At 55.5% G+C, this 56,083-nt stretch carries 57 protein-coding genes and 4 tRNA genes (1 of these 61 cut by a window edge); 15 read left to right on the top strand and 46 right to left on the bottom strand.

The genetic code is table 11. The features are described from left to right. The 15 genes from ACFSW5_RS02855 to ACFSW5_RS02925 form a co-directional block, all read right to left on the bottom strand. Positions 1–1,610 (bottom strand): UbiD family decarboxylase (locus ACFSW5_RS02855; RefSeq protein ID WP_379269835.1); only part of this gene is annotated, 1,610 nt, incomplete at its 3' end. Between the two features lie 6 nt (positions 1,611–1,616). Beyond that, positions 1,617–2,561 carry a COX15/CtaA family protein gene (locus ACFSW5_RS02860; protein ID WP_379269546.1) on the bottom strand — a complete coding sequence of 315 codons (945 nt, stop codon included), beginning with the start codon at positions 2,559–2,561 and terminating at the stop codon, positions 1,617–1,619. A gap of 183 nt (positions 2,562–2,744) precedes the next feature. Continuing rightward, positions 2,745–3,098 (bottom strand): thioredoxin family protein, encoded by a 354-nt coding sequence (locus ACFSW5_RS02865; protein WP_379269548.1) that lies wholly within the window; start codon positions 3,096–3,098, stop codon positions 2,745–2,747. 35 nt (positions 3,099–3,133) lie between these two features. Next, the gene (locus ACFSW5_RS02870) at positions 3,134–4,717 is read right to left on the bottom strand and encodes a copper amine oxidase N-terminal domain-containing protein (RefSeq protein ID WP_379269550.1); all 1,584 of its coding nucleotides are present in this window, start codon (positions 4,715–4,717) and stop codon (positions 3,134–3,136) included. 283 nt (positions 4,718–5,000) lie between these two features. Next, positions 5,001–6,731, bottom strand: coding sequence for a putative polysaccharide biosynthesis protein (locus ACFSW5_RS02875; protein WP_379269552.1), 1,731 nt, complete (start codon positions 6,729–6,731; stop codon positions 5,001–5,003). 44 nt (positions 6,732–6,775) lie between these two features. Then, positions 6,776–7,270, bottom strand: coding sequence for a DUF456 domain-containing protein (locus ACFSW5_RS02880; protein ID WP_379269554.1), 495 nt, complete (start codon positions 7,268–7,270; stop codon positions 6,776–6,778). A 7-nt stretch (positions 7,271–7,277) separates the two neighbouring features. Then, positions 7,278–8,030, bottom strand: coding sequence for a Cof-type HAD-IIB family hydrolase (locus ACFSW5_RS02885; protein WP_379269556.1), 753 nt, complete (start codon positions 8,028–8,030; stop codon positions 7,278–7,280). Between the two features lie 261 nt (positions 8,031–8,291). Beyond that, positions 8,292–9,722, bottom strand: coding sequence for an ABC transporter substrate-binding protein (locus ACFSW5_RS02890; RefSeq protein WP_379269559.1), 1,431 nt, complete (start codon positions 9,720–9,722; stop codon positions 8,292–8,294). 207 nt (positions 9,723–9,929) lie between these two features. After that, on the bottom strand, positions 9,930–10,808 hold the full coding sequence (locus ACFSW5_RS02895) for a metal ABC transporter permease (RefSeq protein ID WP_379269562.1): 879 nt from the start codon (positions 10,806–10,808) through the stop codon (positions 9,930–9,932). Further along, positions 10,805–11,749: a metal ABC transporter permease gene (locus ACFSW5_RS02900; RefSeq protein ID WP_379269564.1), complete on the bottom strand. Its 945-nt coding sequence runs from the start codon at positions 11,747–11,749 to the stop codon at positions 10,805–10,807. Before ACFSW5_RS02900 ends, ACFSW5_RS02895 begins: the two co-directional genes overlap by 4 nt. A 4-nt stretch (positions 11,750–11,753) precedes the next feature. After that, positions 11,754–12,554 carry a metal ABC transporter ATP-binding protein gene (locus ACFSW5_RS02905; protein ID WP_379269567.1) on the bottom strand — a complete coding sequence of 267 codons (801 nt, stop codon included), beginning with the start codon at positions 12,552–12,554 and terminating at the stop codon, positions 11,754–11,756. A gap of 51 nt (positions 12,555–12,605) precedes the next feature. Next, positions 12,606–13,520 (bottom strand): metal ABC transporter solute-binding protein, Zn/Mn family, encoded by a 915-nt coding sequence (locus tag ACFSW5_RS02910; RefSeq protein ID WP_379269837.1) that lies wholly within the window; start codon positions 13,518–13,520, stop codon positions 12,606–12,608. Between the two features lie 205 nt (positions 13,521–13,725). Continuing rightward, positions 13,726–15,765, bottom strand: coding sequence for a peptidoglycan D,D-transpeptidase FtsI family protein (locus ACFSW5_RS02915; protein ID WP_379269569.1), 2,040 nt, complete (start codon positions 15,763–15,765; stop codon positions 13,726–13,728). A gap of 63 nt (positions 15,766–15,828) precedes the next feature. Beyond that, entirely contained in the window at positions 15,829–16,983 is a 1,155-nt protein-coding gene (locus ACFSW5_RS02920) for a transglutaminase domain-containing protein (protein WP_379269572.1), read from the bottom strand. Between the two features lie 30 nt (positions 16,984–17,013). After that, the gene (locus ACFSW5_RS02925; protein WP_379269574.1) at positions 17,014–17,463 is read right to left on the bottom strand and encodes a hypothetical protein; all 450 of its coding nucleotides are present in this window, start codon (positions 17,461–17,463) and stop codon (positions 17,014–17,016) included. 172 nt (positions 17,464–17,635) lie between these two features. Between ACFSW5_RS02925 and ACFSW5_RS02930 the strand changes: the two genes are divergently transcribed. The 3 genes from ACFSW5_RS02930 to ACFSW5_RS02940 all read left to right on the top strand — a co-directional run bounded on the left by ACFSW5_RS02930 (position 17,636) and on the right by ACFSW5_RS02940 (position 19,505). After that, a complete protein-coding gene (locus ACFSW5_RS02930; protein ID WP_379269576.1) occupies positions 17,636–18,793 on the top strand; it encodes an MFS transporter in 1,158 nt (385 codons plus the stop codon). Between the two features lie 131 nt (positions 18,794–18,924). Next, the gene (locus tag ACFSW5_RS02935; RefSeq protein WP_379269578.1) at positions 18,925–19,053 is read left to right on the top strand and encodes a sporulation protein YjcZ; all 129 of its coding nucleotides are present in this window, start codon (positions 18,925–18,927) and stop codon (positions 19,051–19,053) included. Between the two features lie 104 nt (positions 19,054–19,157). Further along, positions 19,158–19,505, top strand: a complete 348-nt coding sequence (locus ACFSW5_RS02940) for a toprim domain-containing protein (RefSeq protein ID WP_379269581.1) — start codon at positions 19,158–19,160, stop codon at positions 19,503–19,505. Between the two features lie 73 nt (positions 19,506–19,578). Here ACFSW5_RS02940 and ACFSW5_RS02945 read toward each other — a convergent pair whose 3' ends face one another. From ACFSW5_RS02945 to cyoE, 3 genes are all read right to left on the bottom strand, one after another. Beyond that, positions 19,579–20,517, bottom strand: coding sequence for an AEC family transporter (locus tag ACFSW5_RS02945; protein WP_379269583.1), 939 nt, complete (start codon positions 20,515–20,517; stop codon positions 19,579–19,581). A 62-nt stretch (positions 20,518–20,579) separates the two neighbouring features. Then, positions 20,580–21,194, bottom strand: a complete 615-nt coding sequence (locus ACFSW5_RS02950; protein WP_379269585.1) for an SCO family protein — start codon at positions 21,192–21,194, stop codon at positions 20,580–20,582. 29 nt (positions 21,195–21,223) lie between these two features. After that, the gene (gene cyoE / locus ACFSW5_RS02955; protein ID WP_379269587.1) at positions 21,224–22,126 is read right to left on the bottom strand and encodes a heme o synthase; all 903 of its coding nucleotides are present in this window, start codon (positions 22,124–22,126) and stop codon (positions 21,224–21,226) included. 200 nt (positions 22,127–22,326) lie between these two features. On the opposite strand from cyoE, the gene ACFSW5_RS02960 reads away from it, so the two are divergent. Further along, positions 22,327–22,749, top strand: a complete 423-nt coding sequence (locus ACFSW5_RS02960) for a cell wall hydrolase (RefSeq protein WP_379269589.1) — start codon at positions 22,327–22,329, stop codon at positions 22,747–22,749. A gap of 74 nt (positions 22,750–22,823) precedes the next feature. Next, positions 22,824–23,339: a spore coat protein GerQ gene (gene gerQ, locus ACFSW5_RS02965; protein WP_379269591.1), complete on the top strand. Its 516-nt coding sequence runs from the start codon at positions 22,824–22,826 to the stop codon at positions 23,337–23,339. Between the two features lie 12 nt (positions 23,340–23,351). Here the strand turns inward: gerQ and ACFSW5_RS02970 are convergent, their stop codons facing one another. Next, the gene (locus ACFSW5_RS02970) at positions 23,352–23,666 is read right to left on the bottom strand and encodes a hypothetical protein (protein WP_379269593.1); all 315 of its coding nucleotides are present in this window, start codon (positions 23,664–23,666) and stop codon (positions 23,352–23,354) included. A 127-nt stretch (positions 23,667–23,793) separates the two neighbouring features. On the opposite strand from ACFSW5_RS02970, the gene ACFSW5_RS02975 reads away from it, so the two are divergent. Next, the gene (locus ACFSW5_RS02975) at positions 23,794–24,780 is read left to right on the top strand and encodes a metal-dependent hydrolase (protein ID WP_379269595.1); all 987 of its coding nucleotides are present in this window, start codon (positions 23,794–23,796) and stop codon (positions 24,778–24,780) included. A gap of 171 nt (positions 24,781–24,951) precedes the next feature. Here ACFSW5_RS02975 and ACFSW5_RS02980 read toward each other — a convergent pair whose 3' ends face one another. Then, positions 24,952–25,173: a small, acid-soluble spore protein, alpha/beta type gene (locus ACFSW5_RS02980; RefSeq protein WP_379269597.1), complete on the bottom strand. Its 222-nt coding sequence runs from the start codon at positions 25,171–25,173 to the stop codon at positions 24,952–24,954. Between the two features lie 125 nt (positions 25,174–25,298). Between ACFSW5_RS02980 and ACFSW5_RS02985 the strand changes: the two genes are divergently transcribed. Further along, on the top strand, positions 25,299–25,484 hold the full coding sequence (locus ACFSW5_RS02985; RefSeq protein ID WP_379269599.1) for a DUF5325 family protein: 186 nt from the start codon (positions 25,299–25,301) through the stop codon (positions 25,482–25,484). 65 nt (positions 25,485–25,549) lie between these two features. Here the strand turns inward: ACFSW5_RS02985 and trpS are convergent, their stop codons facing one another. The 3 genes from trpS to ACFSW5_RS03000 form a co-directional block, all read right to left on the bottom strand. Then, complete coding sequence (trpS, locus tag ACFSW5_RS02990) at positions 25,550–26,533, bottom strand: tryptophan--tRNA ligase (protein ID WP_379269602.1); 984 nt, start codon at positions 26,531–26,533, stop codon at positions 25,550–25,552. Between the two features lie 482 nt (positions 26,534–27,015). Next, the gene (locus tag ACFSW5_RS02995; protein WP_379269605.1) at positions 27,016–27,192 is read right to left on the bottom strand and encodes a hypothetical protein; all 177 of its coding nucleotides are present in this window, start codon (positions 27,190–27,192) and stop codon (positions 27,016–27,018) included. 44 nt (positions 27,193–27,236) lie between these two features. Beyond that, entirely contained in the window at positions 27,237–27,668 is a 432-nt protein-coding gene (locus ACFSW5_RS03000) for an O-methyltransferase (RefSeq protein ID WP_379269607.1), read from the bottom strand. Between the two features lie 231 nt (positions 27,669–27,899). On the opposite strand from ACFSW5_RS03000, the gene ACFSW5_RS03005 reads away from it, so the two are divergent. Both ACFSW5_RS03005 and ACFSW5_RS03010 read left to right on the top strand, forming a co-directional pair. Continuing rightward, entirely contained in the window at positions 27,900–29,165 is a 1,266-nt protein-coding gene (locus ACFSW5_RS03005; protein WP_379269609.1) for a methyl-accepting chemotaxis protein, read from the top strand. 138 nt (positions 29,166–29,303) lie between these two features. Continuing rightward, positions 29,304–30,101 carry a polysaccharide deacetylase family protein gene (locus ACFSW5_RS03010; RefSeq protein WP_379269611.1) on the top strand — a complete coding sequence of 266 codons (798 nt, stop codon included), beginning with the start codon at positions 29,304–29,306 and terminating at the stop codon, positions 30,099–30,101. Between the two features lie 61 nt (positions 30,102–30,162). On the opposite strand, the gene ACFSW5_RS03015 is transcribed toward ACFSW5_RS03010, so the two are convergent. The 4 genes from ACFSW5_RS03015 to ACFSW5_RS03030 form a co-directional block, all read right to left on the bottom strand. Further along, a complete protein-coding gene (locus tag ACFSW5_RS03015; RefSeq protein WP_379269613.1) occupies positions 30,163–30,777 on the bottom strand; it encodes a 3D domain-containing protein in 615 nt (204 codons plus the stop codon). Between the two features lie 79 nt (positions 30,778–30,856). Continuing rightward, positions 30,857–31,573, bottom strand: a complete 717-nt coding sequence (locus tag ACFSW5_RS03020) for a CAP domain-containing protein (RefSeq protein WP_379269615.1) — start codon at positions 31,571–31,573, stop codon at positions 30,857–30,859. A 374-nt stretch (positions 31,574–31,947) separates the two neighbouring features. Further along, entirely contained in the window at positions 31,948–32,970 is a 1,023-nt protein-coding gene (locus ACFSW5_RS03025; protein ID WP_379269618.1) for a Gfo/Idh/MocA family protein, read from the bottom strand. Positions 32,971–32,988: 18 nt separating this feature from the next. After that, positions 32,989–33,753, bottom strand: a complete 765-nt coding sequence (locus ACFSW5_RS03030; RefSeq protein WP_379269620.1) for a sugar phosphate isomerase/epimerase family protein — start codon at positions 33,751–33,753, stop codon at positions 32,989–32,991. A 282-nt stretch (positions 33,754–34,035) separates the two neighbouring features. On the opposite strand from ACFSW5_RS03030, the gene ACFSW5_RS03035 reads away from it, so the two are divergent. Further along, positions 34,036–35,136 (top strand): PQQ-dependent sugar dehydrogenase, encoded by a 1,101-nt coding sequence (locus tag ACFSW5_RS03035; protein WP_379269622.1) that lies wholly within the window; start codon positions 34,036–34,038, stop codon positions 35,134–35,136. A 96-nt stretch (positions 35,137–35,232) separates the two neighbouring features. Here the strand turns inward: ACFSW5_RS03035 and yicI are convergent, their stop codons facing one another. Further along, positions 35,233–37,554: an alpha-xylosidase gene (gene yicI / locus ACFSW5_RS03040; RefSeq protein WP_379269624.1), complete on the bottom strand. Its 2,322-nt coding sequence runs from the start codon at positions 37,552–37,554 to the stop codon at positions 35,233–35,235. A 184-nt stretch (positions 37,555–37,738) separates the two neighbouring features. On the opposite strand from yicI, the gene ACFSW5_RS03045 reads away from it, so the two are divergent. Together ACFSW5_RS03045 and ACFSW5_RS03050 are read left to right on the top strand one after the other, a co-directional pair. Then, complete coding sequence (locus ACFSW5_RS03045) at positions 37,739–38,647, top strand: AraC family transcriptional regulator (protein WP_379269627.1); 909 nt, start codon at positions 37,739–37,741, stop codon at positions 38,645–38,647. Between the two features lie 158 nt (positions 38,648–38,805). Then, complete coding sequence (locus ACFSW5_RS03050) at positions 38,806–39,036, top strand: 3-dehydroquinate dehydratase (protein ID WP_379269629.1); 231 nt, start codon at positions 38,806–38,808, stop codon at positions 39,034–39,036. Positions 39,037–39,205: 169 nt separating this feature from the next. Here ACFSW5_RS03050 and ACFSW5_RS03055 read toward each other — a convergent pair whose 3' ends face one another. The 12 genes from ACFSW5_RS03055 to ACFSW5_RS03110 all read right to left on the bottom strand — a co-directional run bounded on the left by ACFSW5_RS03055 (position 39,206) and on the right by ACFSW5_RS03110 (position 51,464). Beyond that, positions 39,206–39,880: a hypothetical protein gene (locus ACFSW5_RS03055; protein ID WP_379269631.1), complete on the bottom strand. Its 675-nt coding sequence runs from the start codon at positions 39,878–39,880 to the stop codon at positions 39,206–39,208. Between the two features lie 100 nt (positions 39,881–39,980). After that, a complete protein-coding gene (locus ACFSW5_RS03060; RefSeq protein ID WP_379269633.1) occupies positions 39,981–41,198 on the bottom strand; it encodes an MFS transporter in 1,218 nt (405 codons plus the stop codon). Positions 41,199–41,380: 182 nt separating this feature from the next. Beyond that, the gene (locus tag ACFSW5_RS03065) at positions 41,381–41,965 is read right to left on the bottom strand and encodes a TetR/AcrR family transcriptional regulator (RefSeq protein WP_379269635.1); all 585 of its coding nucleotides are present in this window, start codon (positions 41,963–41,965) and stop codon (positions 41,381–41,383) included. Next, positions 41,943–42,689 carry an MBL fold metallo-hydrolase gene (locus ACFSW5_RS03070; RefSeq protein WP_379269637.1) on the bottom strand — a complete coding sequence of 249 codons (747 nt, stop codon included), beginning with the start codon at positions 42,687–42,689 and terminating at the stop codon, positions 41,943–41,945. Before ACFSW5_RS03070 ends, ACFSW5_RS03065 begins: the two co-directional genes overlap by 23 nt. 166 nt (positions 42,690–42,855) lie before the next feature. Next, on the bottom strand, positions 42,856–43,707 hold the full coding sequence (locus ACFSW5_RS03075; protein ID WP_379269639.1) for an AraC family transcriptional regulator: 852 nt from the start codon (positions 43,705–43,707) through the stop codon (positions 42,856–42,858). Continuing rightward, on the bottom strand, positions 43,704–44,561 hold the full coding sequence (locus tag ACFSW5_RS03080) for a sugar phosphate isomerase/epimerase family protein (RefSeq protein WP_379269641.1): 858 nt from the start codon (positions 44,559–44,561) through the stop codon (positions 43,704–43,706). Before ACFSW5_RS03080 ends, ACFSW5_RS03075 begins: the two co-directional genes overlap by 4 nt. 68 nt (positions 44,562–44,629) lie before the next feature. Further along, positions 44,630–45,703 carry a Gfo/Idh/MocA family protein gene (locus ACFSW5_RS03085; protein ID WP_379269643.1) on the bottom strand — a complete coding sequence of 358 codons (1,074 nt, stop codon included), beginning with the start codon at positions 45,701–45,703 and terminating at the stop codon, positions 44,630–44,632. A gap of 21 nt (positions 45,704–45,724) precedes the next feature. Next, positions 45,725–46,888: a Gfo/Idh/MocA family protein gene (locus ACFSW5_RS03090; protein ID WP_379269645.1), complete on the bottom strand. Its 1,164-nt coding sequence runs from the start codon at positions 46,886–46,888 to the stop codon at positions 45,725–45,727. A 227-nt stretch (positions 46,889–47,115) separates the two neighbouring features. Continuing rightward, a complete protein-coding gene (locus ACFSW5_RS03095; protein WP_379269648.1) occupies positions 47,116–47,541 on the bottom strand; it encodes a GNAT family N-acetyltransferase in 426 nt (141 codons plus the stop codon). Positions 47,542–47,585: 44 nt separating this feature from the next. Continuing rightward, entirely contained in the window at positions 47,586–49,409 is a 1,824-nt protein-coding gene (locus tag ACFSW5_RS03100) for an adenine deaminase (protein WP_379269650.1), read from the bottom strand. 379 nt (positions 49,410–49,788) lie between these two features. Next, on the bottom strand, positions 49,789–50,538 hold the full coding sequence (gene map / locus ACFSW5_RS03105) for a type I methionyl aminopeptidase (protein WP_379269653.1): 750 nt from the start codon (positions 50,536–50,538) through the stop codon (positions 49,789–49,791). Between the two features lie 221 nt (positions 50,539–50,759). Then, the gene (locus ACFSW5_RS03110; protein ID WP_379269655.1) at positions 50,760–51,464 is read right to left on the bottom strand and encodes a glycosyl hydrolase; all 705 of its coding nucleotides are present in this window, start codon (positions 51,462–51,464) and stop codon (positions 50,760–50,762) included. Positions 51,465–51,866: 402 nt separating this feature from the next. Here ACFSW5_RS03110 and udk point away from each other — a divergent pair, with 402 nt between their 5' ends. Beyond that, positions 51,867–52,487 carry a uridine kinase gene (gene udk / locus ACFSW5_RS03115; RefSeq protein WP_379269659.1) on the top strand — a complete coding sequence of 207 codons (621 nt, stop codon included), beginning with the start codon at positions 51,867–51,869 and terminating at the stop codon, positions 52,485–52,487. A 221-nt stretch (positions 52,488–52,708) separates the two neighbouring features. Here the strand turns inward: udk and thrC are convergent, their stop codons facing one another. After that, positions 52,709–54,100, bottom strand: coding sequence for a threonine synthase (thrC, locus tag ACFSW5_RS03120; protein WP_379269663.1), 1,392 nt, complete (start codon positions 54,098–54,100; stop codon positions 52,709–52,711). A gap of 254 nt (positions 54,101–54,354) precedes the next feature. Here thrC and ACFSW5_RS03125 point away from each other — a divergent pair, with 254 nt between their 5' ends. Continuing rightward, positions 54,355–54,519, top strand: coding sequence for a mechanosensitive ion channel protein MscL (locus tag ACFSW5_RS03125; protein ID WP_379269665.1), 165 nt, complete (start codon positions 54,355–54,357; stop codon positions 54,517–54,519). Between the two features lie 391 nt (positions 54,520–54,910). On the opposite strand, the gene ACFSW5_RS03130 is transcribed toward ACFSW5_RS03125, so the two are convergent. From ACFSW5_RS03130 to ACFSW5_RS03150, 5 genes are all read right to left on the bottom strand, one after another. After that, positions 54,911–54,996, bottom strand: a tRNA-Leu gene (locus tag ACFSW5_RS03130). A gap of 19 nt (positions 54,997–55,015) precedes the next feature. After that, positions 55,016–55,087, bottom strand: a tRNA-Glu gene (locus tag ACFSW5_RS03135). A gap of 24 nt (positions 55,088–55,111) precedes the next feature. Further along, positions 55,112–55,202 (bottom strand) — tRNA-Ser (locus ACFSW5_RS03140). Position 55,203: 1 nt separating this feature from the next. Continuing rightward, positions 55,204–55,279: transfer RNA gene (locus ACFSW5_RS03145), tRNA-Asn, on the bottom strand. A gap of 64 nt (positions 55,280–55,343) precedes the next feature. Next, positions 55,344–55,823, bottom strand: a complete 480-nt coding sequence (locus tag ACFSW5_RS03150) for a SprT family protein (RefSeq protein ID WP_379269667.1) — start codon at positions 55,821–55,823, stop codon at positions 55,344–55,346. A gap of 125 nt (positions 55,824–55,948) precedes the next feature. On the opposite strand from ACFSW5_RS03150, the gene ACFSW5_RS03155 reads away from it, so the two are divergent. After that, positions 55,949–56,083, top strand: partial view of a hydrolase/acyltransferase gene (locus tag ACFSW5_RS03155; RefSeq protein WP_379269669.1) — the beginning only. Its footprint extends 219 nt past the window's final position; the window shows 135 of its 354 coding nt (coding positions 1–135); it begins with the start codon at positions 55,949–55,951; its stop codon lies off the right edge, out of view.

Below are 56,083 nucleotides of genomic sequence, written 5' to 3' on the forward strand. Positions count from 1 at the left end.
ATGTCGTCGGCCGGATTAAAGCGCGTGAACACGGTCCACAGGAACGCCGTCTGCGAATGGACGATATCGGCGTCGTCGGCCAAGATGACGAGCGGCCATGCCGTCCCGGCAGCCGACAGCTGCTCCAGCAGCCGCCCGGGCAATCCCGGATCGGCTTCATACGAAGCCCCCTTCACGACCAGACAGCCTTTGCAATACGGCTTCGCGTCCGTAATTCCTTCGAGCCGGCCTTCCTCATAGACGGAGGGCAAGCTGCGGACAGGCTCGCCGACGCCAAGCATGACGGCTTTGCTGCCGTGGTTCAGCTTGCCGCTCGTGTAATCCAGCGTATCGTGCGACGTTTCGTCGAACACGAACAAATCGGTCTCCGGCTTGAACCGCTCCAGCACCGTTTCCATCAGCACGTCGAAGCGGGACAGATCGACCGGCTGGTTGGTCAGCATCAAAAATTTCGTAAGCCGCAGCTGACCTTCCCCAAGAATGCGGAAGGCGGTGGACAACGCTTCCCGGGAATACGCCTCGCGAACGACGGCGGCCGCCAGCGCATGAACGCCCGATTCCGCATAAGCCCACAGCGACTTTACGCCCGGCATCGCCATCGGGAACGCCGGCGCAAGCAGCCGCTGCAAATATTCGCCCAAGTAATAGTCTTCCTGGCGCGGCTTCCCGACGATCGTGGCCGGATAGATCGCATCCTTCCGATGCCATACGTGGCTGACATTAAACACCGGAAAATCATGGACAAGCGAATAATAGCCGAAATGGTCGCCGAAAGGCCCTTCCGGTCTCCGCACATGCGGCTCGACCTTGCCGCTGATGACGAATTCCGCCTCAGCGGGAATGCGATGCCGCCCGTAAGGATCCTGTACGAGAGGCAGCTTGCTTCCGAGAATCAGGGAAGCCATCAGAAGCTCCGGCAAATTTTCGGGAAGCGGCGCTATGGCCGAAGCGATCAATGCCGGGGGACCGCCAAGAAAGACGGACACGGGAAGCGCTTCGTTCCGCTTCTCCGCTTCGTGGTAATGGAAGCCGCCGCCCTTATGTATTTGCCAATGCATGCCGGTTGTCGAATCGTCGAACACCTGCATTCGGTACATACCCAGATTGTGCAGCTTCGGATTATGAGGACTTTCGGTATAAACGAGCGGCAGCGTAACGAACGGCCCGCCGTCCTCCTGCCAGCTCGTAATCGCCGGCAGGCCGGCAAGCGGCCGGTCTTTGCGCGATGCCTGCAAGATCGGCGCCGTAGCGGGAGGCGCTTCCTTCATGCCAACCTTGAGCATGTCCCAGATCAAGCTTCTCTCTCCCCATATAGCTTTGGCGCTTGGCGGAAGGAGCCGGTCCATGACCCCGACGATTTGCTTCATCAGCGCTTCCGGACGCGGCCCGAACGCGAGATCGACCCGCCGGCTCGTGCCGAACATATTCGTCAATACCGGAAATGTGCTTCCTTTCACATTCGTAAACAGCAAGGCCGGGCCTTCCTGCTCAATGATGCGCCTGTGTATTTCCGCCAGTTCCAAATAAGGGTCGACTTGCGCGTCGATAACGACCAAATCTTGCTCTTTTTTTAATACATCAACGAACTCTCGCATGTTGTTAAAACTCAACGTCGACTACCGCCTCTCCCGGAATCTCCATGAACGAATCAATATATCCAATAATAATCCAAACAGGCCCGTAATAATCAAATTGTGCACCAAGCTCGTAAAAATAAACAAGTCTTCGTTCAGCAGGTTGTACGTCATCCATACCCCGCTTAGAATTTGGGCGACCAGCAAAATGACGGACCATGCCGCGGCCCGCGACAAAACGGTGCTGCTTCCTTTCGTAACGCGGCGGATATGAATGTACATGCCGAGAATAAACAATCCGAGCAGCAGCGCAGCCGCGCGGTGCAAAAATACGATGCCCGAAGCGCTTAGGCCGGCATCATTCCACAGCTCCGGAACGACTTGTCCGTTGCAAAGCGGCCAGTCGAGGCAGCCGCCCGACGATTCCGTGTGCCGGATGTAAGCCCCAAGATAAACAACGACATAAGTATAAATCGACAGCAGCAGCATGCGCGGAAAAATCGACGCCGGCAAACGCTCGGGACGATCAAGCTCGCCGTGTTTTTCCCTTCGCGTCCAGACGACATGCAGCATCGTAGCGGCGACGGCAAGAAGCGAAATGCCGAAATGAAACGCCATGACCGTCGGCGAAGTCGGCCAAATAACGGCTGCGGCGCCGAGCAGCGCTTGTACGATCGTAAAGAACAACGCAGCCCCCGCGTAAAGAAGCGGCTCCAAAAACTTGCCGCGGTTGTGCCGGTAATAAATGAAGGTCCAGACAAAAACGGCTACGACGAGCAGCCCTTCGATCCCTGTCACGAAACGATGAGAATATTCGATCATCGATTCCAGCGTATAGGCAGGGACAAACTTGCCGTTGCAAAGCGGCCAATCCGTGCCGCAGCCTTCGCCGGAACCGGTCTTCGTCACCAATGCGCCAGCGAGCAGTACAAGCAGCATTCCGATACACGATGCAAGCGATAATTTGCGGAAACGGCCTGTAACCATGATGTATCACCTTTTTTCTCTTATAATCATCCTTCATTATAGCGATTAATATGGGCAAATACCATGTTCAAAATGTGTCGTGAAGATGGCAGATACGTGACAAAAAAAGCCCGCGGCGCTTCACTTTAAAGCGCACACGGGCTTGTTGGCGATTATGCCGGCTATCGGTACCGCTTCGGGACCTTAACCGTTGTTGTCGGGCAATGCGTTCGCCACTTCGATGGAACGATCGATAAACTGCTCGATTTCTTCTCTCGATTTGCGCAGCTTGTTGACGAACCGGATCACTTCGCGGCCGTTCCGGAAAGCGATAAAGCTCGGAATGCCGAGAATGTTCAATTCGGAGCACAAGTCGGGCAAATCGTCGCGGTCGATATGGTAGAAAGCGACGCGGCCTTCATATTTCCGCTCGACATCGGGCATAAACGGATCGATGAAATGGCAATCCGGGCACCAGGTCGTTTTGAATACGACCATCGACAATTCGTTGGAGCTTATCGCCTCGCGAAATTCAGCTTCTGTCTTCAAGTCCTTCATTATTCTCGCTCAGCCTCCTTCAGGAACTAACGGATTTACAGCTCCCGGCTAATGATCAGCATATCTTTGGAGCCGTCGCCGGAATACGATTCCCACTGCAGCTTAGCGCCAAGTGCCGACGCAAAATCGCGTGCGGGAACATAAAGCATATCGTTTACCGCCGTGACAGGGAACTGCCACTTCGTAGTCTTGCCGTTTACGACGACGGTATCGCTGCCTTTCTTCAATACGATCGTCGTTCCGGTCGCCTCGTCGGTAACCGTGTATTTGTTCGTCGTACCGTCGTACGCCACTTCCGCGCCGAGCTGCTCGGCGGTGTAGCGGAGCGGAATGATCGTGACGTTCTGCGGGGTAACGATCGGCGGCAAGTAATCGTCCGCAAACAGGTAAACCTCCTGCCGGCCGATATGCAGCTTGTTTTTCAGTATATCATAGATCGCCGAATTTTCGTCAAACTGCTGCAGCCATTCGTAGCCTTGGCCCATCATCAATGCGTCAAGCGAAACGGCGTTTTCGGGCGCGGCCGCTTCGTCCGCCTTCACTTCGCCGTTGATGTTCCAGCTTTCCGAGGAGATATTCAGCACAAAGCCGTCCAGCGGGAACATGGAATCGAGAAGCTCTCCTTGCGGTTTAAACGACAATTCGATATTTTGCTTGCGGATATCCAGATTTTTGTCGACGTAAATGTCCGCTTTCAAATACGTATTTTCGTTAAACAGCTCGCCGAGAGAACCTCCGTCTTCCTGCTCCGCCTGCGCCATGCCGTCCCGCACGCTCTCCAGCATCTCGACGACGCTGTCGCCGAACGACTCGATCATTTCATCGTCCGTCGGCGCGTCCAACTCGCTTTCCAGCTCGGAGATGCCCATGCTTTCGAAAATTTCCGGTTGTGCTTTCAAAGCCTCGTAAACGACAGAAATCATTTCGTTTAAGCCTTCGCGGTCATTGATGAGCGCGTCGACGTACGATTTCAGCCAAGCCCAAATTTCAGGCCCGTTCAATTCCGCTTGCGCTTTATAAAGCGACGTGTCGACGCCGTTAATCGGCTCCTTGACGGAAGTGACGCTAAGCTTCTCCGGATTCGGCAAATTGTCGATGGCAAAACCGCCCACCGCCTCGACGATGACGTTGCTAAGCTCGGTCAGCGACTCGTCGGACAACGCTTCGTCTTCGCCGGCCGTTGTGCCGAACAGCGCCGAATCTTCGGTCATGTCCAGCACGAACGGCTGCTTCGCTCCCTCCAGCTCGAGTACGAGCGTCGTATCCGAAACCGCCAGCTTAAAGCCGATGCTCGTATTGTACGATTCGCCGAACAGCAGCTTGCCCGCGACGGAAGCGTGCTCTTCATCCTGGGCTTTCACTTCGCTGAGCTCCAGCTTCGTGTTCGCAAACAATCGGTATAATTCCAATTCTTCTTCCGAATACGTCTCCGAAGCGTTCTCGTTAAGGAGCAGCTTCAGTTCGATCGTCTCTTTGCTTTCCGCGGATTTCACCTTCAACGACTGCTTCAGCACGTTGTTGAAGTCAACCCCGCCGACCGCTTGGCAGCCGGCTAGCAACAGGAGAGCGGCGATCAGCAGCGCCATGTACGGCTTAAACCACTTTCCGATTCTCTTCATTCGAATTCCCCTTCCCAATGCGTCTGTTTAGTAGAGTATGACATGACTATTAAAGTTTATATAATCCTCTCCCGCTTGTAAATCACTGGAATCTAAATCGAAAAAAATCGTTGAAAAAAGCGACCAATAGACTAGTGAAGTTCTCGAAATGCATACATTCGTCCCTTAATCGATAGTCGCAATAGACCGGCATCATTCTCCTTTTTTCTACAAAAACAAACAGACCGGACGTCATTCCGTCCGGTCTGTTAGAACTAAATCGATAGGATATACCGATGCGGGCTTATCCCGTTTCGCCTTGCCCGGAGCGCTGTTTGCGGGTCAAGCGGACAAACACTTTGCGCAGCGGCCCCGGAAACGACTTCGCATCCTCGGCCGTTACGACCCGCAGCAGAACAAGCAATCCGATATACAACAGAACGTTGACGATTCCCGCCAGTGCGAGCGCAAGCAGAAAGGCGAGTTTGTCCGGCCAGCCGGCAAGCAGCGCCCGAATGCCGACATCTACGCCGTATCCGGCTGCCGCGGACAACAAGACGGCGATCAGGTAAGCCGGCCAGCGGCCTCCGAGCACGGTTAGCTTCGTCTCGCGGCGAATATGATTCAAATTCAGCCATGTAATGAAGATAAAACATACCGTCGAAGCCGCAACAAGCCCGTAAATGCCGAACATCGGGGCAAACGCGACGCTAAGCAGTATTTTCATGCCGATGCCGACAAACGTGTTCAACATCGGAGGAAGCGGCTTGCCGAGTCCGAATAAGATGGAGTTGGACGTCATCATCGTAATTTGAAAGATCGTCCCCGCCGTCAACGCCGCCACCACGCCGCTGCCATCCGGACCGCTGAACAGAAAGCCCGTCACGGAATAGGAGGTTACCGTCAGCGCAAGCGCGGCAGGGACGCCCGTAAAGACGACGATGCGCATGACGAGTGACGATTGCCGCTGCACCTCGGACATATTCCGGACGGAATATGCGGCCGAAATGACCGGTATAATCGATTGGCTAAGCGCAATCGCCAGTATCGGCGGGATGCCCGCGATCGATTGCGCTTTGAAATTGAACTGGCCGAGCACGTCCACGGCCGTGCGATAATCGTAAAATGATTCCGTCAAACGGATAAGGAACGACGAGTCGAACAAATAGATAAGCTGTACCGTCATACCGGTCACGACGACCGGAATCGACATCCGGAATATTTCCCGGTAAATATTGCGGAGCCGCAGCCGTTTTGCTCCGGCCGGATGCGCTGCGGCGCCCGCCGATTGAGCCGCAGCCGCCGCTGCGGCGGCTGCTGTCCCGCCGGACGCGGCCGCAGCTCCTGCCGCAACTGCGCCTGCCGCCGCGCTTTGCGCCTCGGTTTTATCTTGGCGGCGCAGCTTGCGCGCAAACCATAACATAACGGCAAAAGCGCCGATGCTGCCGAATACGCTGCCGAACGTAGCGGCCGCAGCCGTCCAGCGGTCTCCCCAGCCCCAAGCGAACACGATAAACGCCAGCGCGACGCCGACGACGACGCGCATAATCTGCTCGACAATTTGCGAAATGCCGCCGGCCGACATCATCTGACGGCCTTGGAAATAACCGCGCATCATCGCAATGACCGGGAACAAGAGCAGAGCCGGGGCAATTGCCCGGATCGACGTTTCCGCTCCCGGCGTCTTTACGATATGTACCGCATAATACGGAGCAAAAATATAAAGCAGCGCCGTCATGATCAAACCGGTCACGATGCCGAACAACAGCGCCGCCTTGTAAATTTGCTGCGCTTCGTCCGGACGCCCAAGCGCGTACCGTTCGGATACCATTTTGCTGATTGCGCTTGGAATGCCGCCCGTCGCAATGACAAGCAGCGTCAAATAAACGGTGTTGGCTACGCCGAAGTAAGCGTCGCCCGCATCTTTCATCAAGTAATCGAGCGGCACGCGCTGGAAGACGCCCAGCACCCGCGCAACGAGGGCAGCCGCGGCCAATATGACCGTGCCTTTAAGCAATGAATCTTTTTTAAGCATACATGATGTCCTTCAATCTTAATTATTTTTGTTTGGCTGCACGATTATCCGATCAGAAGCCAAACGATAAAGATCGCAATCATAACCAGCTGCAGCACGACTTTGACGACGACGCTCGTAAACAGCCCGATAAGCGATCCGAAGCCGACCTTAATCGAATTCTCCATGCTGGATTTGGCGAGCAGCTCGCCGATGACCGCCCCGACGAACGGCCCGACGATAAGCCCGAAGCCCGGAATGACGAACGGCCCGACAATGATGCCGATCGTGCTGCCCCATATCGAAGCCTTGGAGCCGCCGAACCGTTTGACCCCCCACGCGCTTACCGCATAATCGGCCAAGAACAGCACCGCCACGATCAACGTTTGCAGCGTCCAGAACACCCAGCCGAAAGGCTCGAACGAAATCATGAAGCCGTAAACGAAAAAAGCGGCGTAAATCGCCAGCGCCCCGGGCAAAATCGGATACACCGCCCCGGCCATCCCGACAACAAACAGGATAACGACGATAACCCAGCCTGTAATGTCTACCCAAGACATCGGCGCCTCATCCTTTCAGCACATACTTGCGGATCACTTCTGCGACCCCGTGCTCGTTGTTCGTCAGCGTAATCGCGTCCGCCGCTTCCTTCACCGCATCCTGCGCGTTGCCCATCGCAACGCCAAGCCCAGCCTCGCGGATGGCGGCGATGTCGTTCAAGCTGTCGCCCACCGCCACGACCTCGTCCATGCCGATGCCAAGCAAGCCGCACAGCTCGCGGATGGCGGAAGCTTTCGAAACGCCAAGCGGATTCAGCTCCATATTCCAAGGCGAGGAGTTCGTCATTTCGAACGCGCCCCACGCGGCCACTTCCTCCCATATTCGCTTCAGAAGCTTATCGTCCTCCGTATAAAAGCCGAACTTGAGCCAATGGTACGCCTCGTAATCTTCGCCCGCCGCGATCCATTGCTCCTTATTGAAAATTCCTTGCGTCGTGTAAGCCCAGAACCACGGCTCGCCGTAGCCCACGGCAACCTCGTGCAGCCGCCGTACGTAATCCGCCTCCATCAAGGTGCGGCGATGCAGCACATGAGGGCGGCTCCATATCTCCCCGCCGTTCACCGTGATCATCGGCGTCTCCAGCCCGAGCTGCTCCGCATACGGCAGCGCGCTTTGAAAGCCTCTTCCGGTCGAAAAGCTAACCGTTACGCCCGCATCCAGCGCTTTGCGGATCCAGTTCGCATTCTCCTCGCTAATCTCGCTTTGTTCGTTCAAGAGCGTCCCGTCCATATCGAGCGCCACCAGCTTGTAATCTCCCATTTGAACCTCCCAGCTCGTTTGTAACTTAGGTTATTGCCATTTTAGCATATTTCGCTCCTATTCCAAACGAAATGGCTTCTACACTTGTTCCGCCAATAGCGCTTCTCCCATTCGTTAACGTCGCAACACCGGTTTCTGGCGCGAATAATCATTATAAAGTTCGCAACAAAAAAGCTCCGCGGCCAACCTCATAACCGCGAAGCTTTCCTATTGTTTCGGCCGGCCTGCCGACCGGCGCCCTCGATGCGGATACCTTCGGTTTTAACCGCCATTGTTCGGGTCGGGCATAGCCGACGCTTCCTTCTGCTGCTCCTCCAGCAGAGCGGCCTGCGCTTTCTCCTGCAGGCTGGCCAGCGCTTCCGAGACCGACGCTTCTCCGTCCTCCGCCTTCTTCAGCTCCTCCGTAGCAAGCTGGTAGTAACGGGAGAAGAAGTTGTCCGGAAGATCGCCGAAATCTTCATAGAAATTGGACATGCTTGGTTTAAGAGCATACAAAGCGGCCTTGTTCCGTCCTTCGTCGTCCTTGAGCGCCGTCGTGCGCGTGGACAGCTGCCCCGTTACGCCCGACAAGGCGTTTACCCGCGCATACTCGTCGCTTGTTACGTACTTGATAAATTCCCAAGCGGCGCGCGTATTCGGCGACTGGCTGTTGATCGCGAATATTTCGCTGAGCGATATGTTCGTGCCGTATTCCGGATTTTGCGGATTGACCGGCATCGTCACCATTGCCCAATTCTGGACGACCTTGTCCGGCTCGTTCTTGAAATATTCCGCAGCTTCCTCGATCTGGCCCATCATATATAAAGAATCGATCGTCATGGCGAGGCGGCCGGAAATAAACGGATCTTCAAGCAAATAATCCTCATAGGTCCTCGCTTCCGGCATGCTTTCATTCATCCGTTCGAAGTAAAGAGAATTCGACTGAATCGCCGCCAAAGCCTGGTCGTACACTTCCCTCCAGCCGGCCGTGTCGATCGTAACCTGCTGTTTTTCCGGATTAAACATTTTAAGCTCAAGCGTCTGCCCGATACTGCTGCCGAGGTCGTACAGATCCGAATTGTAGCCAGCCTTCAAGCCGTATACCCGCTCCTCGTCCGAGCCGTCGGTCGGGAACCGCTGCGCCAGCTGCAGCAGGTCGGTCCAGCTCATCCGGTCTGTCGGATACGGAACACCATATTCGTCGAACAAGTCTTTATTGTAGAAGACCGCCTGCGAATAAAAAGTCGGCGCCATACCGTACAGCTTGCCCCCGCCGTATTCCTTCAAATAATCGACGAGTCCGGGCAGCAGCGTCTCGGTATCGAACTTGTCCTGCGCCATGACCGGTTCCAGATCGTACAGCTTGCCGTCTTCGGCCATCGTTTTCAGCTTCTCCGCGCTCAGCATCAATATATCGGGCTGCTGCTCCTCGATAAACTTATCCATTTCCGCTTCCATGTCGACGCCTTCCTCGTAGCGGATCGACTGCGTCGATACCACTTCCACCGTAATGTTCGGATGAAGCGCGGAGAACAACATGCCGTATTGGTCGTAAAAGGAACGTTCGTCGTAATACATCACTTTGATCGTCGCTTTCTCGTCTTTCCCCAATTCCTTCAGAACGCCGTCGTCTCCGCCGCCCAAGCCGCAGCCGGCCGTAACGGCCAGCGACAGCATGACCCCGGCCAAACGAACTTGCCATTTGCCTATCAATTCGTTCCACTCCCTCGTCTATTTTGAACCCGTCGAGAAGCAAGAATAAAGCTAGCAACCTATCCTTTTCTTCTTCTAGCAAATTGTACCACATGCTAGAGTCATGTTCCAAATACAACCAGTCCGATAAATCGATAGCAGCAAGGGATGTAAAAAAGGCTTCGCCGTCCATCAAAAACGGCAAAGCCCTGCTCGAAGTTTGGATAGCTATTGCAGCCCTGCCGCCCTGCGGCGGCGAACGGCCGACGTAACAAGCCCCTGCAAAGGAGAAAACAACAACGCCATCACGAAACAGAGAGCGGCGGCGCATACCATGCAGCCTGCGACGGAAGCGTCAAGCGCCACGGCCGCTCCGTAGCCTAGCACCGTGCTGGCGATGCCGACGGCCGCGCTTAACGCGATCATGACGCTCAGCCGGTTCGTCAGCAAATAAGCGGTCGAAGCGGGAATAATAAGCAGCCCGACAACGAGAATGGCCCCTACGCTCTCGAAGGAGCTGACGGTTGCCATCGACACGAGCCCCATCAGCAAATAATGGAACAGCGCAACGGGGATGCCGCATGCGGCGGCCATCGCCGGATCGAAGGCGCAAAGCTTGAATTGTTTATAGAATAAGCCGATAACCGCAACGATAACAAGCAGCGTAGCGCCCAGCTGCCATACCGCTTTCGGCCCCATGTCGACGCCTCCCGGCTCCCATATGTTCCAGTGGACGTAGGCGATTTCGCCGTACAATATCGCGTCCTGATCCAGATGCGTCTGACGCGCGAAGAGGCTTACGAGCACGACCCCGATCGCGAACATGACGGTAAATACGACGCCGATCGAAGCGTCCGGCTGTACGCCTCCCTGCTGCAGCCGCTGAATGAGGAAAGCCGCGAGCAAGCCGCAAGCGAGGGCGGCCGCAAACACCAGCATCGAATCGCGGGAGCCGCTCAGCAGAATGGCGATGACGATGCCCGGCATAACGGAATGGCTGATGGCGTCGCCGATAAGCGTCATTTTGCGCAAGACGAGAAATACGCCCAGTATGCCGCAGCAGCTTGCGACTAGCGCACCCGTTACGATAATCCAAAAGCCGCTCATTGCACAACGCCTCCTTGAGCCCGTTCCACGCCGGTCACGGCGGATTGCTCCCGTAGATTCCGCCTTGCCCGGCTTTGCTGCATCCGTTTCGCAACCATTCCGCGGCGAGGGCCAAAAACATACGACGCCGCAAACAACAGAAACGCCGATAATACCGTCAGCGGTCCCGTCGGTAAATTCGAAACGGAAGAGCTGACGAGCGTCCCCGCCGCCCCGCTCGCCAAGCCGAACAGCCCGGACAACGCTACCATGACGTTAAGCCGGTCCGTCCAGTAACGGGCCGAGACGGCCGGCGTAATAAGCAGAGCCGCCACAAGAACGACGCCGACCGCTTGAACGCCCGCCACGACCGCGATGACCGTCAGGAGCAGAAGGAGCTGCTGCAGGAAAGCGACGGGATAACCGATGCCCCGCGCAAACCCCGGATCGAAGATTACGAGTTTAAACGCTTTGAACAATGCGGCAATAACGGCCGTGAGCAGCAAGGAAACCCCGGTCATCACTTTAACGTCGCTTCCGGTCATGGAAGCGGCCTGGCCGAATATAAATTTGTCGAGCCCGGCCTGATTGCCGTAATCTCCATGCTGGATGAACGTTAGAAGCACGATGCCGAAAGCGAAAAAAGAGGATAACACGATACCCATCGCGGCGTCCTGCTTGATTTTGCTGTAACGGGTTATCCAGCCGATGCCGAGCGTCGCGGCCACGCCGGCAAGCCCCGCTCCGATCAAAAAGACGGGCAAAGACTTGATGCCTGTCAGCATGAACGCGATGCAGATGCCGGGCAGCGCCGCGTGCGCCAGCGTATCGCCGATTAGGCTCTGCTTGCGCAAGAAGGAGAAGCAGCCGATTATTCCGCTGCTTAGTCCAAGAAGCGCGCACCCGACGAATATCCATTGCATGTTCGGATCACGAACCAATGCCTCAAGCGTATTCCACATAAGCTCACCCTTTCGCCAGCGTCAGGCCCGCATATTCATGACGTTCGAGGAAAGCGAGCCTTCCTCCGTACGTGCGCTGCAGCAGCTCCTGCGTAAATACGTCGGAGGTCGGTCCAAAAGCTTGCAATTCCACATTAAGCAGCAGCACGGAATCAAAATATTCCCGTACCGTCGCCAAATCGTGATGCACGACGATAACCGTCTTGCCTTCCCGTTTCAGCTCCTGCAGTAGCGTCATAATCGCCTTCTCCGTAGCCGCATCGACGCCGGCGAACGGCTCATCCATGAAGTAGAGGCTGGCGTCCTGTGCAAGCGCCCGCGCCAGAAACACCCGCTGCTGCTGTCCGCCCGACAGCTGGCTGATTTGTCTGGAAGCGAAGTCGGCTAAGCCGACCTTGTCCAGACATTCCATGGCGATTTTCTTCTCCTTCGCTCCCGGACGCCGGAACAAGCCAAGCCTCCCGTATCTTCCCATCGTTACGACGTCGAGCGCGTTTGTCGGAAAGTCCCAATCGACCGATTCCCGCTGCGGCACGTACCCGACCAGCTTGCGCTGAGCGGCATAAGGCTTGCCGTACACAAGCACCTCGCCTCCCAGCGTCGGAATAAGGCCCAGTGCCGCTTTCATCAAAGTCGATTTGCCGGCCCCGTTTGGCCCGATAATGCCGATCAATTCGCCTTCTTTAACGGTGAAGGAAACATTTTTGAGCACCGTTTTTTTATGATAAGCCGCGCTTAACCCGTTTACGGCGAGGGGGGCAAGCCGATCCGCCTCCGTCCGTTGCGCGCTATTTTGCCTGAACATCGTCTCCACGTCCTTTCCTATCCTGCTGAACGGCCTCATGAGAAGGATTTCTCATTTCAATGCTCTGACGATCGTATCCACGTTATGCTTCACCATGCCGATATACGAGCCTTCCTCCGTGCCTTCTTCTCCCATCGCGTCGGAGAACAGCTCTCCGCCGATCTTGATGTCATGGCCCAGCGACTTCGCCCCTTCGATAACCGCTTCGATCGATTTATGGGGAACGCTCGATTCGATGAATACCGCCTTGATGTTGTTTTCGATCAGAAAATCGCGCAAATCGCTGACGTCCTTCGAGCCGTATTCCGCCATCGTATTCATCCCCTGCAGCCCGCGCACTTCGATGCCGTACGCTTTTCCGAAATAACCGAAGGCGTCATGCGCGGTGACGAGCACCCGGCTTTGTTCCGGAATTGCGGCAATCTGCTCCTTCGCGTAAGCATCGAGCTCCACCAGCTTGTTCAAATACGCTTCCGCGCGCTCTTCATACTTCTCCTTATTTTGCGGATCCTTCTCGATAAGCGCGTCCCGGATCGTTCCCGCCGCGATGCTCCACAGCTTGACGTCAAACCAAATATGCGGGTCATGGGAAATTTCCCCGGCAGCTCCCGGCGCCGTCAGCAGCTCGGATTCGGGAATGCCGGCCGCAACCGCGACCGTAGGCTTCGTCTTCTCCATCTTTTCAAACAGCTCCGCCATTTTGCCTTCCAGATGCAATCCGTTATACAGGACAAGATCGGCACGGTCCAGCTTCTCGATATCGCCCTGCGACGCTTTATACAGATGGGGATCGGTGCCGGCCCCCATCAGCGCCGTCACTTCTACGTCGTCTCCCCCGATCTCCTTCGCCGCGTCGGCAATCATGCCCGTCGTGGCGGTCACAAGCAGCTTGCCGTCCGGGCTGCCTCCGGCATCGGTTCCGCAGGCCGCCAGCGCAGCCGCAGCCGCCAGAAACATAATGGTCATTAAAAACCGTTTAAAAGACGGGCTTAAATGAGTTTTCTTCTTCACCGCGATTCCTCCCTTTTCATGGACTTGTTTCCCTCACGAATCTTATTTTACCTTATGCCTCTTTTTTATTATTATACAAAAAAGTTTCCCGAGAGCAACTTTTATTTTAAAAAAAACCATCATGAGGCGATAAGCCTGCAATGATGGTCTTCCTTTTTGATTATTCCGCCGTGCCTGCGTCCGTGTCCGTATTCGCAGCCGCGTCGGTCGACGTTTGCGTTTGTTTGGCCGGCGTGCCGGTCAGGCCGATTTCCTGATCGTACGCGTCGAATATTTTGCGCGCGACCGGAGCGGCGCTCCAGCCGCCGAAGCCTCCGTCCGGAATGACGACGGCAACGGCCAGCTTCGGGTTCTCTGCGGGAGCGTAGGCGATGAAGACGCCGTTATCCGCGATACGTCCCGCTACCGACTGCTCCGACGTACCGGTTTTCCGGTTGAACGTGTAGCTTACGCCTTCGAAACCTTGCACGTTAACCTGGGACATGCCCGTCTCGATTTCTTTCCAATACGCGTCGGGGAACTCGACTGTGTTCAGTACTTGAGGCGTAAAGCCTTGCACCGTTTCACCGTCCGCGTTCACGACTTTTTCAACGAACTGCGGCTTCATGCGTTTGCCGTGATTGGCAAGCATGGCGGCATATTGCGCAAGCTGCAGCGTCGTATATCGGCCTTGCTGGCCAAACGATGCATACACAAGCGCCGACTGCGGGGAGCCATTTTCGGCCTCGTGGAAATATTCCTTAATGCCGGTGCTTTCGCCGGGAAGACCGCTTTCCGTCGAGACGCCAAGACCGAACTGCTCCATGTAGCTGTCCCACAAATCGACTCCTTTTTTGCCGTCGCGGTCATAAAGCCTGTCGCCGACCATCGCCGCCATAAACGGGTTCGACGACTTGGCTATTGCCTTCGCCGGGTCGAGCAAGCCATATACGTGCCCTTGCGCGTTGCCGACCTTCGTTTGATGGCCTTCCGCGCCGAACCAGAACGCCCCCGTATCGTTAAAGGTGGAGGAGGTCGTAAACAGCTTCTCGTTCAAGCCGATCAGAATCGAAAGCGGCTTCATCGTCGATCCCGGCGGAACCAGCGAGGACGGGTGGCGGTTCCGCTCTTCCTGCGTCGGGTAGTTGGCGTAAACCTGACGAATCGTCCCGTTGGCCATGACCGGCGTTATCTCGTCGTAAGCCTCGGGGCTGATGCCGCCCGACCATATATTCGGGTCATAGTCCGGCATGCTGGCCATGGCGACGACTTTGCCGGTATCGACCTCCATCGCAACCGCGTAACCGGCCTTCGCATATTCGGCCCGCTCCGCCCGGTTGGTCGACGTGCTGATTTTTTTGATCTGGTCCATAATGGCCTGCTCGGTTACGAGCTGCACGTTTTTGTTAATCGTCAAATACAGGTCGTTCCCCTTCTCGGGGTTCGTCACTTCCATCGGGCCGATAATTTGTCCGGCATTGTTGACGGGATAACGCTTCACCCCGTTCGTGCCGCGAAGCACGTCCTGGTACATCAGCTCCAGGCCGTCGACGCCGACGTCCTCTTCATCCAAATACTGCAGCCTCGGATCGTCTTCTTCTCCTTTGGCCTTGTACGTTTCCATCGATTCTCGGACGCCTTTGAATTTTTTCAAATAGCCGACGAGCTGCACGGCAACGGTGTCCTCGCTGTAGTTGCGGACGCTTTCCTCTACAATGTCGATGCCGGGAAATTGGGCGCGGTTTTCCATGAAATACGCAATTTCCTCTTTCGTCAGCCCGGTTTTGATCCGGCGCGGCACCGAAATATAGTTGACCCGATAATTAAGGTCCATCCGCTCAATAATTTCGTCAACTGTCATTGCATTCGCGGGATCGCCGTATTTGTCGAACACCTCGGCAAGGCTTTTTGCAATTTTCTCCGAATCGGACGTTTTGAAATCCGGCGAAATCGTAAAGTAAAGCGACTGCGTCGAAGTCGAATACGCGATGGCCGAGCCGGTCGAGTCGTAAATATTGCCGCGAATCGGAGCGATCTTTACGCTCCGCGTGCTCTTCTCGCTGCCAGCCGCGCTGAGCGTCGGTCCTTCGACGAACTGGAGTATGGCAAGCCGGACGATAAGAATGCTGAAAAGCGCAAAAACAGCAAAGAAAAATAAGTTCAAACGAAATGAAAAATGCCGCCGGTTAACGATTTCGCGTTTTTGCGGATCGTCGTTCATGGAATCTTGTCACCTCTTCGTTCCAAATAATAGCGTTACCCCAATGGAGCTTTAACTGCTCGTTTATACTTCCCGAATATGCGTTTCTTCGAAGCGGGGAGCGTCAAACCAGTCGCCCGACGATGCCCACGTCGCGTCCAGCGGCGTCCATTCCCCGTCCAGCTTCACTTCGTTCCAGGCATGCGGGCCGTAGCCGCCGTTCCCGTCCGCCCCGAGTCCGGTTACGACCCGGACCGTGAGGCCGGCGGAACGGGCCATCATCGCATAAAGCCTCGCATAATCGATGCAGACGCCGGTTCGCATCTCATACGTCTCCTGCGGCGTCTGTTCTTTCCATTCGCCCAGTTGGACGTAACGGTCGGCTTTCTCCCAATCGTACGAAATGCGCGAGCCTACCCAATCGTATAACGCGCGCGCCTTCTCCCGATCGGTCTCGGCGTCTGCCGTAATTTGAAGCGCCGCCCCTTCGATATCGGCCGGTATGTTGTAATCGATAATTTCGTATTTGCGGTCGAGCACCTTGTACAGTTCGTCCTGCACGGCCTTGGCCAGCACCGGGCCTTGACCGGCGATCGCCTTGCCTGCCGCCGGCTCGAGCCAGGAGGCGGTTTGCCTGTATAGCGGCGACGCCGCAATCCGGTCGGCGAACGGTCCGGACGGAAGCAACGATACATAGACGAACAGCAGCGCCATAAATACAAACGCCCGTCCCGCGCCGTGCAACGCTCCGATCAATGCGCCCGCAACTCGGCTAGCGGCGCGCCCGCCCGGAAACGGCAACGCTTCGGAAGCCCCGCGGCTGCCGCCCTCCTCCCGCCGGAAGAGCAGCGGGCGAACGAGCGGCTCGAGCAACACGTTCGCCGCAAGCCGCAGCAGCAAATAGGCGAGCAGGAACAAAGCGCCGAACCGGAGCAAGGCAAAGTCCCGGACGCTGGTCAGCATCGTATACCACACCTGCTCCAGGGAACCGAGCTCCCGGTCCGGAACGGTCACCCGCTTCGCGAGCCAGTCCGCCGCGGCGGGCGACAGCCATTCCGCCAGCTTGCCTGCAAGCACGAGGCAAACGACCAGCATAACGGCGTCCCATATAAAAAAGAAAAAGCGCCTCGCGGATCCCGACGCGCCCCTTCCAATTCCTTGCATAAGCGAGCCAATCAGAAGAAGGAGCACGATAACGGATACAGGCTCGAGACGGTTAAGCGCCGCAACCCCATCCATTATGAAATCCCTCCTATATATCGCGGCAGCTTAGCTGTTCCGCTTGGCTTGATCGATCAGCTCCTGGATCGTATCCGAAATTTTCCATGTGCCGAGAGGCGTGCCCCGGAACGACACCGTTACTTCGCCGCTGTCCGGTTTCCCGGTCAGCTCCACCGTATCGGTCGATACGGTAAACGTTCCGTCGCCGTTCTCGGTATACGTGGCGCTTCCCATTTCTCCCGCCATCGCGCTGATGGCTTCCTGCCTCACGCTGTCTGTCACTTTCGTGCCGATCGCCTTCAAATCTTCCATGCTGTAGCCGCTATAGAGCACGACGCCGATTACGATAACGGCGACGATCGCCCACTTCACGACCGTCTTCACGATTCGCACGATCAGCAGCAGCACGACCAGCGCGACAAGCAAAATGAGCCAATGCTCCTTGAAGAACATGGTCCACGTATTCCAATCATATTCGGTGAAATTCAAAAAATCCAACGCCAATCCCCTCCATTATATCGCACCCTAGCATCTATTACAAAACATTATACCCGAGCGCGGAGCCGGGGTAAACGCCGGCGAAAGCGAAGCGCCTGGGGCAGTCATATCTTGTCCTGCCGGGACGTACAAGTAGTCTATACGGCAATCCTTAAACCGGGAGGTGCGGACCGTGAAAACGGCCATTTGGCTTTATTTGTTTTTGTTTGTCGCGTTCTTCGATCTTCATGCCCAATACCCGATTCTAACGCCTTTCGCCGTATCCCTCGGAGCGGCTCCTTCGTTTATCGGCTTAATGATGGGCATGTACTCCATTACCCATCTTCCCGGCAATATTGCCGCCGGATACGGCGTCGACCGGTACGGCAGCCGGCTCTTCATCGTGCTGAGCCTTTTATTTGCCGGCGTCGTGCTCTTGTTCCAGTCGAACGTAACCGACCCGTGGCAGCTGCTTGTCCTCCGTTCGATCAGCGGTTTCGTCCTCGCCTTCCTGTCGCCGGCATGCCTGGCGCTGCTCGCGCGCATGACCGCAAACATTACGGAGCAAGGCAAGCTGATGGCCGGCAACGGCCTTGTCCATACGCTGGCCTCCGTCGTTTCGCCTGCCGCCGGCGCTTATCTGGTCGCGAAAATCGGCTTTACGACGGCGTTTTATTTGCTGGGATGGATCTTGATCGGCACCGCCCTTCTGGCCTTGCTTTTTATCCGCGACATTCCGGCCCAATCCCCGGCCTCCCCCGCGGCAGCCGTTCTCCCGGGTCCGCCAAGCGGAAGCGCCGGCATTCCTTGGCTCGTTTACGTATTGCCGATCGCGACCAGCTGCGCTCAAGGCATATTGTCGTTCGAACTGCCGCTTATGAACTCCGGCACGGAAGGAATCATGACGACCGGCCTGCTGTTCTCCGTCGTCAGCATTGGAGCGCTCGTAACGCTCAGCATGCTGTTTCTGAACCGGCTCTCCCCCTTTATCCGGACGCTTTGGGGAGCGCTGCTGCTTGCCGTCGTCTATTTCGGCATTGCCGCCGGGCTGCCGGTTCCGCTCATGGTCATGCTGCTCTTTCTCGGCATGGCCAAAGGCGTCGTCCTGCCGGCCATCCCGACGCTGCTCATCGAGCTGAGCGGCGGCACGAAATACGGCCGGACGTTTTCGATCTTGTCCATCGCCTATTCCGTCGGCGCATTCCTCGGCCCGATGCTTGCCGGGCAATTGCGCGAGTATGTATCTCCTTACTATATCGCCTTTCTGGTATTGATGGCCGCCGTTTCGATTCTGCCGTTTCACAGAAGAGGGCCATACCGGTCAAGTACCCATTTTTCCCGGACTGGGTAGATGCACAAGGCATTCGTCACTCCGGTACATATGATACATTGTGTCAAGCAGCCGCGAGGAACAGACGCCCCCATCTATCCGAATGCGGCTGCTAGGACCTCACCGATAACGAGAGAGGGGTGACTTCATCGATGTCTTATGAGCACAAAGGCTACGGGCATGGTTACGGTTACTGCGGCGGAGGTTGGAGCCTTGGATTTATTCTGGTACTGTTTATCCTGCTCGTCATCATCATTTGCGGATGCGGCTTCTGGAATTAAGAAGCTCTGAAGGAACGGCTCCCGTCGGGGGCCGTTTCTTTGCATTTGCGGCGAAATTGACTTCTCCTTATATTACTCGCATACTTGAAGCGAGGTGACGGTTCATGGAACAAATCGCGATCATAGTGGAAGGAAAAAACGACAAAAGCAAGCTCCGCCGCGTCTTGAGCGAAGCCGTTCCGGTTTATTGCACCTTCGGCACGCCCGGCACGGACCGGATCGAAAAGCTGCGCAAGCAGGTCGGCGCCGCCGACGTCTTTCTGTTTATGGACAACGACGCTTCCGGCAAGCGGATTCGCGGAATACTGCGGGACGTCTTTCCCGATGCGGAGCATATTTATACGAGGCGGGGATATCCCGGCGTGGAGAATACGCCGGAGGAATATTTGATCGAGCAGCTGGAGAAAGCCGGGCTCGAGGCCTATATTTTGTACGACAATAAGGATTTATAAGCATCGACAACTCCGAACGAACTTACTCGTTTCGGCTTGCCCCGAGCCGATCTCCCCAATCCCTCAAAGAGGATCAAATCTGAACGAAATAAATGACCAGCGCTACCGTAACGATGCTGAGCAGCGTCGACGCAAACACCGCTTGCGACGAAAATTCCGGCTCGTTGTCGAATTCGACGGCCAGCAATACGCTGCTTAACGAGGAAGGCACGGCGGACGCCACGATCAGCGCGGAGGCCGTTTGCCAGTCCAGCTCGACGAATGCGCCAAGCCCCCAGACGATAAGCGCGGCGAGCGCCGGGCCGGCGACAAGCCGCAGCGTGCAGGATATCATCACGTTCGACAGCTGCGCGCGGCTTATCCGCCAGCTCATGCTTCCAAGCTGGACGCCAAGCGTCAGCAAGGCGGTTCCGATAAAAGCGTCGGCCAAATATTGAATCGGCGTTTCGATCGCTCCCGGAATCGGTACTTGAAACCCCCTCAGCAGAAACGCGATCGGAATGACGTATATGACCGGCTGCGACAAAATGGTCCGACCAATGGCTCTCCAATTGCTTTTGTGCGCATTCACCGAATAAATCCCGAGCGTATTCGGAAGCAGCGATTGGGTCATCATGACGATAATCTGGACCGACAGCGTATACGGATTGCCCGCGAACGCCAGCTGGTTGATCGGTATTCCGTAATTGGCGCTGTTATAGAACATGACGCTGTTGCGCATCGCGCCCCTCATCCCGCCTTTAAGCCCTCTCGCCCTGACCGCAATCTCCGCAAGCGCCGCCAGCAGCAGCAAATAAATCGCGACAAAGAGCAGCACGGTGCCGATCAGCCCCGCCGAGATGGGCGTCGTATACAATAAATGAAACATAACGGCAGGCGAAAATACATAAAAATTAAGCTTGGACAACGTCTTGATATTTAAGGAAAATATCCGCTCCATCGCGACGCCGATGGCGATCATGACAGACAGCGGAATGACGTTGTTGACCAAAATATGAATAAAAATGTCCATCTCGTTTCCCCATATGTACGAGCTCGCCGGGAAACCGCCGCTCTCCCGGCGGCAGCGGCCGGTTACATCAGCTTCTTCAGCTCTTCCGCAATTTGTTCGGCGGTCAGCGACTCCTCGCTGCCGTTTATATATTTGCGGATCTGGCCTTGCTTGTCGACGAGCGTGATAATATTCGAATGACCGTAATTGCCGGTCGCTTCGTCCTTTATGACTCCGACGCCAAACGATTTCGCAAGCTGGAGCGACTGTTCCTCGTCATCCCCGCGCAAAAACAGCCAGCCGCCCGACAGATCGGCAAAATTCCGCTCGGCGAAGGCGCGGATCGCCTCCGGCGTATCGCGCTCCGGATCGAACGTAATCGAGATAATCTCCGCTTCCTTCCCGAGCGTCCCGTCCTTCTTCAGCAGCTCCTGCACCTGCGACAGCAAAAAAGTCGTCGGCGGGCATACGTCGGGACAATTGGCGAAATAAAAATAGACGATACGGGCCTTGCCGTTCGTCGATTCCAGCGACACTTCGTTGCCGTCGATATCGGTCAACGCGAAAGAAGGCGCCGCCTGAATAACAGGAAGCGTCTCGCCTTCCGCCGACCATTTCGCAAACCATAAATAAAGGCCAAAACTCAAGCAAAGGGCAAGCACTGCCAATTTAAAGCCATGCTTCCGGACAAACGCCATGCGAGTTCTCCCTCTTCCGCGAGTTAATGTTAATATAAGCCCGAGGTGTCGATAATCATGATGACCAGAATAAGCATCAGGTAGTTCACCGAATACATAAAGTTCGTCTTCGCCCATTTGTTCGTGTCGGCCGCCTTGCTGCCCGCCATGGTCTGAACGCTCCAGGCGATGCTTAACACGGTCGAAATGACAAGGAAAATAACGCCGACATAATCGTAAACGTACAGCAGTACGCCTGAAGGCACAAGCAGCAGCACGTAAGGAATCATCTGCAGCTTGGTGCGCTTGATGCCTTTCACGACCGGTAGCATCGGGAAACCTGCGGCGCGGTATTCCTCCACCTTGCGGATCGCAAGCGACCAGAAATGCGGCGGCTGCCACAGGAACAGAAGCGCGAACAGCAGCCAGGCGCCGATGTCGATCCGTTCCGTTACGGCGACGTAACCGATAACCGGAGGCATCGCGCCGGAAATTCCGCCGATAGACGTGTTCCATGTCGAAGTGCGTTTCAGCCACATCGTATAAACGAGCACGTATACGGCCCAGCCAAGCAGGCCCAGCCAGCCCGCAACGGGATTGACGAGAACGAACAGCGTCCCGATGCCGAGCAGGCCGAGAACGATGCCGTAAATCAAGACGGTACCGGGGGTCAATCGGCCCGAAGGCAACGGCCGGTTGCTTGTCCGTTCCATCTTTTTGTCCAATTCGCGGTCCCAATAATTATTGATGACGCATGCCGAACCGATTGTAAGGGTCGTGCCGATCAGCATCCATAGGAGCAGCAGCCATTCGATATCCCATTTGGACGCCACGCAAAAACCGGCAAGCGATGCGATGACGTTAAGCAGCAGCAGGCGCGGCTTGGTTAATTGAATAAAGTCCTTTAACACGTAAGTAAGCCTCCCAAGACGCTTGTAGCGCCCCCCATTCAAGTATTGAAACTGTAATTAATCATACCAAAAAAAATTCAAATATGATAACAAATACGACATTGTTCATCATTTCGCCATTCAAAATGTGAACACTTTTTGGAACCCTTCGGCATCCTTCCCAATACAATAAGTATGTAGTTAGACGCCTATTAGTATGTGAATTGGAACCTGCCTAACGAAGGATGTGGTGAAGCGAAGCTATGGCGGTTATTAAAGCAAATGAAAGCGACATTAAAATGCTTGCCCGCCTTATGCGGGCCGAGGCGGAAGGCGAAGGCGAACTCGGCATGCTCATGGTCGGCAACGTCGGCGTAAACCGCGTTCGGGGCAACTGCCTCGATTTCCGCAACATCCGTACGATTCCGCAGATGGTTTTCCAAAGACCCGGCGGCTTCGAGGCTACCCAGAAAGGGTACTTCTACCAATCGGCCCGCGACCGCGAGATACGCCTTGCCCGAAGAGTCATCAACGGCGAGCGGCAGCATCCCGCCTCGAACGCATTATGGTTTTTCAGGCCGACGGGCGATTGTCCGGGAACCTGGTATGACCAGACCAACAGCGGCCGCTTCAAAGCGCATTGCTTTTTTATTCCGAGTTCTGAAGACTGCCCGCGGGTATTTTGAAGCCGCTTGGCTTTCACGGAAAAACGTATGGATGTTGAATTGTGTTCTATAAATGAAAGAGAGGGAATGGAACAATGGCATTAGGTTATGGAAACATTTCGGCAAGCTCCGGCGGTATGGGAGAATACGGCTATCGCCCTCAATATCCGCCCTATATGTACCCCCAATATCAACAGCCGACGACGCTGCCTGCGCAGATCGGACCGCAAACCGGCCCAGCCGCCGTGCCGAGTGGCTCGTTCGTTACGCCCGGCGGCGGCAATATCGTGACGGTTCCGGCGGAAGAATCTTTTGTCGAGAATATTTTGCGGCTTAACCGCGGCAAAAAAGCGACCTTCTACATGACGTACGAAAACAACAAGGAATGGAACGCCAAAATTTTCACCGGGGTTATCGAAGCGGCCGGGCGCGACCATATCATCATCAGCGATCCTTCCACGGGAATGAGATTTTTGCTGCTGACGCTCAATCTCGACTACGTGACGTTTAATGAACCGATCGCGTACGAATATCCGTTCCAAGGCGGCACGGTCACCCAATCGACGCCTATGGGAACGGCAACCGTCGGCACGGTCACCACTAGCCGATAACCAAATAGCCTATCAAGGATTTTCGATGACGAGCGGCCGTCCGCCCGACGGACGGAACGTCCAAATATGCATTTTGCCGGCTCCGCCGGGAATCCATTCGCTCACGCGATACCAAGGGGAACGCTTGTCCGAGCGTTCTTTCTTTATTTGTTCGGCTTCCTCCGCAGTCGCCGCCGTCCAAAGCTCGACGAACAGGCACGGCTGATCCGTTCCTTCATATAAATGAACGTTGCGGTAACGTTCCTGAACGAGCAGCGAGCCGGTGTAAGCGGCGTACCGCTCCTTGTCTTCCGGACGTATTTTATATTCCGCGAAACAAATGTACATGGTTCTCTCCCCTTCGCAAGCCGTTTCATCGGCGGCTATCATAATGTTGGTCCGCTTCGTTGATACTACATGAAAAAGGCCGTTCCGGTCAAAGCCGGCTTCGGCAGCCCCAGGAGGAGATCGACTTATGGATTCAGGAACCCATTTCATCATGGGAATCGGCATTGGCGGCCTCGCCATGATTGACCCTGTCGTGGCGGCAAGCCCGGCGGTGAGCACCGCCGTCTTGATCGGGACGATTGCCGGCTCGGAAGCCCCCGATCTCGATTCGCTGCTTCGTTTCCGCGGAAACGCCGTCTATATTCGCAATCATAGAGGCTTGTCCCATTCGATTCCCGCGATTGCGATATGGACCGTGCTCATTACGGGCGTTCTGCAGCTTTTTTACCGGGGAAGCTTGCCTTGGCTTCACGTCGGCGGCTGGGTTCTGCTTTCGGTCGTGATCCATGTGCTGACGGACCTGTTCAACGCCTACGGAACGCAGGCCATGCGCCCCTTTAACGACAAATGGATTTCCTGGAACGTCATTCACATTTTTGATCCGATCATTTTTACGACGCATCTGGTCGCCATCTTGCTGTGGGCTACGGGGGCGGCAAGGCCGCAGATCGTATTTCCGCTGCTTTATTTGTTTTTGGCCGTGTATTTCGTTTGGCGCACGCTGAGCAGCCGATCGCTGCTGAAGCGGCTTCCTGTTTTGGACCCGTTGCCGTTCGAACCAAGCCGCTATTTCCTTTTTCCGACGATTTCGTTAAATCAATGGCATATCGTTAAAAAAATCGGCGACGGCTCGTTTATGATCGGAAAGCTGATGAACGAAAAAGTGGCCTGGCTCGATCATGTCGAATGCTCAAGCCATCCGGCCGTCGAACGGTCCAAGCACGATCCCTCCGTCCGTTCCTTTCTGTATTTGACCAAATTTGCCTGCGCGGAAACCGTCGAGCACGATTGGGGATACGAGGTTCGCTGGGCGGACGTCCGCTACCTGCATCGCAAGCAATTCCCGTTCGTCGCCGTTCTGCTTATGAACAAGCAATTCGAAACGGTCGGTTCCTATGTCGGCTGGCAGAGCACGGACCGGCTATCCAAAAGGCTGAAGATGAATTCGTATTAAACTTATGTTACTATTAAAGCATCGTTGGCAAACGACCTGCCGGAATGCAGGCAGGCTGAAGAGCAAGGCGCAAAAACCGCGAATCAGCCTGCTTTTTTTCGTTTTCCCCCAGCACAAAAGAAGGCCCAAGGTTTCCCTTGAGCCTTACTGCTTGTTTGTGTATGGAAACGATTAGCGGACACCGCCGGACAGTTGTTGTTCAGCGATTTGCACCAGCTTTTTCGTGATGTAACCACCAAGGGAGCCAGCATCGCGAGATGTAACGTTTCCATAGTAGCCGTCTTGCGGAATGACTACGCCCAGAGATTGAGCAGCTTCCAATTTCATTTGTTGGAGAGCTTGGCGTGCTTGAGGTACGACGAGTTGGTTGTTGTTGTTGTTTCTGCCTGCCATTTGGAATTCTCCTTTCAATTCTGTACGTAATTTGTGGTGCAAGCTTATTATGTACAAGCGTTAGGAAACTATGCTTATGGGGAACTATATTTTTCGCTAACTTTATGACAAAAGGAGCGTTTTCGATGTCCAAACCGCTAGCGTTGTTATTTGCCGTCGTGTCGACGATTCTCATGTCGGCTACCGCTATATCGATCAGCCACAATCTTTGGGCAACGCTTATTTTAAGCATCGCGACCGTCGGGTTTATAGGGACCGGCTTTATGTTAAAAGGAAAAAAACGCCGCAGACAACAACAACCTCAAGGTTAGCCTTGAGGTTGCTGCTTTATACGCGCTTCTTTTTTTAAAATCTCGATTTAGAAGGTATGGAAAGCTTATGTGGCCAGAAAGCCCATGCGCTTCTTCACGTCCGCCAGCGTGCGGTCCGCCACGGCTGCCGCCTTCTCCGCTCCCCGTTTCAAAATATCGTAAATTTCGCCGGATTTCCGGATTTCGTAATAGCGGTTTTGGAGCGGCTCGAGCACTTCGATAATCCGTTCGGCAAGATCCTTTTTGAACGGGCCGTAGCCTTGCCCTTCGTACGCCGCTTCGATTTCCGCGATCGACATTCCCGATACTTGGGCGTAAATGCTGATCAGATTGCTGACTTCCGGCTTCGCGGACGGATCGTATTTAATTTCCCGGCCGGAATCGGTCGTCGCCCGGCTAATTTTTTTCCGGATGACGGACGGGTCGTCGAGCAACGCGATATAGCTGCCCGGATTCGGATTGCTTTTGCTCATTTTTTTGCTTGCGTCGTCGAGCGACATGATGCGTGCCCCTACTTCCGGAATATAGGGCTCCGGAATCGTGAAATATTCGCCGAACCTGGAGTTAAACCGGTGCGCCAAATCGCGGGTAAGCTCCAAATGCTGCTTCTGGTCGTCGCCAACCGGAACGAGATCCGCGTTGTATACGAGAATATCCGCTGCCATCAGCGCCGGATAAACGAACAACCCCGCGCCTACGGATTCCTTGCCGGCCGACTTGTCTTTAAATTGCGTCATTCTTTCGAGCTCGCCCATTCCGGTCAACGTCGTAAGGATCCAGCCAAGCTCGGCATGGGCCCGAACATGCGATTGCACAAAAACGTTGGACTTGTCGGGATCAATGCCCGCGGCGATAAACAGCGCCGCCACCGCCTCCGTTTGCTCGCGCAGCGCCTCCGGCTCCTGCGGCACCGTAATCGCATGCAGGTCCACGACCATAAAATAACATTCCTCGCTATGCTGCAGCTTGACGAAATTGCGCATCGCGCCGATATAATTGCCGAGCGTCAGCTGCCCGCTTGGCTGAATGCCTGAAAGTACTTTACCCATTTCGATCATACTCCTTCATTTTTTTGTACCTCCCCAAACCCCTCCAATGGAGGGGCCCCAAGGGGCTCGCCCCTCTGGACACCCCTTTCTACCTCCCCAAACCCCTCCAATGGAGGGGCTCCAACGGGCTCGCCCCTCCGGCCACCCCGAAAGAGCGTGCCTTCTACGCGGCCGGCGTTGACAATCACACGAGATCGAGCCGCTTGTCCTGACGGACAAAGCTCTCCTTCCCGCTTCTTACGCCACGTTGCCGCCTCGGGTGCATCCTGCCGCAAAGGCGCTTTAAGCCAGACTTTCTACCGAACCCCTCGCTCTTGTCCCCCAGGGGACAAAGCTTTACTTTCCCGAGCCCAAACAAAGCTTTACTCTCGCCACCCGTTCGGGGATCGAAAATCCCTTCGGGATTAAAGTGAAATAGGGAAGCTGTCACCAAAACGCAAAAAAGCCCCTCGCCGCAAGGGACGAGGGACCGTGGTGCCACCCTAATTCGCTTTGACAGCCGCCGCCTGGGCGCCATGAAAGCCTTGATGCTCCGTAACGGGGAACAGCCGGAGAAGAATCGGCATTCTGGACGAACGCGTTCCTCTTCCCTGCTCGGGGGCCCATTCGGATTCGGTCCATGTACCGGTTTGCACCTGACACCGGCTCTCTGTCAGCATGGATGCCGCTCTTACTTGTTCCCGTCATCGCATTTTCATTTACTTTAAACCTCTCCGCCATGCATGTCAAGGAGTTTGCCGTTTCCGGAGCTTGGGTGCTTCGAAGGCGAGCGGTAGCTCCAATTCGCCATGTTGTAGTTCGATTCGTAGCTAATGCTAGCCGACCAAGAGGCAGTGCTGGGACGAACGGCGAAGTCGTAAAGAATTTCGCCATGTGTCCAGTCACGTCTAAACTTCAAAGCCTCAATAGCCAATTTTCTGAAGGCATGTACTTGAGACGGCGACATCCCTTGTCCAATTTTCTCCATTTTTCCGTCTTTAAACTCAATTGGGTTATTTTTCAGCCCGAATTTGCCGATAGCGTTATTACGGATATGTATCATAACCGTCCCCGCCGAAGCATTCGTAAGTTCACTCTCTAACTGGCGAAACACGAAATCGATTTGTCTCGCCAACGGCATAGCATCTAGTTCCACCTTATTGCTCCTCCTCCCGAAATTTTATATTCTTGTTTTATTTTCTAGTTCTTGGTGCTTATTATAGAGTCTATTGAATTTTTTTACAATACATAATTTGAGAATTTTTTCGAACATTCGCACTATTAGTTGATTACTGTCGAACTATTGCGATATATGAAGTAAGTATGTAGACCTATGTCGAAGGGAGATGATATAATATGGATAATCTTACTAAAGGAGCGCTTTCTTATGAAGGAATGGTTTGAAAGTTTAACGGTTCGCCGCAAGCTGATGCTGATGAACTATGGCGCCTTTACCGTTACGGCAGCCCTCTTCATCTCGATTGTCGGTTTCAGCGGCGGCAAAGTCTGGATTGCTTTGATTGCGGCTATCATTCTTGCCCTTGCCATTCAGCCTGTTGTTTCATTCCTGGACTCCTCGATCCGCAGCTCATTCTCCGAAATGTCCGACGCAGCTTACCGAATCTCGAAAGGCGACTTCACGCACAAAATCGACATCAGCACGGCAGGTACGCTGGGCGAACTCGGCCATTCCTTTAACAGCATGATCGATAAACTGCGCGATATTCTAACCGAGACGACGACCATTACCCGACATGTCTCGGAAACAAGCCGCAATATTTTCGAAAGCAACTCCGAGATCCAACGCGTGATGGAGCAAGTGGCGGTATCGGCCACGGAGCTAGCCACAGGCTCCAACGAAATATCGTCCAGCGTTTCCGGCATTTCCGGGTCCATCGCCGATATCGAAAACCTCGTCTCGAGCTATGCCGCTTCGACGAAAGAAATGAACAAACGGTCCGACGCCATGCTGGAGCTGGTGGAACGCGGGCGGCAAGCGCTTGATTCGCAGTCCGAAGGGATGCAGAAGAACATCGCCGCTACGACGAATGTGTCGGAAACCATTCAAGATCTTTCGCAAAAAGCGCAAGGCATATCTTCCATTACCAAAAGCATTTCGGAAATTGCGGACCAGACCAACCTGCTGTCGCTGAACGCTTCGATCGAAGCCGCCCGCGCAGGCGAGCACGGCAAAGGCTTTGCGGTCGTCGCCCAGGAAGTCCGCCTGCTGGCCGAGCAATCGATGGCTTCGACCAAGCAAGTATTCGGTCTGGTGAAAGGCATTACCGAAAGCATTAAGCATACGATTGAAACGATGAAAATCAATGAGGAGATCGTCAGCCAGCAGTCGGAAAGAATTCGCGAGACCGAGCAGGTTTTCGTCGAGATGGCAACAAGCATTCAGTTCATTACGGATCAAATCGCCGCATTCGCCAGGGAAAGCGACGTCATGCTGGAAAGCGCCCGCAATATTTCCGCCGCGATCCAAAACATTTCGGCGATTACCCAGCAATCGGCCGCCGGAACCGAGCAAGTATCCGCGGCCATGAACGAACAAATCGCGTCCGTACAAGCCGTGGTCCATGAAACGGAACGGATGCTGGCCATGGCAACCCAGCTGCAAAGAACGATTCAAGTGTTCAAGATCAAATAACGGCTGCAAAACGGGAAGCGCGCGGGGCGTTTCCCGTTCCCCCCCGCCCTGGAAATGAATGATTCGGACTCAACGGGACACACTATCCGGTATGCCTTTTCATTAGCATTAAACCGATTTTCAAGCGGAGGTCCCGGTATGAAAAAGCTAGAGAATCGATTTCGTCTGCTCTTAACCGCCCTTTTTTTCGCCATGTCCGCCGTTTCCGGCATAGGTTCTCCCGCCGCCGCCGCTCCGGCCGTCCCCGCGAGCGAGCAGCAGCGGAACGATATGACCTGGGTCCGATATAAGCAAACCTTTCCGGGCCATTTCGTAACGAACGGGGCCAGGGACGCCAAAAAAGTGGCGTTAACGTTCGACGATGCGCCGGACCCCCGTTTTACGCCGCAAATATTGGATATATTGAAGGAGCAGCATGTCCGGGCGACGTTTTTTATCGTCGGTTACCGTGCCGAGGATCATAGAGAGCTGGTACGCCGGATTCATCGGGAAGGGCATGAAATCGGCAATCATTCCTATAACCATCCGAACTACGCCGAGCTGCCCCTGGAACAATTCCAAAACCAAATCCTGAGAACGGACCGGGCCATTCGAAAGATCGCCGGTTATTCGCCTCGTTTTATTCGTCCGCCTTACGGCGAGCTTCGCTCCCGGCAGATGAGATGGCTAAGCGAACACGATTATACCGTCGTGAATTGGGACGTCGATTCTGTGGATTGGAGAAATACGGCAAGCTCCGACGTTCTAATGAATATCCGGAAAACGCTGCGGCCGGGCTCCATCGTGCTTCAGCATGCCGGAGGCGGAGACGGACAGGACTTGTCCGGCACGATCGCCGCGCTCCCCGCTTTGATTGAAGAGCTTAAGGAGCAAGGCTTCGATATCGTCCCGTTGTCGGAGCTGCTCGGCCAGCCGGCGGCCAGGCGCTTGAAATAAAACAGCCGTCCGTCCTTTGGATGAAAGGACGGACGGCTTATGGACCTCGCTAGAGGATTTCTCATTTTAAGATTTGGACTTCTATGTTCTGAATGCCGAATGTTCTGACTTCCGCTTGGCTGCCCGGGATAAAAATATCGATCCGGTTGCCCTTGATGGCTCCGCCGATATCCGCCGCTTTCGCGACAAAACCGCCGGCCGGAAGATTCTCATGCTCGTAGCCGGTAATATAAAGCTTCGTGCCTAACGGAATGACGTCCGGATCGACGGCTACCGTTCCAAGCTTAAGCGGATTGCCGAAATAATCGACGGCGCCCCACTTGCCGTTCTCCGAAGCTGCGGAAGAATAAGCGGTAGCCTTAATGTTCAACGTTTTGGATACGCGATACGACTTCCCATCCGCCGTTACGGATTTGGCCGATGCCGGTGCCGCTTTAACGGTTGCTTGAGCTGTCGAAGGAATCGTGATCTTAAGGCCTTTGTACAGATTAAACGGATTGACGCCCGGATTCGCCTCCTGAAGCTTGTTCACCGTAACGCCATACTGTTTGGCAAGCTTCCAGAACGTATCGCCGTCCTTGGTCGTATAAGTGGACGCCGCGCCATGAGCGGGACCTCCAAACAACATCAACGATAACCCGAATGCCAAGACAGCCGCCGGAATCTTCTTCTTCATCGTCTCATCCTCTCCACCTAACCGTTGATTATGTAACCGGACGCCCTGTCCGGTTAAGACAACATGAAACGGCCGAATATTAGCCCGTAAACTCCTGCACCCATTCGCCGTTTACATAACCGACACCGATCTTGGTGAATTTAGGGTTCAAAATGTTTTTGCGGTGACCTTCGCTGTTCATCCATGCATCCATAACTTCTTGCGGCGTTTTTTGCCCGGAAGCAATGTTTTCGCCGGCATAAGAGTATTTGACGCCAAACTCGGTCATCATATCGAATGGCGAGCCGTAAGTCGGAGACGTATGGCTGAAGTAGTTATTGACGTCCATATCCTTTGCCTTCGCGACGGCTACTTTCGTAAGAAGCGGGTCCGATTTCAATGCGGGCAATCCGGCCGCTTTGCGTTCCTTGTTCACCAGATCGACAACTTGAGCTGCATAATCGCTTTTGGAAGCCGTAGTTTCACTTCCTTCATTCGTTGTTCCTGCGCTCGGCTGCGTTTCCGTACCGGCCGCCGGCTTGGCAGCCGTTCCCGAGCTCGGCTTTTGGGCAGTCGCTGCGCCTTGTTTAGCCGATTGATTTTTCAGGTCAGCCAACAGTTTATTCAAATCGATGCCGTATTGTGCGGCGATCTGTTTCATTTGTTGTAAATTCGTCGTTTGCACCGTAATGAATTTGTTGTTCCCGTTCGAGACGGCTGCCGATGCCGCATGCGCTTGAGGCGCCATTACGCCGGTGCCGATCAAAGCGGCTGCTGCCATTGCGGCGAATCCGAAACGAATCGATTTCTTATTCATAGATGTTCCCCTCCATGTTTGCTAATAAGTGTCATCTTCGTTCTCGACATGAGTATCGTAACATGGCCTTTCGGCGGGTTTCATGTCTCAAAAACTTCCAATTGCCCGTTAAAACGGCCGTTAAAACCGAAAATGAGAAGCTGCTCACATTCGCGAAAAAGACTTTAGCCCTAGACGCGAACTGCTTTTGTAAAACGCTTTCTTAATTGTTATCGGCAGATAGCCTGTCCAAGATTAGAATATGCTCATATTTATGTTTACGCCGTACCGGGGGCCAACAAAGGCTAAAACGGCGGTTAGAGGCGGCAAAGAGCGCAAAAAGCTTCCTTCCCCGGCAAGGGAAGGAAGCTTTACTTGATCGAAAATATGAACGATTAGTTCAATTGGACGAAACGACCCGATGCTTGAGAGTCGAACGCGCTAAGAATAACTTGCAAAGACTTGCGGCCTTCTTCGCCCGGAATCGGTACGGCGGTATCGTTAACGATAGCGTCGACGAAAGCGTCGATTACGCCGCTGGAAAGCTGCTTTTCGTTCGTCGAAATGGCGCCGACCTTATATTTCTCCACGGTGCCGTTACGAAGCTCGACGATGACTTGATCGTTCTCGTCCGTGCCGATCTTCATAATGCCGTTCTCGCACCATAACATCGTACTGTTGTCTTCGCCCTTGTAATACGTCCAACTGGCCACCAGCGTACCCATCGCCCCGCCTTTCATGCGGAGAAGAACGGCGGCGTTGTCGTCCACGTCCGTGCCCTGCTTATGCTGCGTGCCGACAAAGCCGGCCACCTCGGTCACCTCATCCTCCAGCAGCCAGCGGATCAGATCGGATTTATGCACGCCAAGGTCGCCCATCGCGCCCATAATCGCTTCCGGCTTCCGGAAAAACCAGCTGTCCGCGCCGTCGACGCTCCAAGCGTCCGGCCCCGGATGCCCGAACGATGTCCGGAACGTCAGCACGCGGCCAAGCACGCCGGATTTCAAAATTTCTTTCGCCTTGACATGAGGCGGGAAAAAGCGCTGGTTATGGCCTACCATCAGCTTGACGCCGTTCTTGGCGGCCGCTTCGATCATCGCTGCCGCTTCCTCGTCCGTAACGGCCATCGGTTTCTCGACAAGTACATGCGCCCCGGCATTGGCGGCCGCAATCGACATCGGCGCATGAAGGTAGTTCGGCGTGCAAACGCTGACCGCTTGCGGTTTCGCTTCGGCGAGCATCGTTTCAAAGTCGGCGTACGCCTTGCCGCCGTGCTGGCTTGCGAATTGCTCGGCGCGCTCAATGACCGGATCGACGAACGCGACAAGCTCCACGTTCGGATTAGCCGCATACTCCGGAATATGACGATACTTGGAAATGGAACCGCAACCTACGACTGCAACCTTGATTTTGCTCATTTGTGATCCCCTTTTCGATTAGGAATAGATTTGGTTCGTTTTAAGCCATTGCATGCTTTCGGCAACCGCTTCGAGCGGAGGACGCTCGCAGTTGTCCTGCTCGACGATAAGCCACTCCACGCCCGCTTTGCTTGCGCTTTCGGCGATTCGCTTAAGCGGAAGCTCGCCGCGGCCCAATTCGACCGTATCGATCCGGCCGTCTACCTTGCGGTAGTCCTTCAAATGCAGAAGCGGAAGGCGGTCTGCGTATTTGTCGATGTACTCGAACGGATCTTTCCCGGCGAATTGCACCCAGCCGATATCCATCTCGACCTTCAGCAGATCGGAGCCGATCCGATCGTAAAGAGCGTCGAACGCGGGCTTGCCGTCCACTTCCACCTCAAACTCAAAATCGTGGTTATGGTAAGCAAACGCCAAACCTTCTTCGCGGAAACGCTTACCGAATTGTTCGAATTCGGCATACAGCGTTTTCCATGTATCCGCTCCGCGCATATCTTCCGGCAGCCAAGGGCAAATGGCGTATTGAGCGCCGATCGTTTTCAAATAACGAATTTCTTCGTCCAAATTTCCGCGCAGCAAATGAAGTCCGATATGAGCGCCGATCGCCTTCAGGTTCAGCTCCTGAAGCAAATCGCGGAGCGCTTCGGCTTCCATCCCGCCGTAGCCGGCAAACTCCACCCCTTCGTAGCCAAGCTCGGCCACTTTGCGCAGCGTGCCTTCCATGTCGGCTTCCGTCTCGTTCCGAAGCGTAAAAAGCTGCAGGCCGATTCCAATTTTACGCAATGTCGTTGCACCTCTTTTTTGGTTATGGTCGTAAAAACGTTTTTATTGAAAATTCATGCCGAAACGTTTCGTCCTTGGGCCAGGGCGGCGTTTCTGTTTCGTGTACAGGTCTAATTATAATTGGAACTTATATGGAAAGCAGCACGCGTTATTAGCCTTTTTTTATGCGATTTTGTTTTTCGGCATTTGTAGGAAACGAAACGGCCGGACGCGGCAGGCGAAAGGCCGTATGACGGAGAACTATAATTCAGGAATGGTACGAACTTATAAAGGAGGCCCTCCATGAACGCAAAGTCTTTATGGTTAGCGGTCGCGGGAGCCGCTATGTTGCTGACGGGCTGCGGAGAAGACGAGCCCGCGGCCGGCACGGTCCGGCAGGAAACCGGCTCCGCGCGCCAAGAGTCCGTTGCCGGACAAGCCAAGTTCGCCGTATTGGCTGCGAGACTGAATGTGCCGTGGGCCATAGACCAGCGCGGGGATGTATTCTACATCAGCGAACGGGACGGATCGGTTGCAACCGTCAGCGGCGATACGGTCTCGCGCAAGCCGGTCCGGTTAAACAAGCCGCTGCGCCGCGTCGGAGAAGGAGGATTGCTGGGCTTCGTCCTGCTGCCGGATTTCGACCGGAGCAAAACGGCCGCTGCGTATCATACGTACGAGCAGGACGGGGCGGTTTACAACCGGATCGTGCTGCTCAAGGAAACAGAAGGCGAATGGATGGAAACGGGAGCGCTGCTGGAGGGCATCCCCGGCTCCGACAACCATAACGGAGGCAGGCTCGCCATCGGTCCGGACAATCTGCTGTATGCGACAACCGGCGATACCTACAAGGAGGATCTGGCGCAGCGAACCGATACGCTGGCGGGCAAAATATTGCGCCTCGCGCTTGACGGAAGCGTGCCTGCGGACAACCCGTTCCCCGGCTCCTACATCTACTCGTACGGTCACCGCAACCCGCAGGGGCTGGCTTGGGATGCGCAAGGACAATTGTATGCGACGGAGCACGGTCCGTCGGGCGATCCCGGCGGGCACGACGAGATTAACCTCATCAAGCCGGGAGCGAATTACGGCTGGCCGCTCGTCATCGGGGACGCGACAAGCCCGGGCACCGAACCCCCTCTCTACCATACCGGCGATGAGACGATCGCGCCTTCCGGAGCGGCATTCGACAGCGCCGGCAGGCTGTTAGTCGCGGGGCTGCGCGGCGAGAAGCTGTTCGCCTACGACCCGGCTGACGGGAAGCTTAGCGGCCGCTTAAGCGGCGAAGGACGCATTCGCGACGTCAAAGTATACGACAGCTACATATATGTCGTGACCAACAATACGGACGGACGCGGTACGCCATCCGTCGAAGACGACCGGCTCATCCGGATCAAGCAATAGCCTGCGGCATAACGCGAAAATAACCCCTTATCGCGGCCAAGAAGCGCCTTGGCTCGGCATAAGGGGTTAAAGTGCATATGACCTTAGTTCTTACGGTTAACCTAATTGAATCGTAAACGATCCTTCGGCAAAACCTGCGGGAACCGAAACGACGCCGTCCTTCAGCTCGACTCCGCCTTGGGCGCCGACGATCGTTTCCGCGCCGCTGTATTTCAGGCTGAACGGCTTGCCACTGCCCGATACGGATACCGTAATCGCATTTCCTTCGCGGGCTGCGGTTACGTTAAGCTGAGGAGCGCCCTTCAGATCGCGGACGGTCGAGACGGCCTTGCGTCCGTCGGCAAGCTCGTAAATCGTCAGCTCGGCGCTGTCGGCATGGTCGTAGTCCGGCTTCAGATCGTTTGCGCCAAGCGCCACGATCGCGTTCGGGCGGACGAACAGCGGCAGGCTGAAGAAGTCGTACGTTTCTTTGCGCCAGGACCCGCCGGCCACTTTCTCTCCCGTCAGCAGGTGCGTCCAAGTCCCTTCCGGCAAGTAATATTTCACTTCGCCTTTCTCGGAGAATACCGGCGCAACCAGAATCGACTCGCCCAGCATGTACTGGCGGTCCAGAAACTCGGTCGTCGGATCTTCCGGGAACTCCAGAAGCATCGCCCGCATCGTCGGAATGCCCTGCTCGTGCGCTTCGGCCGCGGCGTTGTACAAGTACGGCATCAGGCGCGATTTCAGCTTCGTGAAGTGGCGCGTTACATCCACCGCTTCCTCGTCGTACGCCCAAGGCACCCGGTACGATTTGCTGCCGTGCAGGCGGCTATGGCTCGACAGCAGGCCAAACGCCAGCCAGCGCTTGAACACATGAACCGGAGCCGTATTCTCGAAACCGCCGATGTCGTGGCTCCAGAAGCCGAAGCCGGATAGGCCGAGGCTTAAGCCCCCGCGAAGGCTTTCGGCCATCGATTCATAGTCGGCGTAGCAGTCGCCGCCCCAGTGAACCGGGAACTGCTGGCCGCCGGCGGTCGCCGATCTTGCGAACAGCGTCGCTTCGCCTTTGCCGAGCTTCTCTTCCAGCACGTCAAAAACGACTTTATTGTAAAGCTGCGTATAGTAGTTGTGCATTTTCATCGGATCGGAACCGTCGTAATAAACGACGTCCGTCGGAATGCGCTCGCCGAAGTCCGTCTTGAAGCTGTCGACGCCCATGTCGACAAGCTCGCGCAGGTAGCCCGCGAACCATTCGCAAGCCGCCGGATTCGTGAAGTCGACAAGAGCCATGCCCGGCTGCCATAGATCCCATTGCCATACGTCGCCGTTCGGCTTCTTGACGAGATAGCCGTTAGCTTTGCCTTCGGCGAACAGGCGGGAGCGCTGCGCAATGTACGGATTGATCCATACGCAAATTTTAAGTCCTTTTTTCTTCAGGCGGTCCAGCATGCCGACCGGGTCCGGGAATACGCGCTCGTCCCATTTGAAATCCGTCCAATGGAATTCGCGCATCCAGAAGCAGTCGAAATGGAACACGTGAAGCGGCAAATCGCGCTCGGCCATGCCGTCCACGAACGAGTTAACCGTCGCTTCGTCGTAGTTCGTCGTAAACGACGTCGTCAGCCACAGGCCGAACGACCATGCCGGCGGCAGGGCCGGTTTGCCCGTGAGATCGGTATATTTGCCGAGCACCTCTTTGATGGAAGGGCCATCGATCACGAAATATTCAAGCGATTCGCCTTCGACGCTGAATTGCACTTTTTTTACTTTTTCCGAAGCGATTTCGAACGAGACGAGCTCCGGCTGGTTGACGAATACGCCGTATCCTTTGTTCGTAACGTAGAACGGAATGTTTTTGTACGCTTGCTCGGAGCTTGTGCCGCCGTCCTGGTTCCACGTGTCGACGACTTGGCCGTTTTTCACGAACGGCGTGAACCGCTCGCCGAGGCCGTACACCCATTCGCCTACGCCGAGGTCAAGCTCTTCGCGCACATATGCCGTTTCCTTGCCTTTCTTAATGTAGGCCATCGAACGCGGGCCGCTGCCGGTAATGCGCTCGTCGCCGCGGTAGAAATCGACCGCCCATTCCGGGCCTTTGCGGATATGCGCGCTTAAGCTGCCGCTTGTCAGCACGACTTTCTCGTCTGTTTCGACAATTTCGACGTTAACGGCGCTTTGCGGCGTAAGCTCGAATACCGGGCCGCGCTCCATCACGCCGAGGTTGTGAATGATTTTGACGCCGATCACTCCCGGCGCCGGCGAATGAAACCGGATCGTCAGCAGCATCGTATCAAGCATATTGGCTCTGCTCAGAATCGGACGCGGAGCCGCGTAGGCCGTCAAGACGCCGTCCTGCTGCTCGAAATCGTGGGCTTGGACCGCGCTGTTGACTTGGAAGCCTTCATGGATCAGCCAGTTGCCGTTTTGGAATTTCATACCTATCCGCCTTTCATTATGATTATCGGTTCATGTCCAAATGTTTCAAGGGAAGCTATGATCGCTTTAACTTGCTCTACATTTGCATTATACTGATAATAATTGCTGACAACTATCAGAATTATGCTTATATATAGCACGATTATGATGCAAGAACGTTTTACGGAAGAAAGGGGGATATGCCGTGGACAGGTCTATGCGGCATGCGCTCCATGAAAGGCGAATGCACGGCAGCGGCGATTTTCCGCTTGCGGCTTACGGGCTCGACATCGGCGCCGGGGAGATGGTCGTGGTTGAATGCCATTGGCATGCGGAAGCCGAATTTTTTTACGTTAAAGAAGGAGAAACGTTGTTTCAAGTGGACGACGACTACTTTCCGGTGCGCGCCGGCCAAGCGGTGTTTATCGACGGAGGCGACATACATGCCGCCCATTCGCTGAACGGGTCGCCGTGCTCGTTTCAAGCGATCGTATTTGATCCCCATATGCTCGACAGCTCCTCCTCCGACGCCGTGCAGCAGAAGCTTGTAACGCCGCTGGTCGAGCGGAGGCGCACGTTTCCCCGCCATATCCAAGGCGTCTCGGAATGGGAAATCGGGCTGCTCGGTTGGCTCCACAACCTCATCGAATGCTGCGGGAAGCAGGAGCCCGGCTATGAGGCTGCGGCGAAGGGCTGTTTATATTTCATGCTGCAGACGATAGCGGCCGAAGGGCGTTATGCGGACCGGAGCGAGACGACACCCGAAGAATCAAGCCGAAGAGAGCGATTAAAGCGAAGCATTTCTTATATTCAGCAAAACTACCGGAGACCGATCCGCATCCGCGAGCTGGCGGACCAAATTCCGATGAGCGAAGGCCAGTTTTTCCGCTTCTTCAAGTCGATGACGAGACAAACGCCGATCGAATATTTGAACGCGTACCGGGTTAATCAGGCTGCCGAGCTGCTGCTGCACAGCGAGCGGAAAATCGCGGACATCGCGCTGGACGTAGGCTTCGACCATATCAGCTACTTCGTCAAAGTGTTTCGCCGCACGATGGGCTGCTCCCCTTCCGAATACCGCAAGCAGCACAAAGCCGATTCCGCCGTACGGTAGTTTGCTCGTAAAGTTATAGGTCGCTGTCTTCGAAAACCAATGGGTAAGAGGATTTTTGTGACATATCGAAGCGATATTGTAACTTTTTTTTAAGAAACAATTAAGAATTGTCAGGTAAAATAAACTTGAACAATTGGAATGATTGGAGGTTATATCCGATGAGAACGCTCATTCTTTTTCAAAATAAAACCATTCCCGTGTACATTACCGAATCCAATAACAAAAAAGCGGTCGAGAAGCTTTCCATCGTGCTGAACCGAAAGCTGGAAACCGGCAAAAACGCCTTGAAAAAATGTCTTAAATCGCTCATCAGCGTAGAAATAACGGGCAGCGAAGCGACGCTGCATTCGTACAACGAGAAGGACACGCTTACGATATCGCTTTATTGAGACCAAGCTGAAACGATTATTGTTCCGATCAAGGACGAACCGTCTCGACGAGAAAATTCGGTAAAAGAAGTGAAATTGATACCGGACTTGTATTTGGAAAAAGCCGGATGCCCCGCGACGGGCATCCGGCTTTGTTTTCGTTAATCGAGATTTACGGGTACCGTTTCTATTATTCCGTTTCGGTATCTCCGGGATCTTCGGTCTGGCCTTCGTCTGCAGCTTGGCCGCCCATTCCGCCGCCGCGTCCGCCGAAGCCTCCCATGCCGACGCTGATGGTCGCGACTTGATCCTCCGACCCTTCGACCAGCGTGTACGTAATAATATCGTCCGCTTTCAAATCGCTGAGCGAAATTTCCGTTTCCTTCATTTCGTTGTTTTCGAACGTGCGCTTGACGATGGACGTCTCGTCCGTCACCGTAAGCGTAACCGTCTCGTCCGTGAACATGTCGTCCATGTTCATGCCTCCCGGTCCTCCGGGACCTCCGCCTTGCGGCGCATCCGACGGCGCGGCTCCCGCTTCATCCCCTTGCGGCGCATCCGACGGCGCGGCCGACGCATCCCCGCCTTGCGGCGGCTCGCCTCCCTGTCCCCTTCCGGTAAAGGAGGACGTATAAACGGTAACGGTCTGACCGTCGACCGATTTTACTTTGCCGAACGTCCCTCTCTCCATCCGCTGCGGGTCCCCGGTTCCTTCCGCGCCTTGCCCGTTTGCCGACGAAGTTTCCGCCGCCGTTTCCGCCGCCGTTTCCGCTACCGTATTGCCGCCTCCCGAATTCGCTCCGCATCCGGCGAGCACCGCCGCCAGAAGCGCGCTGCTCAGCGCTATTTTCCATGCATTGTTCATTGTCATCCATCCCTTCATTGTCATTTTTCGCTTGTACCATCGTATCAGCGCAATATGAACAATAGATGAATGACCCCTTAAACGGAGCTAAAAATATAGGCTACGCGCCTAAATCGCGGCTCAAGCCGGGCTGCCTCCGTCTCCGGCTGCTCAGCATGAATAACGCCGTCCCGGCAAAACCGCATGCGCCCGCCAGAACAAGCAGGCCCGGCAGCGGCACATGCGACGACAACGAAGCGCCAAGCAGCGGTCCCAGCGTGCCCCGCACCCCGAACATCATCAGATGAATGCCGAACACGGTCGCTTCCCTTCCCGGGGCAAGACGAACGATATAGGATAATATGCCGATATCCCATATCGCTTCCCCGACGCCTTGAATCCCGTTGCCGAGTACGACGGCGGGATAAGTGCCCCACAGCCCGTACAGCAGCGGCACAACGCCGTACGCCCCGATCCCGACCGTCAGCGTATAGCGGATATCGAAGCGGTCGATAAAGCGGCCGGCCAGTCCGTATGTAAGCAGAAGACCGGTAAAATAAGCGATCCGGGCGTAACCGATCTGCGTATTGCTGAGCCCAAGCACATCGACCTGGATAATCTGGTACAACGGATTCGCCAGCATGTTGCCGAAGCCCGAAAAGGTCGTCGCCAGCAAAAAGACGGCCAGCGTCTTGTTGCCGGACACGAGCGCCCATTGGTCGCGCAGCGAAAACCGGTTTGAAGCGGCAGAGCCTGGCGCCGCATGCTTGGGCAGCCGAAGCCATTGAAACAGGGCGATTGCCGCCGTACCCGTAACGGCCGCCGCGATAAGCGGTCCGGACGGACCGGCCGCGTCGGACCAGCTGCCGACCAAATAAGCGAGCGGAATCATGAACGCCCCCATGGCCATCCGCACGTAACCCATCAGCCTGCCCCGGACGTCGGAAGGATACATCCGGGAAACAAGCGAAGCGTACGCGGGCGACTGAATGCCCATCAGCAACTGATAAACAATGGCGGTCGCCACATAAACGGACGGTTGCGGATAAAGAGCCGGGCCGACGAGCAATAAACGCCCGATCGCGTTAGGCAGGACGACAAAAGGCCGCGGACTGCGGCTTTTCTCGATCCAAACCGCCCACAGCGGCGAGAAAATAAGGCCGATCGCCGGAGCGGCGGACAGCAAGCCGACCTGCAGGTTGCTCGCTCCTTGCTGAATGGCGAAGGGCATAAAAAACTGGTTCATGACGACCGTAAACAAGCTGACCAGGCAGGAGGTTCCGAAATCGAGGCGGGCGTTGTGCCAAACGCGCGGCGTCATCGGAATTCCCAATCTCATGAAGCGGCCCTTGTATCTCATTGAGCTTCGTTCCTTCTTTCCGCGGCAAGCCTGCTGCCCGCCGCCTTGCGTCTAATCTTTAATTAGAGCAAAAATCGTATGGAAGCGCAAGCAATTGTTCCGGAAGAAATGAAACGCGTTCTTTTATGCAAAAGCCTCTTCTCAAGCCCGAAAAACGGTCTTCATTCGGAGGCCGGACCGCGCCGGACGGACAGCTGCTTCACCCCTGCCATAAAGGCGCCGAGCGATAGCCGCAAGCTTTCCCGGACGTCAAGGGGAATGCCGAATCCGCCTTTGCTCTGGATCGAAGCGAATCCGTGCAGCAGGCTTCGCAGTCCCCGGACGATATGGATCGCCTCCGTATCGTCAAGCCCGTACGGCTGCAGGATGCCGACGATCAGATCGACCGGCTTCGACGCGGCTTCTTGGATGTCCGGGTCGCTTTGGTCCTTCAGCGTCGCTTCGTACAGCCCCGGATGGTTGCCGGCAAACCGCAAATACGCTTCGCTAAGCGCGTAAACGGCATCGTCCCCCGCGGCATCCTTTACGGCGGCGGCAAGCTCGCCATTGAAGCTTTCCAGACTGTAAAGCGCCAGCTTGCTCCGCAGCTCGGTCAGTCCGTTAACGTGATTGTACAGCGAAGGCGAGCGTACCCCAAGCTTCTGTGCGAGAGACGCAAGCGTCAAGGCGTCCCAGCCTTCCTGGTCGACGATATCCGCGGCCGCCGCTACCAGCGTTTCCGCGTCAAGTCCCGCTCTTGGCGACATGGTTCTCCCGCTCCTTCGCTTTCAAATTCCGATCCGCTTCTTCGACGGCCTTCCGCATAAGCGTCACCGGGTTAACCAGCATCGGCCCATGACCGGCGGCCAAGACGGACGGTTCCAGCTCCAGCAGCTTGCGCGCGGATTGAAGCGACGTCCGCTTGCTCCAGGTCGCCATCGCCGGGAACGGGAAGAGCAAACGAAGCTGTCCGGACACGGCGAGGCCGGCCCTTGTCTGGAACGCGTCGCCGACAATCAGCGCACGGTCGCGGACATCGAGAAACGACATCGCCCCCGGCGTATGCCCCGGCGTTGCGACGGCGAGCAGAGATCCTACCTGGTCGCCGTCCCGCAGCAGCACGTCCGGCCTTGTCGCCGTTTTTTTCGGCACGCCGCCTTTGACCGGCGTCTGCTCCTCTTCCGGATCAAGCGACACGTCCCCCGCGAGAAGCCGGGCGTCGCGCGCCGATATATAGACGTTCGCTTCCGGCAGCTCGCGCTTCAAGACGTCGAGCGCGCCGACATGATCGTCGTGCGCATGCGTAAGCACGATTCGCTTAATCGGCTTGCCGATCCGGCGGGCCGCTTCCAGAATGCCTTTCGCGCTATACGGAAGCGCGGCGTCGATTAGCGTCAGCCCGTCTTCCTCTTCGACCAAATAGCAGTTGACCGGAAACAGGCGCGGAAGAAAAGAAACTTGCGTCAAATACCCGATTTTCGTCGTTTTCATCGTTAACCCTCCAAAACTAATATCGTTAGTTTTATAATAACTAATGGTATTAGTTTTTGCAAGCCCAATTTTCCGGTCGCCAACAAAATAAGCATCCCCTGCCGCCAACTACGGTTCGACTCAAGGGATGCTTTCCGTTCGGCAGTGTACTGGCGGCGGCTTTGCCTTACGGCCGGGCTTTCGTTGCGCGGCTTGCTTCAAAGCGGTATCCGCCGCCGCGCTTGAACGCCTCCGGCGACATGCCCGTCTGCTGCTTGAACATGCGGCTGAAATGCGCCAAATGCTTAAAGCCAAGCCGCAGGCTGACCTCCGTTACGGGAAGCTCCGGCTGGAGCAGGAACAACATTTTCGCTTCGTTGATTCTGCGCCGGTACACGTACTGGAAGATCGTCACGCCCGTCACTTCTTTAAAAACTTTGGACAAATACGATTTCGTCAAATGAAGCTTCTCCTCAAGCTGCTCCATGTGCAAATCTTCCTTGTAGCATGCTTCAAGCGCCGTCACGATGTCCTGAACGACGCTTTCTTTGCCTGCGGAAGCTTCCGCTTTATCCATCATCGGCTGCATGCACTGCTCGTATATAAAATAAAGCAAATCGACGAAAGCAAGCGTCAGCCGTCCGGTTCCGACCGCGTCGCCCCGCTTGTTGTGCCCGTGCATCGCGAGCAGAATGCGCTCCGCCTCCTCCTTGCGTTCGCCGCTAAGCCGCAGCCGATGGTTTCTCAGCTGTTCGAAGGGCTGCAGGATGTTGACGGCGTTCGGCAGCTCGGCGTAGGGCTTGACGAACGACGGCTCGAAGTGGACGATCGAACGGATGTACGGAACGTGTGTATCCACCTTCGGGCGGTGCAGCGTCATGCCGTACATAATGATCAAATCGCCCGGCGCAAGGGCGTATACTTTATCCCCGATCAAATAATTGCAGCTGCCCTCATGGAAGTAATAAACCTCGTAGAAAACGTGGGAATGGAACTGCAAATCGATTGGCTTATCCGACCGGTAGATAAAATCGATCATCCCGCCAGCAGCTCTCTCATATATTCGGCAAAAGCATGCAGCATATCGCGCGAACGCTCATATTCGCCGCTGAAATCTTCGACGCCGAGGTAGCCGTCGTAGCCGACCGCGCGCAAATCCGAAACGACCTGCCTCCAGTCGACGACTCCCGTCTTCATGCCGGCCCACCGAACGCTCCACGTTGCCGTTTCTTCCGGCACCCCGGCTTCCCGGGTCCAGGCCGCGTTTTTGACATGGACATGAGCCAAATACGGGCCAAGCAGCTCCATCCCCATTCTGTAATTCTCGTAGCCTTCATGCACCATGTTGCCGGGATCGTACAAGACGCCCACATGATCCGGGCTCAGCCCTTCAAGCAGCCTGACGGCCGCCGAAGCGCTCGCCGCGATCGTGCCGTGATGCGTCTCGATCAGCCCTTTCACCCCGTAGCGGGCGCAAAGCTCGGACGCTCCCCGCAAATAATCGCGCTCCAGCTTGAACAGCTCGTCGAACCGCTTCGTCCGGTCGTAGCCCGGTACCCCAAGGCGAATAAAAGATGCGCCAAGCCTCCGGGCGACGCGCAGCACCTCCTCGGTGGCCGCCAGATCGCCGGCCAGAAGATAAGGCGTGACGCTGATGGTCTTAAGGCCCGCCGTCTCCGCCGCTTTGCCGAAGCGGTCGGCCATTTCGTCGCCTCCGGAAGGCAGGATGGTGCACAGGTTGTTGCCCCACGGCGACGGCTTCATCGAAGCGGCGCCCTCCGGCGCTTCCTTATAACGCCATTCGATCCCTTCGATGCCCGCCTGCTTGGCGGCTTGGGCCAGCTCCTCCGGCGACAGCTCCGGCGTCGCAACCGTAAATACGGATAATTTCATCCCGATCGTAACCTCCTTATCGTTCGCTATTTATCGCTCCCTATTTATCGTTCGCTATTTATCGTTCGTTATTTCGTCCGAACCGCCTCGAGCTGAGCCTTGAGGCAAAGCTCCGCCGCCTTGAAGGCGTGAGCCTGCGTCATCGCGTTCTCCGTCCGGTTTAAACAATCGAGAATAAGCGCTCCGAAATACGGATAACCGACTTTCCCGTTGACGTCGAGATGCGTCTCGCCTTCGCCGTTGACGAGATACAGCTGATTGCCCCTCGACTGCCGCGCGATATCCACGTATTTGCGAAGCTCGATATAACCTTTAGTGCCGAGAATGACGGTCCGCCCGTCGCCCCATACCGACAATCCGTCCGGCGTCAGCCAATCGACGCGAAAATAATTCGTCGCCCCGTTATCGCCGATCAACGTCGCATCGCCGAAATCCTCCAGCTCCGGATAGTCCGGATTGTTGAAGTTGCCGACCTTGCTGCTCTGCACCCGGGCATCCTTGCAGCCGGCGTAATAAAGAAACTGCTCGATCTGATGGCTGCCGATGTCGCACAAAATGCCGCCGTATTGCTCCTTGCGGAAAAACCAGTCCGGCCTTGAAGCCGCGTTCAGCCGATGCGGTCCGAGCCCAAGCACCTGCACCACTTGGCCGATCGCGCCGTCTTTGACGAGCTGGCCGGCGAACTCGGCGCTTTCGACGTGAATCCGCTCGCTGTAATAAACGGCGTATTTGCGGCCCGTCGCCGCGGCCGTCCGTCTGGCGGCCTCCAGCTGCTCCAGCGACGTAAACGGCGTTTTGTCGGTGAAGTAGTCTTTGCCGTGCTCCATCACCTCGACGCCAAGCGCTCCTCTCTCGTTCGGAATCGCGGCCGCCGCGACGAGGGCGATTTCTTTGTCCTGCAGGATTTCTTCCTTGGAAGACGCGGCGCGCACCCCCGGATACTTGTCGCAGAACGCTTTTACTTTGGCCGGGTCGGGATCGTAAACGAGCTTCAGCGTTCCTCCCGCTTCCAGCAAGCCGTTGCACATGCCGTAAATATGGCCGTGGTCGAGCCGCAGCGCCGCAAAAGCGAACTCGCCGGCCTGGACGACCGGCTTCGGCTTGCCTTCAGGCGCGTAATTCATCCCGTTAGTCGCATTCATCCTTCTTTTCTCCTCCTTCGGTTAATGTGTTCCGCTCACGTCAAGCGTTATTCCTTCCGTCTGCGGCTTGCGGAAGGTCGATTCCCGAATGCGTTCCTGCAGCTTCTCGTAGAACAAATCTTCATCGATCGGAAAATCGACCCAATCGTTTATCCAAGTCGACAGCAGCATGGCGTTGGACAACATCAAGCCGTGAATGCCTTCCTCGCCCGGGGCGAGAAGCGGCTTGCCGTGAAGAATGGCATCGGCCCAGTCCTGCGTAATGGCCCGGTGCTGCCCTTCCTCCTGTTTGACGGGAATGTCGATTTTCCAGCATTCGGGCTGGCCGAAGCCGCCTTGGTACATTGCGTTGAATTCCGTTTCCGGCTGCCGCAGCCGCCAGAACGTCAGCTTGCCGTCCTCGACGACGATTTTGCCGCGTTCTCCCGATACCTCGAACCGGTTCGTGCCGGGCGACTCGAACGTGCTGGTCACGAAAACGCCCGTCGCCCCGTTCTCGTACTCCACGTACGCCGTGACGTCGTTCTCCACCTCGATGTTCCGGTATTTGCCGAACGAGCAAAAGGCGCGCATCCGCTTCGGCTTCAGCCCGGTCGTCCATTGCCACAGATCGAGCTGGTGCGGGTCCTGGTTAATGAGCACGCCGCCGCCCTCGCCGGCCCACGTGCCGCGCCAGCCGCCGGAATCGTAATAGCTTTGCGAGCGATACCAATTCGTAATGATCCAATTCGTGCGGCGCACCTCCCCAAGCTCCCCGGAGACGATCAGTTCCCGCAGCTTCGCGTACAGCGGGTTCGAGCGCTGATTGTACATAATGCCGAACACTTTGCCGCTCGCCGCCGCCGCTTCGTTCATCTCCCGAACCTGCTTCGTATACACGCCGGCGGGCTTCTCGATCAAGACGTGCAGCCCGTACTTAAGCGCTTTAATAGCCTCGGGCGGATGGTCGTAATGCGGCGTGCAGATCAAGACACCGTCGACGGTGCCGGAGCGGTACATGTCTTCCGTATCCGTAAACGTTTTCAGATGTTCGCCGAAACGGGAAACCGCCTGATTCAGTTTTTCCCGGCTTTGATCGGCGACGGCCGTCAATTCGACGCCTTTGACTGCTCCCTTAGTCAAATAATCGGCATGCCCGCATCCCATATTGCCCATTCCGACAATGCCGAGCCTGATTCGTTCCACGTTGAACGCCCCTTTTCCTCCAAAGTGTTATATGCTGTCATTGTAACATGGAAACGACTTGCGAGTCTTAATCGTCGGGAGCCAATTCGGCTTGCTTATTTAACTGTGGTTGTACTGATCCTTTAAAGGACGATTACCGTTCAGCCTCCTTATAGTCCCCAAAGCTTAGTACGCAAAAAACGCCCGGCGGCCCTTTTCAGGCCGCCGGGCGCTTGCCCCCTGCGCGGTTAAAGCGTTTTGACCATCGTGACGTGCGGAATGCCTTCCTCCATGAACACGTCCGATACCGTTTCGTAACCGAGCCTCGCGTAGAAAGGCTCGGCATGCGTCTGGCCGTGCAGCTTCGCTTTGGCAAGGCCTTGCTCGCGGGCGATTTCCTCAAGCGCGAGCATCACGCCTTTGCCGACCCCGTATTTCCGGTAATCGGCCCTTACGCATATCCGCTCGATTTTCGCGTATTCGCCCACCGTACGAACACGCCCCGTCCCGGCGGCTTGCCCGTTCCAATAGGCCAGCACATGCGCCGCCTCAGCCTCGTGCTCGTCGATTTCGACGTCCGGATTTACGCCTTGCTCCTCGACGAATACTTCCATCCGGATACGGTATGCTTCATCCATCTGCTCTTTGTTTACAATACGCACGACTTCCAACATATCTGCTTCTCCTCTTTCGATTCGGTCGTTTCCGATTCGTATTCTTATACTTGTTCCGTTTCTTCCAGAAACAGCGGCACCAGTTCGATGCCCGCCGCCGAGATGCGCACAAGCCCCTTGTCCGAGATGCGGAGCGTCGGGATGACCACGAGGGCGAGCAGCGACAACGTCATAAACGCATAATTCAAATCGCATCCTGCGGCGGCGAGCGCCCTGCTGACGGAGGCCGATTGCTCCGCAACGGTCTCGAACGGCTCGGTCGACATCAGTCCCGCAATCCGAAGCGGGAATTCGGCCGCCCCCTCTTCCGACATGACGGCAACGCCGCCTTGCATGCGGATCACGGCGTTAGCCGCCTCGGCCATAAGCTCGTCCGAGCTGCCGATGACAAGCACGTTATGGCTGTCGTGCGCCACGGTCATCGCAATAGCCGCCGGCTTGCGGAAGCGGATATTCGCCACAAGACCGACCGAGCGGTTGCCGGTGCGGTGATGGCGCTCAAGCACGGCGATTTTGCACAAGCCGCTTGCCGGATCCAAGGCGATTTGCCCGTTTTCGACCGGAACCTTTACATGGATTTCGTGTGTTTCCACATGGTTTTCCCTAACCTCGATCGCACGGACGCCAGCCTCTCCCGACGCGACAGGAGCCTTGATCGCAAACCAATCGGCGGCAACGCTCGGCTCCAGACGCACGGACTGCAGCATCTCCTCCGGATAGGCATACGGCGCCAGCTCGACGGTCATCCGCCCGTTTTCCGCGACGACGACGCCGGCCGCGATCGTCATGACCACGTTGACGTCCGCCAGATTGCCGTCCAGCAAAATTATGTCCGCATAATTGCCCGGGACGATCGCGCCGATGTCGCGCTGCAGGCCGAACCGTTCGGCGGTATTGATCGTCGCCATCTGAAAGGCGGTCACCGGCTTCACGCCTTGCGATATCGCATGGCGGACGACAAAATCCATATGGCCTTCGTCGCGAAGCGATTCCGAGCTTCGATCGTCGGTGACAAGCATCATGCGCCGCGTGTCGATGCCGGACTCGGTGTGCGCCTTAATCGTCTGCGCGACGTCATGCCATGCCGACCCTCTCCGCATTTTCGCATACATGCCCAGCCGAACCCGCTCGATGACGTCGTCCGCCGTAACGCATTCATGATCGCCCGTTACGCCCGCGGCGGCATAGACCGGCAGGCGCCAATCGTCGGCCGCCCAGGTGAAATGGCCGTCTACGAACCTTCCGGCTTTTAGCGTCTCCTGAATTTCGCCGATCATTTTATCGTCGCCGTACACGACGCCCGGGAAGTTCATCACTTCTCCAAGCGCAATGACGTCTTGGCCCCAAGCATACGCTTCCGCCACATCCTTCGGCCCAAGCGACGCGCCCGTCGTCTCGAAGTCCGGGCCGGTCGAAGGCACGCAGGAAGCCGCCTGCAAATAAGCGGCCAGCGGCGTTTGCCGCGCCTCCTCGAGCATATGGCGGATGCCGGACAATCCGCATACGTTGGCGATTTCATGCGCGTCGAAGAAACCGCCGGTCGTTCCGAGAGGCAGCACCGCCCGCGAAAATTCGGTTACGGTCAGCTGCGTGCTTTCAATATGGCAATGCCCGTCAAGCAGCCCCGGGGCCATATAACGCCCGGCGGCGTCGACCACCTTCGTTTCGGGCCCGATCATATGCGAGACGTCCTTGCCGACATATGCGATCCGCGAGCCGTATACGCCGATCGACATCCCCGGCAAAATTTCTCCGGAGACGACGTTGACCAGCTTGCCGTTCGTCACGACTAGCGTCGCGTGTTTGTCCCCCCGGGCTGCAGCCACCAGCTCCGGCACGCATTCGTGCAGCGGTTTTCGATTAAACATCCTTATAACCTCCGGATTTAACAGATTATCATTGCCGTTCTTATTGAATAGCTTCCAAAAAACCTTTGCCCAACCATGGTCATTCGAAGATAAGCGACCTACAAATTTGCGCAGCAAACTCGCTTCGGAATTTATAAATTCTATATATGGTAAGAAAAAAACGGCTGCCGCCGTTTTTTTGTCGCTTCTACGCTGAACTCGGGCGCCGAACGACGCCCGCTCTCCGCCCTCCGCTTACGTACGCGGACTCCTGTCCGCCGAAGCTCGTCGCTTGCTCTTCCGCTGCGCTATGTACGGGGCGTACAGGGCAGCGGACACCCCCCGCTTCCCGCCCCATGATTGCCTTGCTCCGGGGAAAGCAACAGTACGCTGCTCATCCCTATTGCTTCGTCAGAATGAGCGGACCGTCGGCCGTAATCGCAAGAGTATGCTCGTATTGCGCGGACAATCCGCCGTCCAGCGTTCTCGCGGTCCAACCGTCCGCGTCGATTTTGCTCCTCCACGTTCCCGTATTGAGCATCGGCTCGATCGTAATGACCATGCCTTCCTTCAACCGCACGCCTTTGCCGGCCGGACCGTAATGCGGCACTTGCGGCTCCTCGTGCATCTGTTGGCCGATGCCGTGCCCGATAAATTCCCGGACGACGGAGAAGCCTTCGGCTTCGGCATACGTTTGAATGGCGTTGCCGATATCGCCGATACGGTTGCCTACGACCGCCTGCTCGATACCCTTATACATCGAAGCCTCGGTTACGGCAAGCAGCCGCTGCGCCTGCTCGGATATTTCGCCGACCGCGTACGACCAAGCCGAATCGGCCAGCCAGCCGTCCACGTTGACGACCATGTCGATCGTCACGATGTCGCCGTTTTTCAGCACCTGCGTTTTGGAAGGGAAGCCGTGACAAATAACGTCGTTAACCGACGCGCAAGTCGCAAACGGGTAACCGTTGTACCCTTTTTGCTCCGGCGTCGCCCCGTGCTCCTTCAGAAACTTCTCGACGAACTGGTCGATTTCATGCGTCGTAATGCCCGGGCGAATCAATTTCGCAATTTCTCTATGGCAACAAGCCAGCACATCTCCGGCTTTTTTCATTTTTGCGATTTCATCCGCTGTCTTCAGAATAATCATTCGTGCACCTCTTTAATTAATATGAGATCAACCTCTTCTCAAGGTCTTTCGAAGATAAGCGGCCGCGTGCGGCAAAAACGCGGCAGCCCCTCGAAGTCTCTGCAATATGTTTATTATAACGCAACGCCGGGTGACAACAAACTTTGCGGTTTTTGCAAGTTCCCCGTCTTTCCTTGCCGAACCGTTAACCGGCGGCCTTCCGTTAGCCGCCAGGAGGCAAGCTACTCGGCCTTTAGCTTAAGGTCGAAAGCCGCGTCGCGGTCGCATACAAGCACCCCGTCCTTCACGTCAAGCTTGGCCGCTTGCAGCGACGAACGCCGAAGCTCGTAGCCGCTTGCCCGGCCTTCCCGCTCAAGCTCCGGCCGCCTTCCGGGATGCGTGAAATAAAAGATGTAAGCCTCGTCCCCTTGCACATGCACGTCGGCATGCAGACCGATCGTTCCGTCGTCTTCCCTGACGCCCGGCTTGTCCAAGATGATGCCGTTGCGCTCCCAGCGGTCAAGATCGTCCGAACGGTATACGCCTTGCCCCCGCCATTCGTCCACGAGCATCCAATAACAGCCTTTGAAGCGGAACACGTTTGGCCCTTCATGCGGACGTTCCGTTATAACCGGCCCCGTAACCGTCCAGTTGTACAAATCCGGGCTGTCGGCGGCATAGGTATGGGAGCCGTTCGCCTCGTCCTTATACCACATCCGGAAGCCTCCGCCGGGAAGCTCATAAACGCACGCGTCGATGACGCGGTCCGAGCTGAGCGGTACAACCCCGATATAGGTCCAGTTCAACATATCTGGGCTCGTATAATGCACGATTTCCCGCTTGTGTCCCTTCCATTCGTGCGGTACGCCCCGGATATAGCTGACGTACATATGGTACAAGCCTTCATGCCAGACGATTTCCGGCGCCCAGAACGTGTTCTTCCCCATTCGAAATCAAGGCCGCTTAACGTGCCGCGGTACACCCAACTGCTTCCGCCGTCCGAAGAAGAAGCTACGCCAAGGTCGGTCCCGTGTACCCAAGCCACGTTCGGCCCTTCCGCCGTCGCTCTCCTGTTCGTATAAACGATCCACCATTCGCTAGCTTCCCTGTTCCATACGATCACGGGATCGGCCGCTCCGTCGTACAGCGAATCCCTGAATAATGGCGCTTGCATAGGACTGACTCCAACCTCCCCACGAAAATAATTTCCATTGTACCATAACCTATGGCCGCTGAATATCCGGGAATGGGCCCCGTTCCAAGCAATCCCGCAGTGAAACGAAGCGGAAATTGTGCTACAATACAAAGATTGAAACGGGATTCACATTAGGGAGGTATATGGCATCATCATGCTAATTATCGGCATCGCGGGAGGGACAGGCTCCGGCAAAACAACCGTCGCCCGCTCCATTATCGATCGTTTGGGAGCGGATAAGGTTACGTTCATCTCCCAGGATAATTATTATAAAGACAACGGACATCTTAGCATGGCCGAACGGGAAAACATCAATTACGATCACCCTTTCGCCTTCGACAACGAGCTGCTCATTGAACATTTGAACAAGCTGCTCCGTTCCGAGACGGTACAAGCCCCGACCTATGACTTTACGATACACGGGCGCTCCGCGGCAACGGTCGAGCTGAAGCCGAATCCGATCATCATTCTGGAAGGCTTGCATGTCCTTTCGGACGAACAACTGCGCCTGCTGCTGCATATTAAAGTGTTTGTAGACACCGATCCGGACGTTCGGATCTTGCGCCGCGTCGTCCGGGACATCGAGGAGCGCGGCCGCTCGATTCAATCGGTTCACGACCAATATTTGAATACGGTGAAGCCGATGCACGACGCGTTCATCGAGCCGTCCAAAAAATACGCCGACCTCATCATCCCCGAAGGCGGCCATAACGAAGTAGGCATTGATCTGCTTACCGCGCTCACCGAAAAATATTTGAACGCAAGCAAACTGTAGCTCGATCTCCCTATCAGCAAAGCCGCCAAACGGGCGGCTTTTGGGTATTTAAGGGGCATTTTTCCGATAGCTCCGGAAAAATACCGCTGTACGCCGACTAGACGGAAATGCCGTCCCCCAATTGTTTACAGACAAAAAGCCGCGAAGCCCGCGCTTACAGCGCGTTGCTCCCCGGCTTTCCTTTTGCCGCTATGAAAATCCTTTGCGATGCCTCTGTTCTATTATGCGTAAAACCGGTTAAGCTCCTCGACAATCGCTTCCTTCGTTCCGTCCACGATCGTCTGACGCTGCGGCCGGTCGAACAGCTTGGCGATTTGCTCCGGGAACTCCTGCTCAATGCCGCACAGACGGATGGCCTCGTCAAACTTGGCCGGATGCGCCGTCGCCAGCGACACGCAAATGTCGCTTGCCCCTTCGCAACGCTCCGCGGCCGCTACGCCGCAGGCCGAATGCGGATCCAGCAAATAGCCGGTTTCATCCTTATATTTGCGAATGGTCGCCAGGCATTCTTCGCCTTCCACGCCGTGCGCGGCAAAGTCCCGCTGCACCCGGCGAAGCGTCTCCTCGCCTATTGTAATGCCGCCTTCGTGCTTGAATTGATTCATCAACGAAGCGACGGCCTGAGCGTCTTCATCCAGCACGTAATACAGGTAACGTTCGAAATTGCTTGCCACTTGAATATCCATCGACGGGCTGTACGTGCTTTGGAACGTGCCCGGCCGGTATACGCCTTCCTTGACGAACCGCTCGAGAATGTTGTTTTCGTTCGTCGCCAGAATGAGCTTTCCTACCGGCAGCCCCATCCGCTTCGCCAAATAACCGGCGAAAATATCCCCGAAATTGCCCGTCGGCACGCTGAAATCGACCGTCCGATATTCGGCGCCCTTCCGCACCTGGAAATATGCGTAGAAATAATATACCGTCTGCGCCAAAATCCGCACGAAATTGATCGAGTTGATCGCGGCCAGATGACGGCTCGTCTTATAATCGATATCGGCGAACAGCTCCTTAATAATGCGCTGGCAGTCGTCGAAATTGCCGTGCACCGACAAATTCAGCACGTTATCCTCCTGAACCGTCGTCATTTGCAGCTCCTGCACCTTGCTCACCTTCTGATGCGGATGGAGAATGCAAATTTTAATGCCTTCTTTGCCTTTCACGCCTTCGATGGCCGATGCTCCCGTATCCCCGGAAGTCGCGCCGAGAATATGGATTTTGCGGTTTTGCTTTTGGGCCACGTATGAATACAGCTCGCCCATCAGTTGAAGCGCGATATCTTTAAATGCGAAAGTCGGCCCGTGGAACAGCTCCAGCAGATGGAGCCCGTCCTTCAGACGGCGAACCGGCGTCACTTCGGGAGCGCGGAAACGTCCGTAACTCGCGTACACCATCGCCTTCAAATCTTCCTCGGGAATTTCGCCGTTCGTATAATAGGAGAATATTTCGAGCATAAGCTCTTGAAAGCTCAAGTTTTCCCACGACTTCAGCACGGCTTCCGAAATTATCGGAATATCGCCCGGCACAAGCAGCCCGCCGTCGTCCGCAAGCCCCATCAGAAACGCGTCGATAAATCCGATCTGTCCAACATTGCCTCGTGTACTAATATAGTACATGATGTAATCCCCCTTACCTATGCGACCATACTCTGTACATCATATCATCCCGGGGGCCAATAATCGACTCCAAACAAGAAAATTTTCAAAGATTTAGACGACTGGCGGTCATAACCTCGGCCGTACCGGAATATAAAGAAAAACAGATATTTTAATGCCAGCCAAATCTTCGCTTAACTTCCCGCTAATAATCGGAGCTTATACTGCGAATAAAGAGAAAGAACGCTAAACCGAACAAGGAGGTGACTGAACCGATGATCGTATTCGATGTCGTCGTAAACGGCGAAGTCAAAGAGACGATAAAGCCCCGGACGCAAAAGTTGAAGGACATTTGCGCTTTCGTCCAGCAGGAGTCGAGAAGCCTGACGAAAAAGTATGGCTCCAACATTTACCTGAACCGCCGGGTTGAATATAAATAGCGGCAAAAAAGATGACCATATGGCCATCTTTTTTTAATGATTTTCCTTCCCCCACCCCTCCAGAGGAGGGGCTCCAAGGGTTTGCACCCTCTGGACACCCCAAGGGGCGTCACTGCCACGCGGCCGTCTTCGACAATCCGTCATGCAAACCCCCGCGTTGTCCTGCGGACAAAGCTTTCTTTCGACCCGCCTACGTTAAGTTATGCCTCGGGGTGTCGCCTGCAACGTGACCACCTTCGATGATCATCCCTGCTCGGCTCGCGTTGTCCTGCGGACAAAGCTTTCTTTCGAGTTCTTACATGATATACAATAAGAAATAATCCTAAACTACCATTTAAAACACCAAAAAAAGCCTTGCTCAGCAAGGCTTTCGAATTTATCGTCATATTTATGGTGCGGTAGAGAGGACTCGAACCTCCACGGGCGTACGCCCACTACCCCCTCAAGATAGCGTGTCTGCCATTCCACCACTACCGCACATATAAAAAAAAGAAAATGACCCGTAGGGGATTCGAACCCCTGTTACCTCCGTGAAAGGGAGGTGTCTTAACCCCTTGACCAACGGGCCATGCAATGCGTCTTATGACGAGTATGGCGGAGAGAGAGGGATTCGAACCCTCGCACCGCTTGCGCAGTCTAACCCCTTAGCAGAGGGTCCCCTTGAGCCACTTGGGTATCTCTCCATGGCTCCCCGAACAGGACTCGAACCTGTGACAACTCGATTAACAGTCGAGTGCTCTACCGACTGAGCTATCAGGGAATATATGTCATAAAAACGCTATTCAATTCGTGCCGTTTCATCAGCGGCGACAAGTAATAATTTATCACGGCCTGTCCGGAATGTCAAGCGATTTTATTAATAATTTTCCGCGGCATTTTCCGCAAACGTATTTGGCCGGATCCACTTTCCTTTTTCGCAAATATTCCATACCGCAGTTCCGGCATACGAGCTTGTATTTGTAAGGCAGGCGCCTCCGCTCCTCCCTCTCCGGCAGCGTCCGGCAATACCGCGATCCCCCTACCTGCTTCAGGAGCAGCTTGAAATCCGCGTCCCGGTGCCGGTACCCTCTCCGCATCAAATGAAGATGGTAATGACACAGCTCGTGCTTAATGATTTTCTCCGTTTCTTCTTCGCCGAAAGCCGCAAGCTGATGCGGGCTGATCTCGATATTGTGCGACTTCGTGAAATAACGTCCGCCGGTCGCTTTCAGCCGCCCGTTGAACGTTGCCTTATGAATAAAGGGCCTGCCGAAAAATTGCAGCGATACCCTCTCGACCCATTGCTGCAGCATCTCATCCGTCATGTACAATCTCCCCCAACTACTTGAATTGTAAAGGCTCGATACGCTACACTGTCAAGTAGCAATATTGCGAAGATTGACGTGCTTTATATGCAGGTAAAGCATTATGTTGAGGGGAGTACATATTCATGCCAGCAATGCGTTACGTCCTTATGTCCGATCATCAAACGTTTACGTTCGTCGAAATGCCGGCCACCCACGCCTATCAGCTGAGCGCGCTGAACCTAAGGCTTCATAAAGAAATGGACAAGCTGACGGCCGAG

Source organism: Paenibacillus thailandensis (assembly GCF_042685365.1).
In the GTDB taxonomy this organism is placed as follows: Bacteria; Bacillota; Bacilli; order Paenibacillales; family Paenibacillaceae; genus Paenibacillus_AP; species Paenibacillus_AP thailandensis.

Bases quoted from the DNA above. Each gene is read 5' to 3' on its own strand.
- ACFSW5_RS02860 (WP_379269546.1), bottom strand. From the start codon at position 2,561: ATGGTTACAGGCCGTTTCCGCAAATTATCGCTTGCATCGTGTATCGGA.
- ACFSW5_RS02865 (WP_379269548.1), bottom strand. From the start codon at position 3,098: ATGAAGGACTTGAAGACAGAAGCTGAATTTCGCGAGGCGATAAGCTCC.
- ACFSW5_RS02870 (WP_379269550.1), bottom strand. From the start codon at position 4,717: ATGAAGAGAATCGGAAAGTGGTTTAAGCCGTACATGGCGCTGCTGATC.
- ACFSW5_RS02875 (WP_379269552.1), bottom strand. From the start codon at position 6,731: ATGCTTAAAAAAGATTCATTGCTTAAAGGCACGGTCATATTGGCCGCG.
- ACFSW5_RS02880 (WP_379269554.1), bottom strand. From the start codon at position 7,270: ATGTCTTGGGTAGACATTACAGGCTGGGTTATCGTCGTTATCCTGTTT.
- ACFSW5_RS02885 (WP_379269556.1), bottom strand. From the start codon at position 8,030: ATGGGAGATTACAAGCTGGTGGCGCTCGATATGGACGGGACGCTCTTG.
- ACFSW5_RS02895 (WP_379269562.1), bottom strand. From the start codon at position 10,808: ATGAGCGGCTTTTGGATTATCGTAACGGGTGCGCTAGTCGCAAGCTGC.
- ACFSW5_RS02900 (WP_379269564.1), bottom strand. From the start codon at position 11,749: ATGTGGAATACGCTTGAGGCATTGGTTCGTGATCCGAACATGCAATGG.
- ACFSW5_RS02905 (WP_379269567.1), bottom strand. From the start codon at position 12,554: ATGTTCAGGCAAAATAGCGCGCAACGGACGGAGGCGGATCGGCTTGCC.
- ACFSW5_RS02910 (WP_379269837.1), bottom strand. From the start codon at position 13,520: ATGACCATTATGTTTCTGGCGGCTGCGGCTGCGCTGGCGGCCTGCGGA.
- ACFSW5_RS02915 (WP_379269569.1), bottom strand. From the start codon at position 15,765: ATGAACGACGATCCGCAAAAACGCGAAATCGTTAACCGGCGGCATTTT.
- ACFSW5_RS02920 (WP_379269572.1), bottom strand. From the start codon at position 16,983: ATGGATGGGGTTGCGGCGCTTAACCGTCTCGAGCCTGTATCCGTTATC.
- ACFSW5_RS02935 (WP_379269578.1), top strand. From the start codon at position 18,925: ATGTCTTATGAGCACAAAGGCTACGGGCATGGTTACGGTTACTGCGGC.
- ACFSW5_RS02940 (WP_379269581.1), top strand. From the start codon at position 19,158: ATGGAACAAATCGCGATCATAGTGGAAGGAAAAAACGACAAAAGCAAG.
- ACFSW5_RS02945 (WP_379269583.1), bottom strand. From the start codon at position 20,517: ATGGACATTTTTATTCATATTTTGGTCAACAACGTCATTCCGCTGTCT.
- ACFSW5_RS02950 (WP_379269585.1), bottom strand. From the start codon at position 21,194: ATGGCGTTTGTCCGGAAGCATGGCTTTAAATTGGCAGTGCTTGCCCTT.
- ACFSW5_RS02960 (WP_379269589.1), top strand. From the start codon at position 22,327: ATGGCGGTTATTAAAGCAAATGAAAGCGACATTAAAATGCTTGCCCGC.
- gerQ (WP_379269591.1), top strand. From the start codon at position 22,824: ATGGCATTAGGTTATGGAAACATTTCGGCAAGCTCCGGCGGTATGGGA.
- ACFSW5_RS02970 (WP_379269593.1), bottom strand. From the start codon at position 23,666: ATGTACATTTGTTTCGCGGAATATAAAATACGTCCGGAAGACAAGGAG.
- ACFSW5_RS02975 (WP_379269595.1), top strand. From the start codon at position 23,794: ATGGATTCAGGAACCCATTTCATCATGGGAATCGGCATTGGCGGCCTC.
- ACFSW5_RS02980 (WP_379269597.1), bottom strand. From the start codon at position 25,173: ATGGCAGGCAGAAACAACAACAACAACCAACTCGTCGTACCTCAAGCA.
- ACFSW5_RS02985 (WP_379269599.1), top strand. From the start codon at position 25,299: ATGTCCAAACCGCTAGCGTTGTTATTTGCCGTCGTGTCGACGATTCTC.
- trpS (WP_379269602.1), bottom strand. From the start codon at position 26,533: ATGGGTAAAGTACTTTCAGGCATTCAGCCAAGCGGGCAGCTGACGCTC.
- ACFSW5_RS02995 (WP_379269605.1), bottom strand. From the start codon at position 27,192: ATGCTGACAGAGAGCCGGTGTCAGGTGCAAACCGGTACATGGACCGAA.
- ACFSW5_RS03005 (WP_379269609.1), top strand. From the start codon at position 27,900: ATGAAGGAATGGTTTGAAAGTTTAACGGTTCGCCGCAAGCTGATGCTG.
- ACFSW5_RS03010 (WP_379269611.1), top strand. From the start codon at position 29,304: ATGAAAAAGCTAGAGAATCGATTTCGTCTGCTCTTAACCGCCCTTTTT.
- ACFSW5_RS03015 (WP_379269613.1), bottom strand. From the start codon at position 30,777: ATGAAGAAGAAGATTCCGGCGGCTGTCTTGGCATTCGGGTTATCGTTG.
- ACFSW5_RS03020 (WP_379269615.1), bottom strand. From the start codon at position 31,573: ATGAATAAGAAATCGATTCGTTTCGGATTCGCCGCAATGGCAGCAGCC.
- ACFSW5_RS03025 (WP_379269618.1), bottom strand. From the start codon at position 32,970: ATGAGCAAAATCAAGGTTGCAGTCGTAGGTTGCGGTTCCATTTCCAAG.
- ACFSW5_RS03035 (WP_379269622.1), top strand. From the start codon at position 34,036: ATGAACGCAAAGTCTTTATGGTTAGCGGTCGCGGGAGCCGCTATGTTG.
- yicI (WP_379269624.1), bottom strand. From the start codon at position 37,554: ATGAAATTCCAAAACGGCAACTGGCTGATCCATGAAGGCTTCCAAGTC.
- ACFSW5_RS03050 (WP_379269629.1), top strand. From the start codon at position 38,806: ATGAGAACGCTCATTCTTTTTCAAAATAAAACCATTCCCGTGTACATT.
- ACFSW5_RS03055 (WP_379269631.1), bottom strand. From the start codon at position 39,880: ATGAACAATGCATGGAAAATAGCGCTGAGCAGCGCGCTTCTGGCGGCG.
- ACFSW5_RS03060 (WP_379269633.1), bottom strand. From the start codon at position 41,198: ATGAGATTGGGAATTCCGATGACGCCGCGCGTTTGGCACAACGCCCGC.
- ACFSW5_RS03065 (WP_379269635.1), bottom strand. From the start codon at position 41,965: ATGTCGCCAAGAGCGGGACTTGACGCGGAAACGCTGGTAGCGGCGGCC.
- ACFSW5_RS03070 (WP_379269637.1), bottom strand. From the start codon at position 42,689: ATGAAAACGACGAAAATCGGGTATTTGACGCAAGTTTCTTTTCTTCCG.
- ACFSW5_RS03075 (WP_379269639.1), bottom strand. From the start codon at position 43,707: ATGATCGATTTTATCTACCGGTCGGATAAGCCAATCGATTTGCAGTTC.
- ACFSW5_RS03080 (WP_379269641.1), bottom strand. From the start codon at position 44,561: ATGAAATTATCCGTATTTACGGTTGCGACGCCGGAGCTGTCGCCGGAG.
- ACFSW5_RS03085 (WP_379269643.1), bottom strand. From the start codon at position 45,703: ATGAATGCGACTAACGGGATGAATTACGCGCCTGAAGGCAAGCCGAAG.
- ACFSW5_RS03095 (WP_379269648.1), bottom strand. From the start codon at position 47,541: ATGTTGGAAGTCGTGCGTATTGTAAACAAAGAGCAGATGGATGAAGCA.
- ACFSW5_RS03100 (WP_379269650.1), bottom strand. From the start codon at position 49,409: ATGTTTAATCGAAAACCGCTGCACGAATGCGTGCCGGAGCTGGTGGCT.
- map (WP_379269653.1), bottom strand. From the start codon at position 50,538: ATGATTATTCTGAAGACAGCGGATGAAATCGCAAAAATGAAAAAAGCC.
- ACFSW5_RS03110 (WP_379269655.1), bottom strand. From the start codon at position 51,464: ATGGGGAAGAACACGTTCTGGGCGCCGGAAATCGTCTGGCATGAAGGC.
- udk (WP_379269659.1), top strand. From the start codon at position 51,867: ATGCTAATTATCGGCATCGCGGGAGGGACAGGCTCCGGCAAAACAACC.
- thrC (WP_379269663.1), bottom strand. From the start codon at position 54,100: ATGTACTATATTAGTACACGAGGCAATGTTGGACAGATCGGATTTATC.
- ACFSW5_RS03125 (WP_379269665.1), top strand. From the start codon at position 54,355: ATGATCGTATTCGATGTCGTCGTAAACGGCGAAGTCAAAGAGACGATA.
- ACFSW5_RS03150 (WP_379269667.1), bottom strand. From the start codon at position 55,823: ATGACGGATGAGATGCTGCAGCAATGGGTCGAGAGGGTATCGCTGCAA.